Source organism: Bacillus sp. 7894-2, assembly GCF_002272225.1.
In the GTDB taxonomy this organism is placed as follows: domain Bacteria; phylum Bacillota; class Bacilli; order Bacillales; family Cytobacillaceae; genus Cytobacillus.
Genome location: NZ_NPDG01000004.1, coordinates 1 through 57,671, shown reverse-complemented (window position 1 = coordinate 57,671; position 57,671 = coordinate 1). Strand labels below are relative to the sequence as shown.

Here is a 57,671-nt window from a genome sequence, read left to right as displayed (position 1 = left end):
CTTGCATCAGGATATTTATCTTTGTTGTTTAAAATAATTTTGCTTACTTCCTCGTTTTTATCAAGGATTAAGCCGATGCGATAGCCTGGTTTGATTTCCACCATTTCAGGATCTTCACCGGCCATGCGGACAAACCCGCCGATGGGCAGAAGACGAATCGTATATACTGTTTCATCTTTTTTAAAGGAAAACACCTTTGGCCCAAATCCAATTGCAAATTCCCGGCAGAGTATTCCTGCTCTTTTTGCGAATATTAAATGTCCAAGTTCATGAAAAAATACCAGTGCCCCAAAAATAACAATAAAGGCTATTACTGTACTCAAGTTTTAACCACCTTTTTTTAGAGGTTGTTCAACTGCTGCTGGTAAGTGCATTACTTTATCAGCTTTTACACATTTTTCAGCACTTGAACACAAGCTTATAGAAGCGAGCTGACAAATCTCCTCGTTTCCAAATCTGTTTCCTGAATTTCAGTCAGACTTGGATTCTTGATGATGTCATGGCTGCCCAGTGCTCTTTCGATGAAATCTTCTATTTGCAGGAAGGTAATCTTTCCATCCAGGAATGCAGCAACAGCAGCTTCATTCGCAGCATTCAATACGGCTGGCATTGATCCTCCCGCTTTTCCGGCTTCATAGGCAAATTTCAGGCAGCGAAAACGATTAAAGTCCATTTCTGCAAAATGGAGCTTGCCAATTTCAGCAAGATTCAGCCGTTTTGCTGTTTGCAGCGGGAGCCTGTCAGGATATGTTAAAGCATATTGTATTGGTACTCTCATATCCGGTGTGCCAAGCTGTGCGATTACACTGCTGTCATGATATTCCACCATGGAATGGATAATGCTTTCTTTATGAAGAAGGACATCTATTTTACTGTAGTCCATGGAGAAAAGCCAATGTGCTTCAATAACTTCGAGTCCCTTATTCATCATAGTGGCAGAATCGATGGTGATTTTTGCTCCCATTGACCAATTCGGATGATTAAGCGCCTCTTTGACAGTCACATTTTCCAGTTCCTTGCGGGAGCGGTCCCTGAAACTGCCTCCAGAAGCTGTTAATATGAGCCTTTCAATATTTTTTTCTTTTTCCCCCTGCAGAGATTGAAAAATAGCGGAGTGTTCACTGTCTACAGGAAGCAGGGGTACCCCATTACGCTTTGCTGCTTCCATGACCAGATGGCCGGCAGTTACAAGGGTTTCCTTATTCGCGATGGCGATTGTCTTCTTTTCCTCAATCGCCTGCAGGGTAGGATTAAGGCCTACACTGCCTAATACTGCATTAACCAGTATGTCTGATTTTTTGTAAACGGCAACTTCTATCAAACCTTCATGTCCATATGTAAATGTTATGCCGGGAAACTCTGTTTTAAGAATATCTGCGGAACTTTTTTCTGATAGGGAGACAAGTTCCGGCTGAAAGTCAGATATTATCTTCCTGGCAAGATCTATATTCCTCCCGGCAGACATGGCTGCCAGCTTAAAATCCTCGGGGTGCTCTTTAATAATATCGAGGGTCTGTATTCCAATAGACCCTGTTGCCCCCATCAAACTGATATGTTTCATAGTCTCCTCCTTATAAGAAAAGCGGAAGCGCCTTGCTCACCCCCGACAAGCATAAGATGAGCCACACCCACTTAAAGGCGTTCTTTGCATTTATGCAGGCACGGCTTATGACCTCGGAGTGGCTGGCGCCGGAGCTGAACAATTATCTAGTATCCGAATGTATTATTTTATTTTGCCAATAGGATTACAGCAGGTGAAAAAAATGGAGCAATGGCAGGACGAATAATAAACTGTCAAAACGGTCCAGAATTCCGCCATGGCCAGGCAAAATATTTCCTGAGTCTTTTACATTATAATGACGCTTTAATGCTGATTCCACTAAATCCCCTATTTGACCAAACACTGACAGGATTGCTGTAATTACTAATAACCCAAGCAGAGATTCATCAATATCTGTAAAGATAATAAATAACACCGCAACTGCCAGAGCACAGACTACACCGCCAAGCGAACCTTCAATAGTCTTATTTGGACTGATTTCAGGCCAAAGCTTCTTCTTCCCCATAGCTTTCCCTATAAAATAGGCACCTGAATCTGTGGCCCAAATAAGGAAAAGTGCAAAAAAGAGGTAGGTCAGGCCTTGATCGGCGAAGCGGGTCTCCATAAAATAGTAAAACCCTATGCCCACATATAAAGTTGACATAATCGAAAAAGCTACATCATCAAAAGTAAATTTGTTTTTTGTCGCGACTGTATACGTTAAGAAAAGAAGCACTCCAAAAAGAGCTACCTCAATTTTTGTATAATTCATATCATCCAGGATTGACTGAAATTCTTTAGGCAAAAGGAAAATCCACAATAATAATAAAGAAATAATGCCTGGAATCGAGAATAAACTTAAATTTCTCATTTTCAATAATTCAAATAGGGCAATGGATGCCAGCAAATATGCCAGGATGATGATTGGCATGCCTCCAAGGATAATGATCGGCAGGAGGATTGCTCCAAATATAATAGCTGTGATAATACGCTGTTTCATTCAATTTTCAACACCTTTATTGTACTCCTCCAAAACGCCTTTGGCGGCTTTGGAATACTTCGATCGCTTCAAGCATTTGCTCTTCATTAAAATCCGGCCATAAGACATCCGTAAACCAGAATTCTGTGTATGCAAGCTGCCAGAGCATAAAATTGCTTAATCTGATTTCACCGCTTGTACGTATCAGCAGATCAGGATCCTTTAGTCCGCCTGTCATAAGGTAGGATGAGAATTTTTCTTCATTCAATTCATTTTCATTCATTATACCACTTTTGCAATCATTTAAGACATGCCTGACGGCTTCGAGTATTTCTGCTCTGCTCCCATAATTTAATGCAAAGTTCAGCACCAATCCGGTGTTGTTTTTTGTCTCTTCCATCGCTTTGGAAACTGCATTTCGCGTATGAGCAGGCAGGTGGTCAAAATAACCAATCATTCTTACCTGCACATTCTCTTCTATCAGTTCAGGAAGGAAAGTTCCCAGAAATTCCTCTGGCAGCTTCATAAGAAAGTCCACTTCCATTTTAGGACGTTTCCAATTCTCAGTTGAGAATGCATATAAGGTTAGAGTCTTCACTCCAATATCGCTTGCAAATCTGGTGATTTTTCTGACGACCTTCATTCCCTCATGATGGCCGGCAATTCTCGGGAGCGCTCGTTTTTTGGCCCACCTGCCATTCCCATCCATAATGATGGCAACATGCTCAGGTATTTGTAATTCTTTTATTTTTTCAACTCTCTCTCGGAGATTGGAAGAACTGTTTTGGGACTTCCATAACTTCATTTTATCAAACATAAGTCTGCTCCTTTAAAATAGGTTAATCCTCCGATAAAAGACAAAGTGTGAAACTTCAATAAGCAGGGGCTTTTTCCCGCTAATTGATAGTTGAAATTCAGTCATAGTATCTTTTAGAGATTATTCTAATGGTAAAATAGTGATATTGCCTCTTTCCGCATGATAATATCATACCAAAAATAATTAAATATATCTCTATAAAAGAGTATGTTACCAGAAAGTTAATTCAGGATAGGAATCTGCCTTCTTCGTATATTACAGCAGAGCCGGCACCTTAGCGCCTGATCAGATTATGTATGCTCCTAAAGAGTAAAAGAACCCCCTATTGATAGAGGGTTCTAACTATAGAATAAATTAGACTGCAAGGATTTCTTTTTCTTTTTCTTTTGTTAATTCGTCAATCTTGCTGATATTGTCATCAGTAAGTTTTTGAATATCATCAGAAAAACCGCGGAGATCATCTTCAGTGATCTCTCCATTTTTCTCAAGCTTTTTCAGGTCATCATTGGCATCGCGGCGAACATTGCGGATGGCAACTTTTGCTTCTTCTGATTCTTTTTTAACAACCTTAACAAGCTCTTTACGGCGTTCTTCTGTTAGCTGAGGAATAGCCAGTCTGATTACACTGCCGTCATTTGAGGGATTTAAGCCGATATCAGATTTAAGGATGGCTTTTTCAATTTCTCCCAGAATGGTTTTGTCATAAGGAGTTATGACTAAAAGGCGCGCTTCAGGAGCGGACACCCCGGCAAGCTGGTTAACAGGAGTCGGCGCACCGTAGTAATCAACATTGATGCGATCAAGCAAAGAAGCGTTGGCTTTACCTGCACGGATGCTCGCAAGCTCCCTTGTATAAGCTGAAATTGCTTTAGTCATTCTTTCTTTTGCATCTGAAATAACTTGTTTTGGCATTATTTTTTCCCCCTAACGATTGTTCCGATTGTTTCACCCATTACGGCGCGGTTAATATTGCCTTTTTCCATGATTGAAAATACAATTAACGGAATGTTGTTATCCATGCATAAAGATGATGCTGTAGAATCCATTACTGCCAATCCTTCTTTCAATACATCAAGATAGGAAAGTTCATCGTATTTCTTTGCGTTTTTATCAACACGGGGATCAGCTGAATAGACGCCATCCACATTGTTTTTCGCCATAAGAATTACTTCTGCTTCAATTTCTGCAGCTCGCAATGCTGCTGTAGTATCAGTAGAGAAGTAAGGATTTCCGGTTCCCGCAGCAAAGATTACAACCCGCTTTTTCTCGAGATGGCGGATGGCTCTTCTGCGGATGTACGGTTCAGCAACCTGTCTCATCTCGATTGAAGTTTGAACTCTCGTCTCCACTCCAAGATTCTCGAGGCTATCCTGTAATGCCAATGAGTTCATAATAGTTGCAAGCATACCCATATAGTCTGCATTTGCTCTGTCCATACCCATTTCTTCTCCGATCTTTCCTCGCCAAATGTTTCCGCCGCCAACTACAACAGCAACTTCGACACCCAGCTCAGCCAGATCCTTAACCTGTGCAGCAATTGATTTAATCACTGAAGGATTAATTCCGAAACCTTGCTCTCCTGCTAAAGCTTCTCCACTTAATTTCAAGACCACGCGTTTGAATTTTGGGCTGCTCATAAGAACCTCCATATGTAGTATAAAAAGCTCAAGCGCTTATAGGCGCTATTGCTGCATTTATAATCTATCTCATTCTTGAAAAACAGGGAACACAAAGTGTTCCCTGAATCATAACTGATTTAATACTATTAAATATTACTTCTTAACTTGGTTCATTACTTCTTCAGCGAAGTTGTCTTCACGCTTTTCGATGCCTTCTCCAACTTCATAGCGAACGAACTCACGGATTTTTCCGCCTTTAGATTCAACGAATTTGCCAACTTTTTGATCAGGGTTTTTAACAAAAGCCTGGTCGTTTACGCAAACATCTTCAAAATACTTGCCAAGACGTCCTTCAACCATCTTTGCAACGATGTTTTCCGGCTTACCCTCGTTAAGAGCCTGCTGAGTCAATACTTGACGCTCGCGCTCTACTTCGTCCTGTGACACTTCATCACGGGATACATATTTAGGATTCAGGGCTGCAATATGCATTGCAACATCTTTCGCTGCTTCTTCGTCAGTTGTTCCTTCAAGAACTGTTAAGACACCAATGCGTCCGCCCATGTGAAGGTACGCACCAAATGCATCGTTGTCAGTTTTTGTTTTGATTTCGAAGCGGCGAAGAGAAAGCTTCTCACCAATTTTAGCAATTGCACTATTGATGTGAGATTCTAAAGTAGCACCGTTAGCCAATGTCTGGCCAGTTGCTTCTTCTACAGAAGCCGGCTTTGCAGAAAGTAAATGCTCAGCGATTTCCTTAACAAGTGTTTGGAATCCTTCGTTTTTAGCAACGAAATCAGTTTCAGAGTTTACTTCAAGGATAACTGCTTCGTTTCCGTCAACCTTAACAGTAGTAAGACCTTCTGCAGCAATACGGTCACCTTTTTTAGCAGCTTTAGCAATTCCTTTTTCACGAAGGAAGTCGATTGCTTTTTCCATATCACCTTCAGTTTCCTGAAGAGCTTTTTTGCAGTCCATCATGCCTGCGCCTGTTTTTTCACGAAGTTCTTTAACCATTTGAGCAGTAATTGCCATTATGAGATCCTCCTTAATGAGTTATGTAATATTATCTTTACCATTTATTACTGTATAGAAAACTAAACATTGCCTTTTCTTTAAAAAAAGGTGATAAAGGGTGCTCCCTCTTATCACCTTCTTTAAATCAAGAAAAAAGCAACTTAGAGCTGTACAGCCCCAGCGCCACAGAGCGCATCCGCTTTTCTATTAAGCAGTTGTAACTTCTTCACCTTGTTTAGCTTCAAGGATAGCATCTGCCATTTTGCCTGTTAATAATTTAACAGCACGGATAGCGTCATCGTTTGCAGGGATTACAACATCAATTTCGTCCGGATCACAGTTAGTATCAACGATACCAACGATAGGGATGTTTAATTTGTGTGCTTCTGCAACAGCGATGCGTTCTTTGCGAGGATCAATGATGAATAGAGCATCTGGAAGGCCCTTCATGTCTTTGATTCCGCCTAAGAACTTTTCTAAGCGCTCTTGCTCTTTCTTCAATTGAACAACTTCTTTTTTAGGAAGAACTTCGAAAGTTCCATCTTCAGACATTCTTTCGATATCCTTTAAACGCGAAATACGCTTTTGGATTGTTTCAAAGTTTGTTAAAGTTCCGCCCAACCAGCGCTGGTTCACATAGTACATACCAGAACGGATAGCTTCTTCTTTAACGGAATCTTGAGCTTGTTTCTTAGTTCCTACGAAAAGGATTGTACCGCCGTTTCCAGCAAGCTCCTTAACGAAGTTGTAAGCTTCTTCTACCTTCTTAACAGTCTTTTGAAGGTCGATGATGTAGATGCCGTTACGCTCAGTGAAGATGTATCTCTTCATCTTAGGGTTCCAGCGGCGTGTTTGGTGTCCGAAATGCACACCAGCTTCAAGCAATTGCTTCATTGAAATTACTGACATTTGTGTTTCCTCCTAATGGTTTTTATTTCCTCCGCCCATATCATCTTCAGCCGGCAACTGCATGTGAACAGCACCATCCGGCTAAATCCATAAGCGTGTGTATTAACACCATTTGTTAATATAGCATAAGTGTTTTCCACAATCAAGCTATTCTTGCTGATTTTGACGAAATTTAAGCATTAACTCGACTTCTGTCTTCCCTTTGCCTAATTTTTTGGCAATATCCCCCACACTCAATCCCTGCTTTTTCAGGATATATACTTGATCATTTATTGATGAAGGATTTTCTTCCTTAATTGAGTGACTGCTATCCGACCGTGTGACAGATTCAGTCTCCTTTAAGGATGATAATCTTTCTTTTTCACTCAATTTATCCTCAGCTGCCCTCAAATTTTGTTTGTAGGCTGTAGATGCCTGGTAAATGGACGCTCTGGCTAATGGCATTGATTTATCATCTGCTTTAGCTATAACTTGATCATTTTTTTTGTCCAAATTTACTGGGATGATTTTCTCTTTTATAGAAGTATCGTTTTTTACATTAATCTTCGAAAGTTTGCTAATAAAATCATCGTTTTCTTCTTTCATTTGAACAAGGTACGCTGATATAACCTCTTCCATTTCAATAAGCACTTTTTCCTGTTTCTTCTCTGTATCCATTAGTTTATTCTGACGCAAGTAAAGCAGAATAATGGCTAATAAGGCTACAATATTTAATAGCAGGCTTATAGCTAATAGAAAAGCTGTCATGATATCCCTCTATCCGCTGTAGTCAATAACCTTCCCTTTGTATGGATGGTTCTGTCTGTCATTGCTGTCTTTTTTTGATCTTCTTTCCGATCTTGTTCCCCAGCCTCTGTGCTATCTGAAGTTCTATTGATTTCAAACTTAACCCAGATCACATTCTTGATAACGGCTCACTTCTTATTTCTCCTTTTAGAAAATGAAACTTTAAAGATTTGACAGTTTCCCGAATCACTTTTGAATACTTTCCAAAGTGAATTGCAGTGTTGGGATAGATCTGCCCGTAAATAAGGATTGAAGCATTCATTTTTTCTTCTTTTTCTTTTTCCAATTCAGCCAGATCTTCATTTATTTTGCTCAATTTATTCTGCAAATGAGCTTTTGTAGCCCGTTGCTTGAGAATAATTATTCTTTGTTCATCTGTCAGCTTTCCTGTCAGCTTTGCCATTTCTGTCAGTCTGCCTTCGATACTATCAAGCTTTTTGATTGATTCGTAAAGTTTGGCTGTTTCATTTAATAGTTCTTTTTGGGTGTTATCCACATTGGAGTCCATTCCAGCAAAAAGTTCTGTCTTAGTAAATAAGTGATTGCCCAGTTCTTTGATTTCAATGTCGGACCCGGACTGAAGCTTTCCTCCAATAGCTAATGCGCCGCTGCATCTGATGGCTCCGCCAGCTTGAACATGGCTGTGCAGGATTGACTTTTGGATAATTACGTCCTGTTCTGCCTTCACATTTGCCTGATTCAGGTATGCTGCCTGAACAGAACCTCCCGAAACAACTGAACCTTTATGACTGCCTGAAATTCCGCCAGTAACAAGCACGTTATTATCCGCCCGCAGGAAAGAGCCTTCAACTATACCGGCAACTATGATGTCACCTCCGGCTTTAATCTCATAACCGGCAGGAACGTTTCCGCGAATCACAACATTCCCGACAAAATTAATATTGCCCGTCTTCAAGTCAAGGTCTCCTTCAACCTCATACACTGGATTAACAGAAATGCTGTTCTGAGTGAAACTAACCTGTCCATCTAATAGCGAATAATATTTGCCGCCATTTACAAAAACATTTTCCCCTGCCTTGACTCTTAAAGTCTTCCCATCCTTTGCCGGTATCAGCTTGCCAAAAATATTCTTTCCGGAAGCACCGGGGGTAGCAGGAATAACAGAGGCCAGGAGCTGACCCTGTGTAACAGATGGGATATGGAGAACATCTCTAAAATTAAATCTCTTTCTGCCCGTTTTCCGGTCAAAAGAGACTTCATTTAATAGATATGCATCACTGCCATTTTCTGCAGGAGTTCCTTTTGCTATTTGTATGGGATATTCCACTGAGAACGGATTTCTGCAGATTCTCTGGATTACTTCTTCGCTCACACCAAAAATGACCTTTTCGTCAGCAAGCTGTTTATGGATCATTTCAGATTGGACAGTTCCATCCAGTTCATCAATATTTACCGGCTGTATCCATGCAGATAAACCGTGAGTATCAACTAAAAGTTGAAATTGGTTTTCCATGCTGTTTCCTTCCTTTGCAGAAAGAAATGGCATAAGACTATATGGCTTTTTCCAGCAGCTGTCTCAGCTTAAAAATTGACTTGGAATGGATTTGGGATATGCGGGATGTTGATAGGCCCATTACTTCGCCAATTTCTGTAAGAGTTAATTCCTCTTTGTAAAATAAACTAAGCACAAGCTGCTCTTTTTCATTTAACTGTAAGATTTTTTCAGCCATTTCTTCCAAGATTTCATTTTTTAATACCTTTTCTTCTGGAATGATTGCTTTTTCATCCTTAATTGAATAACTGGCATCTTTTTCTTCTGAATCAGGCTGCTCATCAATTGAGAGGATGTTTGCATAAAAATGTTCGTTCATAACAGAATATACTTCTTCTTCCTGCATATCTGTTTCTTCAGCAATTTCATAAACTGTTGCATTGCGCATCAGCCGCTGCTCCAGCTTCTCAGTGGCAGCTTCAATTTTTTTCGCCTTATCCCTTGTACTTCGGGGAAGCCAATCTTCTTTTCTTAATCCATCCAGAATGGCACCGCGAATTCGAAACGAAGCATATGTATCAAATTTCAAATCTCTTGCAGGCTCAAACTTTTCCAGCGCATCGTACAAACCCATTAGCCCAAGGCTTCGTATATCGTCCCTTGAAACATTCTTCGGCAGGGCAGCGGATATTCGCTGAACATGATAGCTTACAAGAGGCAAATATTTTTTCACAAGAAAATTCCCCGCTTGAGCATCACGAGAGTCGACCCATTTAGCCCAGTATGTGCTTTCTTCGGTTATCATGTCTGCCATGGCCATCCTCCTCAAACGTTTCCATTTCTATTAATTAGTGTCAGTATATCAAAACTTTTCTATAAAAATAGTACCTTTCACTATAAACTGCTCAGTTCTTTTCCAAAATAAGGGGGTCTTTCGAAGAAATAATTGTTGAGAGCATTAATTAAGCCGGAGAGAAATCAGCTTGTATGGCTGGCAGAGATCATCCGGCAGCATCTAGGACTTTTAAGACGATTTATATAAGGCTGTATCTGCCCACCCTGGAACGAAAGTTTAAATAACAACTTGGCCTTTATTAACAGTCCTCACCATCAGGTCGCCTGATTGAGGATTGAATTCAATTGTTCTGCCGCTATGCCCACCAACATCTTCACCTAAAATAGCAATCTTTAAGGAATTTAGTTCCTTTTTAACTGCTTCTACATTCCTTGGGCCAATCCTCATTAAATCACTTCCGGAGGAGTATTGGAACATTTGGGCTCCGCCGGCAATTTTAGCTTTTAATCGTGAAGCTTTTGCACCTTTTTTCTCCAGCAGGCTGACTAAATCCCGAATTGCAGTATCAGCATATTTAGCTGAATTTAAGCTTCTGTTTTTTGCAAGAGATGAATCAGGCAGCATAATATGTGCAAGCCCCGCAATTTCTAAACTAAGATCATAGAGAACCACACCGACACAGGAACCAAGGCCTGATGTCCTGATTAATCCGGGAGTTTTAACAATATTCATATCTGCTATGCCCACTTTTACAATTTCTAGAATACTATTCATAATCCGGAACTCCCAATGCCTTAAAGATTATTTGAAATGATTCAGGATCAGGCAGCAGAAAGAAATGGCCATTAACAGCATCCTTATTTTGAAGCTTATCATTTAAAGCTGTATCAATTACGATGGCGTAATCGCTCACCTGCGAAATTTCCAGTAGACCCGTTCCGATAATTGCCCCCACCATATCAATGCTTAGCATCGGCACTGAAGGGAAAAGTGACAGCTTAGTAAAATCCGATAGCGAAGATAAATATGATCCTGATAGAATGTTGCCAAGCTCCTGAAGTGCCGATAGAGCAAGTTCATCATATGGCTGCTCATCTGCACAAAAAGAAATGTTTCCAGGCAGTTCGCGAATAAAGTTTTCAGCCTGTGTAAGAGGAAGGACAAAAAACATGCTGCCAGGGGCGTCTCCTTCTATCCTTAGAAACACCCCTGCCACAACATTTTCCGGACCTCCTGCCATATCGATCATTTCATCAAAAGAAACAATTTTCACATCCGGGACAGACATATCAATTTTTTTATTAAGCAGCGTTGATAATGCAGTAGCCGCATGACCCGCACCAATATTCCCAATTTCTTTAAGTATGTCTAATTGCATGCTGCTGATATTTTTTTCTGGAAAATTCATCCTGCTAATCCTTTTCCATCCTGGGCTGTTAATTCTTCAGGATTCAGGACTTTTTTCAAATCTATTAGGATAAATAACCGTTTTTCGATTTTTGTAACACCCTTGATAAAATCTGCCTCTTCTGAACCGATTACGTCCGGAGGGGGTTCAATGGATTCAGGTGCCACATCAATCACATCATTTGCAGAATCTACAATCAATCCGACTTCCATATCGTTCAATACTGCGATGATGACTCGTGAATGCTCATTATATTCAGCCTCTTCAAGATTAAATCTGCTTCTGAGACTAATGATAGGTGTCACAACACCCCTTAAATTAATTACTCCTTTAACAAAACCGACTGTTCGAGGAACCCGGGTAATATGCTCAACTTTTTCAATGGAACGCACCTGATTAACCGGAATTGCATATTCCTTATCTTTCAGCTGAAATACAATCAATTTTAAGTCCGCGGCCGTCTCACTCATCATGTTCACTCCTCGCCAAAATGTATTATTTAATCAATGCATTGCAGTCCACTATCAGGGCAACCTGTCCATCTCCTAATATAGTTGCTCCGGAAATGGCAAACACGCTTGTTAAGTAGTTTCCAAGTGATTTTAAAACGACTTCCTGCTGCCCGATAAAGGAATCCACCACAAGCCCGGCCATCTTTTCCCCTTTTCTGACGATGACAACGGAAATGAATTCATCTTCATGATTGTCAGATGGCACCTCAAAGATTTCCTTTAATGAAAGGAGCGGAACAACCTTGCCTCTGAAATCAATCACCTTCTGATTATGTGCACTTAAGACGTCTTCTTTTCGGATTATTGCTGTTTCAATAATGGAAGATAGTGGGATGGCGTATTTTTCCTTCTCGATCTCAACGAGCATGACAGAAATAATGGATAAAGTTAATGGCAGCTGAATGGAGAATATGGACCCCTGTCCAACTTTTGAATCAATCGAAACGGATCCTCCCAATGACTCAATTGTATTTTTGACAACGTCCAGACCTACACCCCGTCCGGAAACATCCGAGATTTTATCCGCAGTTGAGAATCCTGAGGCAAAGATAAGTTCATATGCCTGTTTGTCAGTTAGTGCTGAAGCCGTTTGCTCTGTAATGATGCCATTTTTTAATGCTTTCTTTATAACCTTATCCTTGTTTATGCCTGCACCATCATCCTCTATTTCAATGAATACATGATTGCCGCTGTGATAAGCTTTTAGAATGACATTTCCTTCTTCACTTTTCCCATTTGCTTTACGGACTTCCGGTGTTTCAACACCGTGGTCCAATGCATTTCGGATTAAGTGAACAAGCGGATCGCCAATTTCATCGATAACCGTTCGGTCCAGCTCGGTATCTGCACCGACAATTTCGAGATTGATCTTTTTGTTTAAATCTCTTGCTAATTGTCTGACCATTCTCGGGAAACGATTGAATACGGTTTCTATTGGGACCATGCGCATATTCAGAATAATATTCTGCAGGTCTCCGGAAATCCTTGACATATGCTCAACAGTTTCATGAAGTTCCTGATTGTTTAATTCCTTGGATATTTGTTCAAGTCTGCCTCTGTCAATCACCAATTCTTCAAACAGGTTCATTAGGATATCCAGTCTCTCGATATTCACCCTAATGGTTTTGTTGCTGACGTGTTTTGCTGCAGGCGCCTTCTTTTCATCTTTTGGCATATCTGAAGCACGATCTGTCTTCTCCTCCATTTCAGGCTGCAGAGTACCTTCTTCCTTCACAGCTTCCCGGGAGATGTAATCTCCCATAGAAACCTCAAGCACATCTATCCTGTCGACTTCTGAGACCTTCAAAAGTTTCTGACGGATAACTTCGGGTGTTGCTTGGGTCACAATTGTTACAGAGAATTCCTGATCAAATTGCTCTTCTTCAAGCTGCTCAACAGAAGGAGTGGCTTTGATCACTTCCCCGCTCTTCTCGAGGACCTCAAACACCATAAAGACTCTGGCTGCTTTCAGCAGACAATCAGCCCGCAAGGCTACTGATATTTCATAGGTCTCAAAGCCCTGCTCCTTCGATTGCTGAATCACAGTCCACTCGAAATCATCATATGTACTTTTGGCCAGACCCTGCGGTTCAGCAATAGCTGATGCCGTTTCGGCTCTTGCTTTTGATAATGCCGGGCTTTCCCCTTTTTCTATGAGCATCAGCTTTTCAACAGCTATGGAAACATCCCTTTTGCCGTCCCCGCCTTCTGCAATTGATTGGACCATTGCTTCAAGATCATCAACAGCCAGAAAAACGACATCGAGAATTTCAGCATTTACCTTAATCTTCTGATTTCTGATTGCATCAAGTACATTTTCCATCTGATGAGTCAGACTGGCGAGATCTTCATAACCCATAGTGGCCGACATGCCTTTTAGCGTATGAGCTGACCTGAAAATCTCATTAACTATTTTTATATCATCAGGATTTTTCTCTAATTCAAGAAGCTGTTCATTGCACGACTGCAAATGCTCCTTGCTTTCTTCGATAAACACCTCTAAATATTGGTTCATCTCCATGTGCCTGCCCCCTCGGCTTTAAACAAATTTCAATATGGATTCTGCTATACGTTCAATATGCTGCACATCATCTGCCAGGCCGGACTCAATCACTGCTCTTGGCATTCCAAATACAATGGATGATTCTTTTGATTCAGCGATGGCTTTTACTTCACCGCTTTTCTTCAATGCCATCAAGCCATTTTTGCCATCTGATCCCATTCCAGTCATTATGACAGCAATCTTCCTGATCCCGTTAACTCCACCCAAAGATTCGAACATCACATCAACTGAAGGTCTGTGTCCGTTCCTTGGAGGTGATTTATCCAAATGTATAACAAGATCCCTGCCTGACCTTGAAGCTGTCAAATGGAAGCCACCGGGAGCAATATAGGCGGTCCCGTTTTTAAGAATATCTCCTTCTTCGGCTTCCTTAACCGATAACGCCGATAATCCGTTTAGTCTGCTTGCCAGTGACTTCGTAAATCCCGCAGGCATATGCTGGACAATCAGAATCGGTGCGTTAAGATCTCCCGGAAGATCATTCAGCACTTTTTGAAGCGCTCGTGGTCCGCCAGTGGAAGTTCCTATACAGATAAGCTGTTTGACATTAAGACTTGTTTCAACAGCAGAACGAACAAGATGAATAGATTGACGTGGTTCTATTTTACTATAACTTTGCTTATATCCGGCAGATTTTTTTCCAATAACTGAAAAATTAACCAGCCCTTTTATATTCGCTTTGCTTGCCTGTACTACTTTATCTGTTAATTCAGTTTTTATTTTATGCATGTCCAGTGAGATTGGCCCCGATGGCTTCGCTATAAAATCTACTGCCCCATATTCCATGGCAGTAAAGGTATTTTCAGCACCTTCCTTCGTTGTGCTTGAAAGCATGACTACAGGTACCGGCATAGTTTTCATAATTATTTTGAGAGCTTCCAGGCCATTTAGAACCGGCATTTCAACGTCCATTGTTACTGCATCGGGAGTTAGTTCTTTAATCTTCCTTAAGGCCTCTTCTCCGTTTCTTGCTGTCCCAACAACTTGGATTCTCTCATCTGCAGAGAGGAGATCCGCAATCAGTTTCCTCATAAAGGCTGAATCATCCACGACAAGCACTTTTATAGTCTTCATGCTGATTCACCCCCTATTAAAAAGAAATTTTTTAAGCTTTGAAATAAATTGGGAAACATGATACTCACCAGCAAGCCCTCCAGGCCTGCCGCCAACTTTCTCAGTCATACTCCGAATTGCTTTTGAAGCAGCTGAATTTTCATGATAAATAATAAAAGGAATCTGTCGTTTAACAGCCTGCTGTATACTGCGATCATCCGGAATAATTCCCAGAAGGCCAGTATTCCTCCCTAAAAACCTTGAAGCAACAGCAGAAATCCTTTTATATGTTTCCTGCCCTTCCCGTTCTCCTTCAGACCGGTTAATGACCAATTGAAATGGAATCTTATCATCCAAAAGATGTATATGCTTCATTACTGAGTATGCATCTGTGATAGACGTTGGTTCAGGTGTAGTAATGACCGCTATTTCCTGAACAGAGAGTATGAACCTCGCCGATTCTTCTGTAATGCCTGCACCCATATCAAAGATGATATAATCATAGTTTTGAATAAGTTGGGCAAGTTCTCCGGTAAATCTGGAAATTTGCTCATCATCGAGTTTCACAATTTGCGAAAGGCCCGTCCCGCCGCCAATATAATTCAGTCCATATGGCCCCTCTGAAATAATATTATTTAAAGGTATATCCTTTTCAAAAAAATCAGCAATTGAATATTCAGCTGATCTTCCCATGAGAATCTCAACATTCCCCATGCCGATATCCAAATCGAATAACAATACTCTGTGGCCTGTTTTGGATAGGGAAATAGAGAAATTCAATGAAAAATTTGTTTTCCCTACTCCCCCTTTTCCGCTTACCACTGCTATTGTTTTAAATTGATGACTTCGGCTGTCTTCTTCTTTCAGCCTTGCTCTTAGCCTTTCTGCCTGATCGTTCATTTCTTTTTCCCCATTAGTTGTTTTACAATAGCTTCCGGCTCTGCCATTAAGATATCATCTGGAACATCCTGGCCATTTGTAATATAAGCTGCGCCTTTTTTGTATTTATGAATGATGTTGTACATGGCACCGTAAGTTGACGTTTCATCTGCCTTTGTGAAGATAAGTTTATCAATGTCTATAATTGAAAACTGGTTATATATATCTTCCATATCCTTTTGTTTCGCGGTAAGCGACAGCACTAAAAAGGTTTCCATATCCTTCTCAAAGTCAATCACATTCTTCAAATCTTCCACATACTGTATGTTCCTGAAATTCCGTCCTGCTGTATCTATTAGAACAAGGTCGTAATCTTTCAGTTTATCTGCTGCCTGTCTGAAGTCATCTATTGTATAGCAAACTTCTAAAGGCATATCCAGGATGCCGGCATATGTTTTTAATTGATCGATCGCAGCGATCCTGTAGGTGTCGGCTGTGATAAATGCAGCCTTTTTTTTATGTTTAATTACACACTCTGCAGCCATCTTCGCCAAGGTAGTTGTTTTCCCAACGCCAGTTGGACCTGCTACATTGATATATTTTTTTGTGAATGAAATCCCTCTGAATGGAATATTCTCAATTTGCTTTATCAGTTCTTCATGCAGCCAGGCTTCTACTTCAGTAACTTTAGCTTTGGCACCGCCCAGGTACCATTTTTCCAGCAATACTTGAAGTACCTGATCCTGAATGGAATTGTCAATTTCCTGTTCATTAAGTAATTGCATGACCTTTCTTATTTCTTCAGGGTAAACCGGACTTATCTGCTGTCCACCGGCCAAAGAGGACATCATTTGTTTTAAGCTGCTTATCTCTCTAATCAGCTCATTTGAAGTTCTCGATCCGGTAAATTGAGACTCTTCAGTGTTTTCCTTGAAATGATTTGAAGCAGCAGGGATTATTGAAGGCTTAACAGCGGGTTTTTGCTCTATTTCCTGATTTGGATCTGCTGCTGCCATCACTTCTATACTTCTCTTCTTAAAAAAGCCTAAAACCCCGCCTGTATATACTACTCGTGAATTTAAAATTACAGCATCCTTACCCAGTTCCGCGCGTATTTGTTTCATCGCATCAGGCATGGACGCTGCCATGAACTTTTTTACCTTCAATCAATATTCACCACCCCGACACTTTGAACTTCCGCATTTGCTTCCAGCTCGTTATAGGAAAGGATAGGTATTTGCGGGAAATACCTTTCTGTTAATTGCCTGACATACATTCTGACTGCTGGAGAACAAAGGACAATTGGCGTCTGCTCCATCAATGAAAGCTGTTCAACCTGGGAAGCTATCGATTCAAGTATGTTCTGCGATACAGTAGGATCCATGGATAAATAATTGCCATGTTCTGTCTGCTGAACACCTTCTGCAACCATTTTCTCGACTCTCCCTGATAGGGTAACGACTTTTATAGAGTCACCCTGCTGTGAAAACTGGTTCGTAATTTGTCTGGCTAAAGCCTGACGGGCATATTCCGTAAGCAAATCTGTATCGCTAGTAGATTTGGCAAAATCGGCAAGCGTTTCAAAAATAACCGGCAAATTCCGGATCGAAACGTTTTCCCTCAATAACTTTGCAAGGACCTTTTGAACTTCACCGACAGATAATGGATTTGGTGTAACTTCTTCGACAAGGATCGGATAACTTTCCTTAACATGATCAATCAGCTGTTTTGTTTCCTGGCGGCCTAATAACTCATGGGCATTGCTTTTTATAACCTCTGTTATATGAGTAGATACAACAGAGGGCGGGTCAACGACTGTATAGCCGAAAATTTCTGCCTGCTCTTTCATTTCTTCTGTTATCCATTTTGCCGGCAGGCCGAAGGAAGGCTCAATCGTATCAATTCCTTCGATGCTATCATCATCAATACCGGGACTCATTGCCAAATAATGATCAAGCAGAAGCTCTCCGCGGGCCATTTCATTTCCTTTAATCTTCAATCTGTATTCATTCGGCTGCAGCTGAATATTATCACGTATTCTAACTACCGGAATGACCAGGCCCAATTCAATCGCCAGCTGTCTTCTGATCATGACAATCCTGTCGAGAAGGTCCCCGCCCTGATTCGTATCGGCAAGAGGTATTAACCCATAGCCAAACTCGAATTCTATCGGATCTACATTTAACAGGTTAACCACGCTTTCAGGGCTTTTCATTTCATCGGTTTCGATTTCTTCTTCCATCTCCTGCAATTGTTCCTTATCCGGCTGTGGAGTCTTGGCAATCGTATATCCGCCAAAAATCATCAAGCCGCCAATCGGCAGTGTTAAAACGAGCCCTATTGGTGTCATTAACCCCAGCAGAATGATAGTTCCGCCAGTAACATATAACATTTTCGGATAAGCAAATAGCTGGGAAGTAATATCTTTTCCAATATTCCCATCTGATGCTGCCCTGGTTACTACAATACCCGTTGCAGTGGAGATTAACAGTGCCGGAATCTGACTAACAATTCCATCCCCGACGGTCAGCATCGAATATTTCATGGCAGCCTCTCCAAACGGCAGCCCCAGCTGCATCATCCCGATGACAATACCAAATAATAGATTGATAAGAGTGATGATGATACCCGCTATGGCGTCACCTTTTACAAATTTACTCGCACCATCCATTGAACCGTAAAAATCAGATTCACGGCTGATTTTTTCACGTCTCTCGCGGGCTTCATGCTCAGAGATCATGCCTGCATTTAAGTCTGCATCGATACTCATCTGTTTACCCGGCATGGCGTCAAGAGTAAAACGCGCCGCAACTTCAGAAACCCTCTCAGATCCTTTGGTGATGACGATAAACTGAATAATAATGAGTATTAAGAAAACAACGAGTCCGACAATGACATTACCTCCGGTTACAAATGAACCAAATGTTTCTACGACCTTTCCTGCTTCCCCTTCAGATAAAATGGATCTGGTTGTAGAAACATTCAATCCCAGCCTGAATAATGTCATTAACAAGATTAAGGAAGGGAAAATAGAAAACTCGAGCGCTTCCTTCATATTCATGGCCGTCAGCAAAACCATAAGTGCAAGCGCAATATTAATGATTATCAGTACACTTAAAAGCCAAGGCGGAAAAGGAATAATAAGCATGGCTACTATTAGAATTACACTCATCAATACTGATAAGTCTCTTACTTGCATTGAAACTCTCTCCTTACAAGAAAAGCGGAAGGCGCCTTGGCAGCCATTCAACAGCTTCCTAAGACCAGCTATTTCATGTTTCTCTGGTTAAATTTTGTTTTTGGTTCTGTACACATAAGCTAAAATCTCTGCAACAGCTTTGAAAAATTCTTCCGGGATAGCCTGGCCAATTTCTGCCTGACTATATAGAGCCCTGGCAAGCGGCCTGTTTTCAACAGCGATCACATCATGCTCCTTTGCGATTAATTTAATCTTTTGGGCAACAAAGTCCACACCTTTCGCCACTACAATAGGAGCATCACTTTTTGTTTCATCGTAGCTCAGAGCTATGGCAAAATGTGTCGGGTTGGTGATGACCACATCCGCTTTAGGGACTTCCTGCATCATCCTTCTCATTGCCATTTCCCTCTGTCTTTGCTTAATCTTGGATTTAATTAACGGATCCCCTTCAATGTTTTTGTGTTCATCCTTAATATCCTGTTTTGACATGCGAATGTTCTTTTCAAAATCGTATTTTTGATACAGATAGTCCAGGACGGATAAAAACAGCAGAGCCGCTGAAGCAATTAAACCCATTTGAACGGTCAGGCTGGCAATTGTGGTCATCGCCGTTCCTACTGATTTCTGAGAAAGAATTAATATTTCATCTATCCTTAACCATAAAACGGTAAACGCAGCGACACCGACAAAAGCAATCTTAAGCATTGACTTTAGCAGCTCCACGATCGCCCTCATTGAAAAAATGCGCTTAAAGCCTTTTATCGGATCCAGTTTCTCCAATTTAGGCTGTATGGCTTCTGTTGAAAAAAGAGTACCTACCTGCATGAAGTTTGCAGCTACACCCGCAAGCATAGCAATCAGCATGATAGGACCTAAAAAAAGCACCAGTTCCTTTAGTACATCAAGAAAAATCACCTGAACATTCGCCTCTGTCAGCGGCATCTTCATATAATCATTAAATGAATGCGTAAATATATAAAGGATGATATTCTTCAAATACGATCCGGCAAACAGCAAAAACAGAAACACAGCTAAAAGGACGATGGCTGTATTAACATCCTGGCTTTTGGCTACTTGTCCTTTTTTTCTGGAATCCTGCCTTTTTTTCGGAGTGGCTTTTTCTGTTTTTTCTCCGGAAAACAGCTGAAGATCTAAAGAAAGCAGTAACCTCATTCTATGAACCTCCCATAAGCTCCATAAGCCCTCTCATTGTCTGCAGCATCGTTTCAATTGCAAGGGAAAAAGCATATATTAATACACTCATAACAACGATCAGAACAATAAAACTGACGCCTATTTTCAAAGGAAGTCCAACGACGAAAACATTTAGCTGCGGAACTGTCCTGGCGACAATCCCTAACGCAACATCTACAAGAAACAGACTGCCGACAACAGGGATGGACATCTGAAAGGCAATAACGAACATCGTATTCATGGCCTTAATGACATATTCAGCCATATTTTCATCCCCGAAAGAAATCCATGCCTGATCCAGCGGGATAAAATTATAGCTGTAAAACACTCCATCAAGCATGAGATGGTGGCCATTAACGGTTAATAAAAAAAAGAGAGCGATCGTATACAAATACTGTCCCATTAAAGGGCTCTGCGCCCCTGTCTGCGGATCAATCACATTCGCAATGGCAAAACCCATCTGAAAATCAATAAATCCTCCGGCAATTTGAATGGCTGAAAGGATTAAATAGGCAATAAATCCAACCATCAGCCCAACCAATGCTTCTTTTATGATTAAAAGAAAAAATGTGCCGTCAATTTCAAGTGCAGGGACATCCATGCCCAGGAACATAATCCAGGCCAAAAAGAAGCCAAGGCCAATTTTATGTGATGCCGGGATGGATCTGTAAGAAAAAAGGGGCATCATTAAAAAGAAAGATGTCACCCTTACAAAAATAAGTAAAAAAGCCGGAAAAGAAGGCAGAAAATCTAACATGTCATCAGCCTACAAACCTGGTCAAATTAGAGAAAATCTCATTTGCATACGAGAGCATGTGGCTAAGCATCCAAGGACCAAAGAATACAACACCGACAAGGACCGCTACAATTTTAGGAATAAAAGCCAGCGTCTGTTCCTGAATTTGAGTTGTAGCCTGAAAAATGCTGACAACTAAGCCGACTACTAGTGCCAGAATTAGCAAGGGACCGCAAATCATCAATACAGTGATGATCCCTCTTTCTGCAATGGATATAACTGTTTCTGGAGTCATTCTGAATGTTCACCTGCTTAAAAGCTTTGTAAAAGGGATTTAACTACTAAGTACCATCCGTCCACCAGTACAAATAATAATATTTTGAACGGAAGCGAAATCATAACCGGAGGAAGCATCATCATCCCCATGGACATCAACACACTGGCAACAACCATGTCGATAACCAGAAAAGGAATAAAAATCATAAAGCCAATTTGAAAAGCTGTTTTAATTTCACTTATGGCAAATGCCGGAACAAGACTCGTAAGCGGAATATCTTCAATGGAAGCCGGCGCTTCAGCACCGGAATATTCAAGAAATAGAGCCAAATCCTTCTGCCTTGTGTGGGCACTCATAAATTCTTTGAAGGGTATAGATGCTTTTTCATACGCTTGTTCCAGATTTATTTCTTCATTGAATAAAGGTGTTAAAGCCTGGTCGTTCACTTCCTGCATGGTTGGAGCCATAATAAAGAATGTCAGGAATAAGGATAGGCCGATTAAAACCTGGTTCGGCGGCATTTGCTGAGTAGCAAGCGCCGTTCTGACAAAGGAAAGAACGATGACAATCCTTGTAAAGCATGTCATTAATATTAGAATACTCGGTGCGAGAGAAAGTACCGTCAGCAATAAAAAAAGCTTCACAGATGTAGATACATTTTCAGGAGAGCTGCTATTAAAAAACTCCATGAATTCATTCATCTTTCTTCTGGCCCTTTCTTTCTAACTCATCAAACAGTTTTTTTCTGCCCTTTTTCATTTCATCAAGCTGAATCCCGAGCAGTGCCCTGAAGTTTTGGCTGCCTTGTTTGTCTTCCTCTGTTTGCTGTGTTCTTTTCATCACCTTTGTCACAATGTCGCTTGGACGGATAAGCTGTTCCAGTTTGTCATTATGTTCTTCGATGATCTGGCTGTACTCTTCTGAGTTGTCTATTTCTTTTAACAGCTGAATGTTTTCTCCTACCCCTACTACCAAAATGCGTTTCCCAACTTTGATCAGCTGAATTGACCTGTTTGCACCTAAAGCTGTCCCTCCAAGGTTTTCAACCAATTGCGACCTGTTATACACCTTACTTTTTTTATTGATGAACTTTAGGAGAGCATACAGTAATCCAATCGTGAAGCCTGTTGCTAAAATCATTTTTATAAAATCCCAAAAAGTAAGGCCAATTTTGCCGCTTTCATCTTGTTGGATCTGTCCTTCTGCTGTCTTTGGATCCTTTGATTCTTTTAATTCCTGTTTTCCGCATTTCTCAGGATTTTTCATACATTCTTTAACACTATTATTCAATTGCTCTGCCTGGGCCTGCGGCTGCGCGCCCAGCAGAACAATTGAAAACAACAGCAGCAAAGAAATCACTTTCTTTACATTACACACTATTTTGCACCCTCTAAAAAGAATAATGACTAGCCCAAAGTTTTGCCGATTGCTTCCAGTACTCTATCAGCCTGGAACGGTTTTACAATAAAATCCTTTGCTCCAGCCTGAATGGCATCAATAACCATTGCCTGCTGGCCCATTGCAGAACACATAATGACTTTTGCAGCTGGATTTAATTTTTTAATTTCTTTCAGAGCTGTAATTCCATCCATTTCCGGCATGGTTATATCCATTGTGACAAGGTCAGGCTGTGTTTCCTTATATTTTTCCACAGCCTGTGCACCGTCAGCAGCTTCGCCTACTACGTCATACCCATTCTTGGATAAAATATCTTTTATCATCATTCGCATAAAAGCTGCATCGTCAACTATTAAAATTTTATGTGCCATTCCAATAACCCCCACTTTTTATCTTAATTTTTTTATTCGGTCACTCTGGCTGATAATATCTGTAACTCTCACACCAAAGTTTTCATCAATGACAACCACTTCCCCCTGTGCAATTAACCGGTTATTCACCAGAATATCAACAGGTTCACCTGCCAGTTTATCCAGTTCTATAATTGAACCGGAAGACAATTCAAGAATCTCCTTTACGGAACGTTTGGTCCTTCCCAGCTCGACCGTTACCTGAAGCGGTATATCCAAAAGCATATCCAAATTCTTTGTTTCAGTCTCCTGCATATGGTATGGTTCAAAACTCGAAAAGGCTGCTGGCTGTACATTCGGCTGCACTCCATTTGCATAAGAGCCTCCGAAATGCTGGGGTCCGGAATGCTGAGCCTGGTTTTGTGCAGGCGGATAGCTTGCCTGACTCATTACCGGCTGCGAATATGTCGGCTGCTCTCCGGAATAACCCGTTTGAGTGTAAGTCTGATCTAATCCGTCTGTGTGTACTTCAGGCTTATGATCAAACGAATGCTGGCTTTCCTGATAATCGTGCTGTGTTTGAGCCGCTGGCTTCTCTTCAGAAACAGCGCTATTTTCTGGGAGATCCTGACCCGGATTTAATAATTCATTTACAAGGCTTTTGCCAAATTCCAAAGGAAGCAGCTGCATTATATTCGAGTCAATCAGACTGCCAATTTTCAATCGGAACGAAATCCTAACAAGCATATCATCATCCGGGACTCGGTCGGCACCTTCTCCCTGAGGCAAATCAAGAATGTCGATTGCCGGCGGAGAAATATCTACCTTTTTTCCAAAGATGGTTGACATCGAAGTGGCTGCAGAACCCATCATCTGGTTCATTGCCTCCTGAACGGCGCTTAACTGAATTTCTCCCATTAGGTCAGCCGGGCTGGTTCCGTCGCCCCCAAGCATTAAGTCAGCAATGATGGCTGCATCTGATTGCTGTATTACCAGCAGGTTGCTTCCAAAGAAGCCTTCTGTATAATTCACCTGAATTGCTACATAAGGATGCGGGAATTCATCAGCTAATTTTTTGCGCAAAACAACTGAAACAGCAGGTGTTGTAATATCAACTTTTTGATTTAACAAAGTAGACAATGCTGTTGCAGAGCTTCCAAATGAGATATTGCCGATTTCACCCAGAGCATCCTGCTCCATATGGGACAAATAATCCTCGGTTCGAAAAAATGCCTCATTATAATTTTCTGTCTCGTCGCTGTCGTCAGCAGCTCCCCTTAATAGAGCATCAATTTCATCTTGCGAAAGCATATCATCACTCATCATCCTCATCTCCCCCTTTCACAGTGTCTAAAATTTGCACGGCCATTTTTTTATTTATTTTTCCGGGCTGTCCGATGAATTTTGGGATATTGCCGACTTTTATTGAAAGCGCCTGGGCAATCCCCTGGTTTAACTCAATGACATCTCCAATATCGAGTGTTAAGAAATCCTGAATGGCTATGTCAGAACTGCCGAGTTCACATATGACCGGAACTTCCGCTTTCTGAATGTTTCGTTCAAGCCGGGCAATGACCTCCGGCTCCCTTTCCTTTTTGTCAGTCTGCATCCAATAATGGACAGACAGCTTAGGAATAATGGGCTCAAGAACAACGTGAGGTATACATATATTAATCATTCCGCTCGTTTCCCCAATGATCGTATTTAGTGAGATTACGACAACTGTTTCATTTGGAGAGACCATTTGCAGAAATTGAGGATTTACCTCAAAATCAGATAATATCGGATCAATGTCAGCGATTGTACTCCAGGCTTCCCTTAAGTTTTCAAATGCCCTTTCAAATGTAGCTGACATGATTTTTGTTTCAATTTCTGTTAAATTATCAATTTTATTGATACTTGTGCCTCTGCCGCCCATCAGCCTGTCCATCATGGCATAGGCGACGTTTGGGTTCACTTCCATGAGAATTCTTCCATCCAGAGGGGGCACTTCAATTACATTCAATATGGTCATCTTCGGTATAGACCGGATAAATTCTTCATATGGTATCTGGTCCGCAGAAGCAACCGAAATCTGCACATAGGTCCTCAGCTGGGCAGAAAAAAAGGTGGTTAAAAGCCGGGCAAAATTTTCATGAATTCTTGTTAAGCTTCGTATTTGATCTTTAGAAAACCTTAATGCTCTCTTAAAATCATAAACTTTTACTTTTTTCTCAGTTTGTTCCTTTTTCAGCTCATCTGCATCCATTTCTCCGGTAGAGAGAGCCGAAAGCAGGGCATCAATCTCGCTCTGCGATAAGACCTCACCTGACATGAATCCTCACCTCCATTTATTGCAGTTAATTATTTGGTTTTCACTGGAGGAGAGATTCAGTTATGTACACCTGAACGATCTTTCCTTCTTGCATTAAACCGTTTATCTTGGTTTTCAAATCTTCCTGCAGCTTGATTTGGCCATCTTTCCCCTGTATATCCTCTGCTTTCATTTCGGACAATTCCTGAATGATGAGGTTTTTAACCTGAAAATCTCTTTTTTGCAATTCCTCTTTTGTTTTTTTGTTTTCAGTCTGGATTTTAAAAGAAATCCTGATATAATCATCACTCGCTAAATTGGCTGTAACTTGCGGAATATCCACAGAGGCCTCCAGCACTTCATCAATGGTCGGCTCTTTTGTTTCATTATCACCCGAAAACTTCATTACAAGCACCAGGGCAATAGCTCCTATAAGCGTGATTGCTACAAGCATCATTAACATTATCATTAACAGCTTATTGTTCTTCATTTTCATTTCCCTCCGCCAGCTGCTGCCCCAGTAGATTAACAGATTGATAGAATCCTAAAATCGATTGCATAACTCGGTCTTCAGATTCCTTTACAACATACTTCTTCCCATTCGTGAGCGTAATTGTCGTATCTGGAAAAGACTCTACTGTTTCTATGTACAAAGCATTCAATACAAAAGTTTTGCCGTTCAGGCGAGATACTTTAATCAATGTTTATTTCAGGGCTAAAGATCCTGTACCTTCAGCCCTGACCCTCCTTTAGATTATCGTTTTAAATTAACAAGCTCCTGCAGGATTTCATCTGATGTAGTAATGATACGGGTGTTTGCCTGGAAACCACGTTGGGCTGTGATCATTTCAGTGAATTCTTCTGACAGGTCTACGTTTGACATTTCCAGGGTGCCTGAAACAAGCACTCCAGCACCGTCTTCGCCAGGGGTTAATGGGACAGGATCACCTGAGTTTACTGTGTCCTTATAGAGATTGTCTCCAATTTTTTCAAGTCCGCCATTATTATTAAAGCGTGCGATTCCAATTGGTCCGGCAGTCTTCAGTGTATCGTCCCAGTCTATTAAGAAGTTTATAGTTCCATCATTCGATATACTTAAGCTCTTAATAACGGTGGCGTTCCCTCCATTTAATTGGATAGCTGAACCATCAGCTCCTTTTACTTTATCTCCTGATGCTGTAACTAGGTTGGCATCATCATCCAGATACAAATTTCCAGCGCGGGTATAGTAGGTGTTATTCCCTCGCTGAACCATTAAATAGCCATCACCTTGAATTCCTATATCCAATACTCGTCCAGTAGTCTGTAAACTACCCTGTGTATCAATTGTATCTATTGAAGATAATTGGGAACCAAGGCCAACCTGCTTAGGGTTAATACCGCCTGAGTTATCACCACTGCCTGTTGCACCTGAAATTGTCTGACTCACCATATCTTTAAAATTAACCCGACCCTTTTTATATCCAAAAGTATTAACATTCGCAATATTATTCCCAATTACATCCAGCTTTGTCTGAAAGTTTTTCATTCCGCTTATTCCTGAATACATTGAACGTAACATTAGTTGTTGCTCCTCTCTTTATGCTGCTTCTGTCAGTCCGCAGCTTAGGCTTCCTTATACGGTCCAGCCTAGTTATTATCCAGAATTATGGTTCCATTGATATTTGTGAATATTTGGGTTTGAGCTTCTTTACGATCCATCGCCGTAATCACTGTATTATTCTTTGCACTAACTATAAGTGCTGCTTCTTCGAGCAATACCAGGGATTCTTTAACACCCATTTGCTTGGCTTCCTGTACTTTCTCTTCTATTTTCCCCCATCGCTCTGCACTAATATCTATACCTCTCTGTTGAAGTCTCTGTTTTGCATGCTTACTCACTATTAATTGGGACTCGGTCCGCAAGGCTGTCTGGAGGTGGGCAGAGAATGTATTTTTTGATTGCTTTGAAGTTTGAACGGCATTCCCCTTTGGTGTAATTACCGGCTGGGTGTGGATCGGACGAAAAATTAGTTTATCCACCCACTCACTTCCTTTTATTCATTTAGTTGAGATATATTTGCTGGCTCTAGCTCTGTCCCATCATCCAAAATAAATATTGCAGAATTATTCTTATACTGGATAGAGACTACTCTTCCAGTTCCTTCTTCTATACTTGGATCCTGGTTTGGTTCACTTGATTCGGTCAATTTATGCCATGTTACATTTTTCCCCAGAAAGTTATTGTATGTCATCAGCTGGTTCTGCTCCTGAAAAGCCAATAACTTCTCCATCGTCTTATTCATATTGGTCATCTGCTCCAGAGACGAGAAGGTTGCCATTTGCGCAATGAAATCCTTGTCCTGCATTGGATTCATGGGATCCTGGTTTTGCAGCTGTGTCATTAGAATCTTCAGGAAATCATCTTTGCCTAATATATCTGAGCCGGTTTTTCGGGTTTGGCTTTGATAGTTTGACAGCATTAGGGAAGAATCTATTGTGTTTGCCAATTCCTATCACTCCTATGCTTCTGTATTAAGAAGTGCTTCTTCAAAAGAGCTGTTAAATTCTCTTTCAGGCTGCGGATTTTGATCATCCTTGTTCTGCTGCCTCTGATCCTGCTGCTGGGGATCTTTGTTAAAAGATCGATCCTGCTGCGTCGTTTGCTGAGAGATTTCTATTCTCTCAATCTGGATATTTTGTGAACTGAAGGCCTGCTTCAATCCGTTAATATGTGAATCCAGAATTTCTTTAGCTGCTCCAGAGGAAGTAAGTATCCTCGCAATCATCGCCGAGTCCTTTTGAATAAGCTCTATCCTCAGAGCTCCAAGATGGTCAGGGTTCAGCTTGATAAAAAGCTTTTGTGTCCCTCCCATTTTGAGAAAACTGCTCCTTGATAATATGTTTTCAAATTGCTGCATAAGCTGGTCTGTATTTACTGTCTTTCCCTGAGGACTCAGGAGAGCCATCTGTTCAGGTTTTGAAAAGGATTGAACCTGAATAAATCCCTGTAAACCAGTTTCTGCTCTGTGTACGATTTTAGCAGCAGTCTGACCCGCAGGTTCATTAGCTGCATTATTTTGTTGTTTTATAGAGTTTAATTCGCTTACGAGCGGGGTAAAAATCTTCTGTGAAATACCCTCTCTATTGTTTATCAGACTCTCAATTTTCACTTGAACATCTTTCAGGAAATCTTTCAGGTTTAGTTTACTAGTGTGAAAGTCCTGTTTCGCAGAAAGCAATTCATACAATTTCAGAACTTTTAATGCCCCGCTAAGATCTCTGCCCTGCAAGTTGATGCTTATCTTTTGATTTGATATTGCAGAAATTAGTAAACTGATTTTATTTTCTGCATCTATAACTTCTTCAGGATATACATCCTTAGGCTTTACTTCCGGCAGAACTTGTTCAATAAGACCTTCAAGCATCTGCACCAATTCTTCCTGTGAAAGATCCAGCTGCTCTGAAATGATATCAATAATGTCAGTTTCATTTTGAAAGCAAATCTTATCTAGCAGCTCGCTTCCGTTTTCTAAATCGGTAATCTCACTTACATTAAGAAATTCAATTATTTCCTTTAACTGTTCGATCTTATTCTCATCTGCAGCAGAAGGTAAGGTTTCCTCTAGCGGTTTGGCAATTCCGGTTAACGCGGAGAAAAGACTTCCAAAACCATTGCTGCCTGTATCTTGCAGAGATAATTTATCTTCGGATGTATATTGTGACTGAATGAATCCTAATCCTCCGATTTGCACCTATTTCACCTCCCTTCAAAACTTCTCTTAATTATCAGATCCGCTTTCTGCTTTTGCAGCAGTCAGGAGCGCCGTATAACGTGCAGCATCTTTCGGATTCATCTTTTCCATGAGACCAGCAAGCGTATCAGAATTAACATTGGCTAGGATTTTTACCGCTTCTTCATCCTTCATCTCAGTTAAAATGGGTGCTGCTTTTTTAGCAGAAATGTTTTCATAAGTCTTTACGATATCTTTAAAGGCCCGCTTGTTCTCTTCCTTTATAGCCGTAAGCTCGCTGATTTCTTCCTCCAGCCTTTCCTTTTCAAGCCCTGCTCTTTCTATTTCCAGCTCTTTGCTGTCGAGCTCGCTTTCCAGCTGAGATATTCTCGCTTCCCGATCTTTAACTTCTGCCTGCATTCCGATGATCTGCTCTTCCATAACTTCCTGTGAACGGGAGTTCTTATCATCAAAAACTGAAGCTAAAAATGGCACTTCCTGGCTATATTTTTTGGCTGTTTCAAAAATATTGTTTCCTGATAGCGTGAAAACCAGCAGGGCTACAGTTATTCCGAACAGGATCGGAATTAAGAAAGCAAATATAAACCATTGAAACCGGCTAGTTTTGCGTGTATCTTGTTCTTCTGGTATTTTTTCCATTTAACCACCTAATTTCCCCGATTCATATACAGCTGAAGTGAGATATCATCCATTTGCCTTCCTTCTGCTTGCTTCATGCTTTCCAAAAAGCCTGCTAAATCTTTTTCCTGCATTTTTTCAAATTTCTTTACTTCAATATTTTTTTCCATGAGTTTTTCCTGCTGGAAATTCATTTGGCTTCTTGCATTTGCCACCATCTTTTGATAATGGTCAATTGTTTTCTCAAGACTGCTCACAAAATGCTGGTGATGCCTTATTTCTTGAACCGGAAGTCCTTCAGCCAATCTTGATAGCTGATATTCTTCCAGATCTTCTTTCTTTTTCAGCAGATCGTATAGTTTCTTTGCAGTTTCTTCAAATCGTTTTACAGCCTGATTATATACATCAAATGCCTGATCTTTTTCTCTTTCTTTAATCGTCAGGATTTTATTGAATTTAAATTGGTATTGCATTTTTTATTCCCCTTTTCCAGCTAATCCCTTTAATTGGCCAATGCTTTCCAAGATAGAAATTTTTTCGTTCGTTTCTTGTTTCAAAAAAGAGATGATCGAAGGATATAATCGTATGGCTTCATCTATTTCCACCGATGACCCTCGTTTATAGGCTCCAATATTAATTAAATCCTCTGCATTGATATATGTGCTCAGCATTTCTCTTACCTTTTCAGCTGATTTAACATGAGATGCATCTGCTATATGGTTCATTACACGGCTTACACTTTTCAGGACATTAATAGCTGGATACTGCCCCTTGTTCGCTAATGACCGGTCAAGAACAAAGTGTCCATCCAATATTCCCCTGACTGTATCCGCGATTGGCTCATTCATATCATCCCCGTCCACCAGTACGGTATAAAATGCCGTTATAGAGCCGTATTCGTTTGTACCGGTTCTTTCAAGAAGCTTAGGCAATACAGCAAAAACAGATGGCGTATACCCCTTAGTTGTTGGCGGTTCTCCGACTGCAAGGCCGACTTCCCGCTGAGCCATTGCCACCCTGGTTACTGAATCCATCATTAACATGACATTTAAGCCTTTGTCCCTGAAATATTCAGCAATTGCTGTGGCTGTGTATGCCCCTTTAATTCTCATGAGTGCCGGCTGGTCAGACGTAGCGACAACCACTATGGATCTTCTCAAACCTTCCGGCCCCAGGTCCCTCTCAATAAACTCCCTAACCTCTCTGCCCCTCTCGCCAATAAGGGCAATCACATTTAGATCTGCATTAGTATTGCGGGCTATCATTCCAAGAAGAGTGCTCTTCCCAACTCCGCTACCTGCAAATATCCCGACCCGCTGTCCGTTTCCTACAGTCAGCAGACTGTCGATCATTCTTACACCTACTTCAATAGGTTCAGAAATCGGCGGTCTTTTCAGAGGATTAGGAGGAGTTTGTTCCGTTAGGACTGGCGTCAGCCCTTTTGGCAGCAAGGACCCATCGAGAGGCTGTCCCAGTGAATCTATTGCTTGTCCAATTAGAGCCGGTCCTATCTTCACCTCAAGAGGTCTCGAGGTTGTCTCGACAAGAGAGCCTGGTGAAATATCCTGTACATCTGTATAAGGCATAAGTATCACATTCTCATTCTTAAATCCGACTACTTCCGCCTGGATCTTTCTTGTGCGTCCTTTGCCGATATGAATAATGCATACATCCCCAATAGAACTTTCCGGGCCTTGGGACTCAATCATCAGACCCACTACTCTTTTTACTCTGCCAAAACGCTTAAAGCTATCAATTTTTTCTATCTCGCTGATCAGCTGTTCAAGTTTCAATTTGGTTCACTCTCCAGCATCTCAAAGAGTTTTCTTTTTATTTCTTCAAGCTGGCTGTCAACACTGGCTTCAATTCGTCCGTTGGCTGATTCAATTATGCAGCTTGTATTACTTAGTTCCTCATCCGGATAAATATATAAATCTGTCTCTTTAGGAAATACCCGGATTAGTTCTTCCTTATGAGACAAAAGCAAATCATAGTGCATTGGGTGTACATGAAGCTGAATCTCAGTATATTCTCTTGCTTCTTTTAAAGCCCTTTTTACTATAGAAAGGAATTGGTCACTATTCTGTTCAAGAACTTCGCTGAGTATTTTCCCTGCAACCTTTAATCCGAGGTTCAGTATGGTCCGTTCAGATGATTCGATGTGCTGCTGATAATCATGTTTGGCTGTGTTTACAACTTCTCTTGCCATATGAATCAGTTCACTGTATTCCCTGAGACCGCTTTGTCTGCCTTCATCAGCTCCAGCAGCAAATCCTTGTATTCTGGCTTCTTCAAATATTTTTTGTTTTTCCTGTTCAAGCGCCATGCGCTGTTCGTCCATTTGCCGGGCCATATTGTCAGAATCTATTCTTGCAGCGTTTACAATCCGCTCAGCTTCCTCACGGGCGCTGTTCATCATGGCCTGAATCTCTTCATGGGGTCTCGCAGCACTCTGCTCCACTGCCTCTTCAATATGGTTTGAATTGCTTTGCATCAGTCTGATCGAAATGACTTTCTTTTCTTCTTTCGGCACTGCGCTAGAGTATGATTTTATTAGCCTAGACAATAATATCATCTCCTCCGCCGCGAGCGACGATGATCTCCCCTGATTCTTCCAATCTGCGGATAATGCCAACTATTCTTGATTGGGCTTCTTCAACATCTCTCAATCTCACAGGACTCATATATTCCATTTCATCTTTAAAGGTTTCAACCATTCTTGAAGACATATTTTTAAAGACGATTTCTTTGACTTCATCACTCGACACTTTCAATGAAAGCATGAGGTCCTCACTTTCACAATCACGGATAACGCGCTGTATAGCGCGGCTGTCCAGGGTAACGATATCTTCAAACACAAACATCCTCTTCTTAATTTCCTCAGCAAGCTCTGGATCCTGAATCTCCAGTGCATCCAGAATAGTCCTTTCTGTTGCACGGTCAACTCCATTTAGAACATCGACCACCGATTCAATGCCGCCGGTCTGAGTATAATCCTGAGTTACAGTAGAAGACAGCTTTCTTTCAAGAATCTGTTCAACTTCATTAATAATTTCAGGAGATGTACTATCCATAACAGCGATCCTTCTTGCAATATCCGCCTGCATTTCCTGCGGCAGCTCTGACAGAATTTGCCCGGCCTGCGCTGGATCAAGATATGACAATATCAAGGAGATGGTCTGCGGATGTTCATTTTGAATAAAATTAAGAATTTGTGCCGGATCAGCCTTTCTCGCAAAATCGAAAGGCCTTACCTGAAGAGAAGAAGTCAGCCTGTTAATAATGACTGAAGCCTGCTCAGTACCGAGTGCTTTCTCGAGAACTGTTTTTGCGTAACCGATTCCTCCCTGCGTAATATAATCCTGCGCCAGGGCAATTTGATGGAATTCTTCAAGAATTTCTTCTTTTGCAAACGAATCAACTTTTCGGACCCCTGAGATTTCCAAGGTCAATTTTTCAATTTCTTCCTCGCTTAAGTGTTTATAAACAGAGGATGCCACATCAGGACCAAGTGAAATAAGAAGAATAGCCGCTTTTTGCTTACCTGTGAGTTCTCTTTGTTCTTTTTTTGGCATTTTTCATCCTCCTTAATCTTCTGCGATCCATGTGCGAAGAAGCTTCGCAAAGTCTTCAGGCTTTTCCTTTGCCATTTTCTCCAGTTGTTTGCGCCTCATTGTACTCTCTGTTTCATGCTCGTCATTAACATCCGGAAGGTTGAATGTCTCTTGTGCTTCTAATTCCATCTCCTCTTCTTGTTTCTGCTTCTTTCTCGCTTTTGCAAAAAGGAAGATTAATAGAGCAATAATTAAAAGCAGTACTCCCCCGATTGCATAAATCCACCAGGGAATGCTGGTACTTGTCTCTTCAGGAAACACAACTTTTCCGTTGAAAGGCTGTACTGAGACGACAATTTTATCCTGAATAGCCTCATCTGTTAACTCTGCAGCTGCCGCATCCTTATTAATAGTCGTACGGACAACAGTTCCCAGTATTTGTGTAATATCATTTATTCTTTCCTGCGGAAGTGATGCGGGATCATCCGCTGTCGGTGGTTCCACCATTACCTGGATTCCTAAATCCCGGACTTTATAAGGGCTCTCAACAATCTCTTTGCGGATTTTATTAACTTCATTATTAATAGTCTCTTCTATTCGTTCATAATCCCCGTTGGAATTTCCGTTTTCCAGATAAGAACCTGAATCAGTGCCGGCAGGTTCATCATTTCCTCCCAGCGCAGGAGACCCTCCTGCCCCTTCTCCATTACCTGTAAAAGTCTCCGTAATCTTTTGAGCACTGATAGCGATACCTTCCATATTTTCTTCATCAACAGGTGTAACCAGGTTTTCTTCTCTGTTTTCCTGGGTAAAATCAATATCGGCGGTTACAGATACAACCACCTTATCCTGTCCCATTAAAGTGCCCAGCATATTCTGCACCTGACGCTGTACATCCCGCTCAATTTCTTTTTTGATTTCATGCTGTGCCGCAAAGGTGCTTTCAGGTGAAGAATTTTGTTTATTTTTTAGATCAAAGTACTCAAAAAACTGGTTGGTAATGACGATATTATCAGTGGGAAGGTTGGGTATGCTTTTCGCAGCCAAGTGGTAAAGCGCCTGAATTTGCGACTCTTCAAATTGGTGTCCTGGTTTTGTGTTAAGGACAATAGAAGCAGAGGCTTCCTCTGAAGAATCATTTACAAATATGCCTTTCGCCGGAAGGTTAATCATTACCTTGGCATCGTTGACTCCATCGATCCCTTTCATCAAATTCGCAAGCTCAGTCTGCATTGCTTCCAGCTTTAGCACATTGAACTCGTTTTCAGTCATGCCAATCCCTGCATTTTGGCTGAAAAATGAATAATCAATGCTTCCTGATTTCGGAATTCCTTCTGCTGCCAGTTCTACTTTCAGAGTATCTACTGATTCTTCAGGCACTTTAATAGTTGTTCCGCTATCTGCTATTTCAGATACAATCCCTCTTGTATCGAGACTTTCTTTTATCGTTCCCGTTTCAGAAGGTGTCAGGTTGCTGTATAGAGGAACGAGATTGGTTCTGGTACTAAGGATAGCTGCAGCTGCAATCAGCATTATGCATAATACAGCAGCACTAATCATAATTGTCTTTTGTTTTTTTGACCTGCTTCCCCAGTATTCTTTCAAGTTGCCAATATATCTCTGTAGCGTTTCTTTCATCACAATCCTCCGGTTATTCTGTCTTAGCTAATAACCGCCATGACTAGTTTTTAGCTTTAATCATTTTCTTTCATTAAAAAATTGAAAAAACCTCACTAATAAGCGGATTCTTTCAATTTCCTAAGTTTTCCAAAGGAACTGCTGTAATATTATACCTGCATCCTCATCGCTTCCTGATAAGCTTCAATTACTTTATTTCTAATTTCGAGAGCAGCCTGCATTGTAATGCTCGCTTTTTGTGATGTAATCATCACCTGGTGAAGATCTACATTTTCTCCCTTTGCAAGTTTTTCAGTCATAGCATCTGACTGTATCTGTGCATCATTTATTTTTTTTATTGATTGCTTTAAGACCGACGAAAAACTTTGCTGAGCATCGAATGTTGTATATGTATGAGTCTTTTGATTTTCAGCAGGCTTTAAAGCATTCACTGGCATAAACGTTACGTTATTCATTTAAGGTTCTCCTTATTTGCCGATTTCCAAAGCTTTCATCATCATGCCTTTAGAGGCATTAAAAACTGTTACGTTCGCTTCATATGATCTTGTGGCGCTAATAAGATCTGTCATTTCCCGTAAAGGGTCCACATTCGGCATTTCAACATATCCATCTTCATTCGCATCGACATGTGAAGGATCATAAACCATTTTAGTTGGGGTCTCCCGATCTTCTACAATTCTTGATACTTTTACCCCATTACCTGCCGAACTTCCTCCATTTCGGCTCATGGCCATATTTAAAAAGGATGAAAACTGCCCTTCTTTCGGTTCCAGTACTACTGATTTCCTTCTGTAGGGTCCATCACCATTTATACTCCTTGTAGAATCTGCATTGGCCATATTTGAAGAAATTACATCCATACGGAGCCTTTGGGCAGTTAGTGCCGATGCTGTGCTGTTCATACTATGAAACATTGACATTACTATTTGCCTCCCCGCAATACATTCTGCAGACTGGAAAACTTGCCGCTTACACGTTCAATAACTGCATTATAGTAAATCTGGTTTGTAGCCAGATCCGCCATTTCCTTATCTAAATCCACACTATTGCCATTATGATTGTAAGAAGTATCAGCTCTGGTCACTATCCCTTGACCTGAGGATGAGCTATTTTTAAAATCGTAATGTCTATAATCACTTTTGTTTGCATCCATTGATTCATTTAAAGCCTTCTTGAAAGCAGCTTTAAAGCTGGCATCCTTTGCTTTATAGTTTGGAGTATCAGCATTTGCAATATTTTGTGATATTACTTTTTGTTTAAGCGAAGAATAATTTAATGCTTGTTCTAATGTTGATATAGTGCCGGAAAACAGTTTCAATCATAACACCTCGTATAAAACAAATTTTTACATGGTAATTATTGTAGAAATTTGGTGATAATGGACAAAATATGTCATCATAAACATTATTGTAATGAATATGAAATAATATGTCTATGTACAACAAGTTAATTTTAATGATTCTTTTGACCTATTTTCGACAAATCTTTTAAATATGCTGAAAGTTATACATGTTATTTTGTAATAATTACCATAATCGTTTTATTCTTTATTCTTTAACAATTTTCTTAGCTTTTCCTTTTCTAGTTCTTATGGACCATAATATAAAATGTTATACTTGAAAATTATGTAAACTATGACTAATGTACTTATAAATTTTGTTTAAAATACATAAATTTACCAATTATACCCGTAAAAATTTTGTAACAAAAAAACCCGCCACTGAGGGACGGGTTTTCATTTTATATTAGTTTGATTTAAGCTTTTCCAATTCAACCAGGAACTTGTCATTTAGGACTTTGATATAAGTACCCTTCATCCCTAAAGAACGGGACTCAATAACTCCTGCACTTTCCAGTTTCCTAAGGGCATTTACGATTACAGAGCGGGTAATTCCTACACGATCAGCAATTTTTGACGCAACCAGAAGTCCTTCGTTGCCGTTAAGCTCTTCGAAAATATGCTCGATCGCTTCAAGCTCGCTGTAAGAAAGAGAACTGATGGCCATTTGCACAACAGCTTTGCTGCGCGCTTCCTCTTCAATTTCTTCCGCTTTTTCACGCAGAATTTCCATTCCAACTACAGTAGCACCATATTCAGCTAGAATTAAATCATCATCATGGAACTGTTCCTGCAATCTCGCAAGAATAAGTGTGCCGAGACGCTCACCGCCGCCAATAATTGGAACAATTGTAGTCAATCCGCTTGCAAAAAGGTCCTTGTTTTCAACTGGGAATGCAGTATATTCGCTTTCCATATCCAGGTTTGATGAAGTTTCCTGGATGTTAAATAAGTTTTTCGTATATTCCTCAGGGAACTGACGATCTTCAAGCATTTGCTTCATGCGCTCATTTTCGATTTGCTGGTTTACTGCAAATCCAAGCAGTTTGCCTCTGCGGCTTACTACGAAGATATTTGCTTCAATTACATCACTAAGTGTTTCTGACATTTCTTTGAAGTTAACCGGCTTTCCGGCTGCTCTTTGAAGCATTGCATTAATCTTTCTTGTTTTTGTTAATAAATCCATTGTATTTCCTCCTATTTGCTACAACCCATAAACATATATTTTGTTAAAATTAAATATCTTATTGCTTCTGTTTGAATCAAACTAAACTTTGACTTTTTGAGGATTCACTTTCCGTTACCCTTTGACCTTAATCTTTAAACTATAAGGTCACAGAATAAACTGGCTTAAATCCTTATTGCGGGAAATAGCTCCGAGCTTTTCCTCAACATACTGAGGGGTGATCGTGATTTTTTCCATCGTAATGTCCGGTGCTTCAAACGATAAATCTTCGAGCAGTTTTTCCATGATTGTATGAAGACGCCTTGCACCGATATTATCTGTATTTTGATTAACTTCGAAAGCAAATTGAGCAATCCTACGAATAGCATCGTCAGAAAATTCAATTTGTATACCTTCAGTTACCAATAATGCTTCATATTGTTTTATTAAAGCATTATCGGGCTCCACAAGTATTTTGTAGAAATCTTCAACGGTTAGCTTTGTAAGCTCCACACGGATCGGAAAACGCCCCTGTAATTCAGGTATAAGGTCAGAGGGCTTTGCCATATGGAAAGCACCTGCAGCAATAAATAATACATGGTCCGTTTTAACAGAACCGTATTTGGTTACTACTGTTGAACCTTCCACCACCGGCAAGATATCTCTTTGAACCCCTTCTCTTGATACATCTGCTGAAGAACCGCCGTTATTTTTGCTGGCAATTTTATCGATCTCATCAATGAAAATTATTCCTGACTGTTCAGCACGGAATACAGCCTCCTGACTGACTTCATCCATATCAATCAGCTTTTGGGCTTCTTCATTTGTCAGGACCTTTCTGGCTTCCTTTACAGTCAGTTTTCTCTTTTTCCTTTTCTTTGGCATAAGGCTGCTGAGGGCATCCTGCATATTCATGCCCATTTGCTCCATCCCAGAGCCCTGCAGCATGTCAAACATGGAAGGCTGCTGCTCTTCCACCTCAACGGTAATCACTTCATTTTCCAATTCGCCTAGTGCAAGCTTTTCTTTTACAATCTTGCGCTTTTCCTGGAGGTTTAAATCTTCTGTCTGATACGTATCCTGCTGCTGATCATTACCTCCGCCAAATAGCATTTCAAGTGGGTTTTTATAATTAGCGGCCTTTTTGGCACCAGGTACAAGCAGTTCAAGTATGCGGCGGTTGGCACTTTCTTCTGCTCTTTCCTTTACACTGACCATCTTCTCTTCTTTTATCAGACGGACGGATGTTTCCACAAGATCTCTGACCATGGATTCAACATCCCTGCCCACATATCCTACTTCAGTGAATTTGGTTGCCTCCACTTTTACAAATGGTGCGCCTACCAATTTAGCCATTCTGCGCGCAATTTCAGTTTTTCCAACACCAGTTGGGCCGATCATCAATATATTTTTAGGATTTACTTCTTCACGCAATTTTTCTTCGAGTAAGCTGCGGCGATAACGATTTCGAAGAGCTATAGCAACTGCTTTTTTTGCATCCTTTTGACCGATGATATATTGATCCAAGCGCTCAACAATTTGGCGCGGAGTTAAGCTTGTTCCTTTACCCATTCAACAGCACTCCTTTATTAGAGTTCTTCCACAATGATATTGTGGTTTGTATATACACATATTTCGGCAGCCATTTCAAGTGAAGCCTTGGCAATTTCTTTTGCTGACAAGTGTTCGCCTGCGAACCTTTTTAAAGAACGTCCGGCTGCAAGCGCATAATTGCCTCCTGATCCAATAGCCAGAATTCCATCATCCGGCTCGATAACTTCACCTGTACCGGAGATAAGAAGCAGGCTATCCTTATTCATAACGATAAGCATTGCTTCAAGCTTTCGCAAAACCTTGTCGCTTCTCCATTCTTTTGCAAGCTCTACAGCTGCTCTCTCAAGGTTGCCATTATACTCTTCTAACTTTCCTTCAAACATTTCGAATAACGTAAATGCATCGGCTACTGAGCCTGCAAATCCAGCAAGCACCTTCCCGTTAAAAAGCTTTCTGACTTTTCTTGCAGTGTGTTTCATTACAACTGCATTTCCAAAGGTAACCTGGCCGTCGCCAGACATTGCACATTCTCCATTATGATGCACAGCAAATATTGTTGTTGCATGAAATTCGGACATGAAAGACTCCTCCTTTGGAGCATATTGCCTTTGATTTTTTTCTGCAGACTATTCGATAATGGCTGTTTTTCCGCTATGCCCGCGGATGATGGGCCATATACGTTTTTTTCAAGTATTCATTCGTAACATGTGTATATACCTGGGTCGAAGAAAGAAATGCGTGTCCAAGCAATTCCTGGACCGTTCTCATGTCAGCCCCATTAGCCATTAAATGCGTCGCAAATGTGTGGCGAAGCATATGGGGATGAATTTTGCCTGTTAAGGATGATTTCTCTATGATCCGGTCAAGAATTGTCCTGATTCCCCTTGCTGTGAGAGGACCGCCCCGGGCGTTCAAAAACAAATTTTCCTGCACGTTCCCATTTGCAAGCAATTCTTTACGTCCATGATTTATGTATGTGTCAATTGCATCCTGGGCGAAGCTGCCGAAAGGAACATATCGTTCTTTGCTGCCCTTTCCCCGTACAAGAACCGTCGATAAATGCATATCCAGGTCTTTTAAGCGGATTTGACTGCACTCACTTACACGGATGCCGGTTGCATATAATAATTCAAGAAGGGCTTTATTTCTTTGCCCAAGAGAAGTGCTGGAATCACAAGCATCAAAAAGCTGTTTCATTTCCTCTTCATAGAAAAATTCCGGCAGCTTTTTCTGTGCTTTCGGAATGGAAACAAGTGCGAAAGGATTCTCAGCGACTATCTCTTCTCTTAGCAAAAATTTTAAAAAGCTCCTTAGGCTTGATATCTTTCTGGCAACAGACTTTCTTGACATCTTTCTTTCAAAAAGATTAGTAAGATATATCCTGACATCCTGATACTCGACTTTTGTTAAATCTGAAATCGCTTGTTCAGACATGAACATAAAGAACTCACTTATATCATGCTGGTAATGTTCAATAGTATATTGTGAATAATTTTTCTCGATTTGTAAATATTCAATAAACAACTTTAAAGAAACGTTCACATTTTCAGACATTAATTGTTCACCTCGCATGGGCTACTAAATAGTATCACAACTCAGCAGCCCACGCAACATAATTTACAAATTTTTCATAAAGTTCTGAATTGTTCCCAACGCTCTTTCTGCATGTTTTTCATTTCTTTCTTTTTTTCCTCTGATTTTTTCAGGAAGTTCCGGGAATAAACCAAAATTAGCATTCATAGGCTGGAAACTCTTCGGGTTTGCTGTAGTAATATATCGAGCCATACTTCCAATCGCCGTTTCATGAGGAAATTCAATTGGATCTTCTCCTGCAACAAGCCTTGCAGCATTAATGCCTGCCACAAGTCCACTGGCTGCAGATTCCACATACCCTTCAACTCCGGTCATTTGTCCTGCAAAGAATAAATCATCCCTATTCTTGAACTGATATGTTGCACGAAGGACTTTTGGAGAATTGATGAATGTATTCCGGTGCATAACACCATATCTTACTATCTCAGCATTTTCAAGTCCAGGAATCAATCGGATTACTTCTTTTTGAGGACCCCATTTCAGATGTGTCTGAAAACCTACTATATTATAAAGAGTTCCTGCTGCATCATCCTGGCGAAGCTGGACAACTGCATATGGCCTTTTTCCTGTTTTAGGATCTTCTAAACCAACAGGCTTCATCGGGCCGAAAAGCATGGTTTTCTTCCCCCTGTTTGCCATCACTTCTATTGGCATACAGCCCTCGAAAAAGATTTCCTTTTCAAATTCCTTTAATGGAACTGTTTCCGCTGTGGTAAGAGCCTCATAAAAGCGGTCAAATTCTTCTTCTGTCATTGGACAATTCAGATATGCCGCTTCTCCCTTATCATAACGTGATTTTAAATAAACTTTATTCATATCGATTGAATCTTTTTCGAGAATTGGAGCAGCCGCATCATAAAAATATAAATAATCTTCCCCGGACAGCTCTTTTAATTTTGCGGATAAAGCTTCACTTGTGAGCGGTCCAGTAGCAATAACTGTTGGTCCTTCCGGAATATCTGTCACTTCTTCGTTTATTAAGGTTACGTTCGGATGGTTTTTGACTTGTTCGGTTACACGGGCAGCAAAATCATGGCGGTCAACTGCCAATGCGCCTCCGGCAGGAACTGCACTGCTGTCAGCTGAATGGATAATGACAGAATTCAGCTTTCTCATTTCTTCTTTTAATACCCCGACTGCATTTGTTAAAGTATTTGCACGCAGGGAGTTGCTGCAGACAAGTTCTGCAAATTTATCTGTGTGATGAGCAGGAGTCTGCCTTACCGGCCTCATTTCATATAAATTTACCTTTATCCCCCTGCTGGCAAGCTGCCAAGCAGCCTCGCTGCCTGCCAACCCTGCGCCAATTACATTCACTGCTGTATCTTTCATAAATTGAACCTCCATATATACTTATGATGACAATATCATGAATAATTTATATTTATTAAAAACAGTCTCTCTTACTTTACCCTGTTCTTATTCATTTTGCCATTTTACAATACGATTTAAAAATAAAAAAGTTTCATGTGCTGCTTCCTTTGACAATAGCCAGACTGGAAGTAATCTGGATGCTCATCCCTCAATAGAAAAGAGTGAGCATTTAAGCTCACCCTTAACTTTGCTTTTCTTCCTTATAGTCGCATTCAACACACTGAACCTGAACACCTTTTTTGAGTTTTTTCTCAACCAGCAGGTTATCACATTTTGGACAGCTTCTCGGCAGGGGCTTATCCCAAGAAATAAAGTCACATTCAGGGAACCTGTCACAGCCATAGAAAATCCGGCGTTTTTTGCTTTTTCTTTCGATGATATTTCCTTCTTCGCACTTTGGACATTTCACTCCGATATCCTTGACAATCGGTTTAGTATTGCGGCAGTCAGGGAAATTGCTGCAGGCCATGAACTTTCCATAGCGTCCCATCTTGAACACCATAGGATTACCGCATTGTTCGCAATCCTCACCGGCAGGTTCATCCTTAATTTCTACTTCCTGCATTTCCTTTTCCGCTATTTTAAGATTTTTTTCAAAATCTATATAGAAATCATCTATGATCTGTACCCAGTTGACTTTGCCTTCTTCCACATAGTCCAGGTCTTTTTCCATTTTCGCGGTAAACTCGATATCAAGGATTTCAGGGAAGAATTCCAGGATTAATTCCAGGACGATCTCACCCAGTTCAGTCGGTATAAAACGTTTATTATCCAGAGCAACATAGCCCCGTTTTTGGATTGTATCAAGTGTCGGAGCGAAAGTGGATGGCCGCCCGATGCCCTGCTCTTCTAGTGTTTTTACCAGCCTTGCTTCAGTATACCTTGGAGGGGGCTGTGTGAAGTGCTGTTTAGGTTCGATGTCTTTTTTAAGGACTTCATCCCCTTCCTTCAGATCAGGAAGCATATTATCTTTTTCCTCCGACTGATCATCAGAGCCTTCAACATATACTTTCATGAATCCTGGGAATTTCACTTTTGAGCCTGTTGCCCGGAAAATCACTTCACCATTTTTCAAATCAACACTCATGGTGTCCATAACCGCTGGTGCCATTTGGCTTGCAACAAAGCGTTCCCAGATAAGCCTGTATAATCGAAGCTGATCACGCGACAAGTATTCTTTTAAACTTGCAGGGGACCTTAATGTGCTTGTCGGGCGGATGGCCTCATGGGCATCCTGTGCATTGCTGTTTTTCTTTTCTTTTTTCTTTTCTCTCTGCAGGAACTCTTTCCCGTAAGAGCTTTGAATATAGTCCGCAGCTTCATTTTGCGCAATTTCAGAAATGCGTGTTGAGTCTGTTCTCATATAAGTGATTAAACCGACAGTTCCTTCCTTGCCGAGTTCAATTCCTTCATAAAGCTGCTGTGCAAGCATCATCGTTTTCTTGGCACGGAAATTTAATTTTCTTGCAGCTTCCTGCTGAAGTGATGACGTAGTAAAAGGGGCTGCCGGATTCCGCCTTCTTTCCTTCTTGGTAACCGATTCCACCTTGAATTTATTGCCCTTCATTTTACTTAAAATATTTTGAACATCGCTTTCCGACTTTAATTCCATTTTTTCATTCTTAAATCCGTAAAATGATGCATCAAAGGCTGTTTTTCCTTTAAGGAACTCTCCATCTATTGACCAGTACTCTTCTGGTATAAAGTCCTTAATTTCCTTTTCACGGTCGATGATCAGTCGGACTGCAACAGACTGTACTCTCCCCGCACTTAATCCTTTTTTCACTTTCTTCCATAGTAAGGGGCTGATATTATAGCCGACCAGTCTGTCCAGCATCCTTCTTGCCTGCTGCGCATCAACAAGATCCATGTTGATTGGCCTTGGATGTTTGAAGGATTCTTTAATGGCATCTTTCGTGATTTCATTAAAAACAACACGGCAATCCGACTTAATATCCATATCCAGGCTATGTGCCAAATGCCAGGCAATAGCTTCCCCTTCTCTGTCGGGGTCAGCCGCGAGATAAATTTTCTTTGCTTTTTTGGCGGCTGTCTTAAGCTCCTTTAAAACAGGGCCCTTTCCGCGAATTGTTATGTATTTGGGTTCAAAGTTATTTTCCACATCAATGCCCATTTGGCTTTTGGGAAGATCCCTGACATGTCCCATGGAAGCTTTTACTTTATATTTTTTTCCTAAATAACGCTCAATCGTTTTTGCCTTTGCAGGTGACTCAACGATAACAAGAAACTCTGACATCAATAGTCCTCCTTGAGAGGGAATTTTAAAACATCCAGGCAAAATCTTTTTGAAACACGGTATTTTTCACCTGCTAAAATTGCCTGTCTTCTTTATCTATATCAATAGAACAGCCTCATTATTGCATGTGTATTGAAATATTCATTATTATTCTACATTCTATTCAAGTTTGTCAAACTTAATCGGATTATTTCCGCAACCGTTTCCAAGAAAAGATCCTAAATTAACTAACTAAGCATTCTCTTACTTTCGTTCTTACCTGTTGCAAAATGTATAACAGTTTTAATAGAATTTCAACCTTTTTGTAAAAAATCCTTTAAATAAACAAATTTATTATGACTAATGAAAGATTAGGAGCCTTTAATCTATATCAAGGCTCCTTTTTCATTTGACCTGATCAGTAAGGGAATTCCTCTAAGATTTCTTCAGCTGATTTAACCAGTTTGGCGCCTTGCTGAATTAACTCATTGGTTCCGCATGAGAATGGACTGAAAATATTCCCTGGTACTGCAAACACTTCCCGGCCTTCCTGCACAGCATAATTAGCTGTAATAAGGGAGCCGCTTTTGCTTTTCGCCTGAATAATCAGTGTCCCTCTGCTAATGCCGCTTATGATTCGGTTTCTCATTGGAAACTGCCATCTTGAAGGCCTTGTGTCTGGCGGATATTCAGATATAACCAGATGGTTTTTCATCATTTCATAAGCAAGCTTCTGGTTTGCCTGTGGATAAATATGAAACAGGCCCCCGGCTATGACACCGATTGTTTTTCCTTTATTTTTTAATGTTTCCTTATGCGCAATGGCATCGATGCCGGCCGCCAGCCCGCTTACAATAATAACCCCCTGTTCAATAAGCTTGGGGAAAATGGACTGAATGGCTTTTTCGCCATACTCTGTTGCCTGTCTGGAACCAACAACGGCCAGGTGGACTCCGCTATTCAAAAGACTGGTATCACCTCGGGCATATAAAACCCAAGGCGGCTGGTATGTTTCTTTTAGCAGTACCGGATATTCCTCGTCAAAAATTGTAATGGCTTTAATGCCATTTGGTGAGTATTGGCGTATTTGTTCCTGGATTCGATCAGAATGCAGATCCTGGAGTGCATTGGAAAGTGTTTCCTGAGTAGTGATTACCTGGGGCATAATTCGGCGGTGTGCATCATTATACAGAAATTTCAATTCGGGATCTGTTTTAAGGATGTAATAAATCATCTTCCAGCTCATTCCTCTGCAGTGGTGGAGATGGGTGAGCCTCATATTAAATTCATTCATGGGAGCCTCCGGAAATGTTATTAAAAAAGACGGGGGAAGTAGGGGATAATTTGACAATGCAGAAATAGTCCCTCAAAAGAGGGACTACTCTTAAGTTATTAGAAATAATTAGTGTGTTTTACACTGATCATAAAGGCCTTTTTCTTTCAGGACCTTAATCAGGGTTTCACCCATTACGGATGGGGTATCAGCTACCTGAATTCCGCATTCATTCATTACACGGATTTTTTCATCAGCTGTTCCTTTGCCTCCTGAAATAATTGCGCCGGCATGGCCCATACGCTTTCCTGGAGGTGCAGTGCGCCCACCGATGAAGCCTACAACAGGCTTAGTCATGTTCTCTTTAACCCATTCTGCAGCTTCTTCTTCAGCAGTTCCGCCGATTTCACCAATCATAATGACAGCATAGGTTTCAGGATCTTCATTGAATGCTTTTAAAACATCAATGAAGTTTGTTCCGTTAACCGGGTCTCCGCCGATTCCAACAGCAGTAGATTGGCCGATACCTTCCTGTGTCAGCTGATGTACAGCTTCATAAGTCAATGTTCCGGAACGGGAAACAACTCCAACATGGCCTTTAGTGTGGATATAACCAGGCATAATGCCGATCTTACACTCTTCAGGAGTGATAACACCCGGACAGTTAGGACCTACTAGGCGTGTCTTCTTGCCTTCCATATAACGCTTAACTTTAACCATATCCAATACAGGAATATGCTCAGTGATACAAATAGCAAGATCCAATTCTGCATCTACAGCCTCAAGAATAGCATCTGCAGCAAATGGAGCCGGAACATAGATTACGGAGGCATTTGCACCTGTAGCCTTAACTGCTTCCTCCACTGTATTGAAGACAGGAACACCCTCTACTTCCGTACCGCCTTTACCCGGAGTTACACCGCCGACAATTTGCGTTCCGTATTCAAGCATTTGCTTTGTATGGAAGAGGGCTGTTGAGCCGGTAATCCCTTGAACTATAACTTTAGTATCTTTATTAATAAATACGCTCACATTAATTCTCCTTCCCGGTCTAAAGAGTGCCGTCATATGCTCAAAGGCTTTAATCAAAAACTGAAGATCGGTTTCCGCTATATTCCTTTGATGCTGAACGACCGCTCATTTTTAATTCTTAGCCTACTAAAGAAACGATTTTTTGTGCGCCGTCAGCCATGGATTCAGCTGCGATAATATCGATATCGGATTCAGCAAGAATTTTCTTGCCCATTTCAACATTCGTGCCTTCCAGACGTACAACTAGTGGCACATTCAAGCCTACTTGCTTCGCTGCTTCCACTACACCAGTGGCGATGATGTCGCACTTCATGATTCCGCCGAAGATATTTACAAAAATACCTTTAACGTTTTTATCAGAAAGGATGATTTTGAAAGCTTCTGTTACTTTCTCAGCTGTTGCACCGCCCCCAACATCAAGGAAATTGGCCGGGTCTCCGCCATAATGCTTAACGATATCCATAGTAGCCATCGCTAAACCTGCACCGTTAACCATACAGCCGATGTTTCCATCAAGGGAAATATAGCTTAGGTCATATTTAGATGCTTCAATTTCCTTTGCATCCTCTTCTTCAAGGTCACGAAGATCCATGATGTCTTTTTGACGGTAAAGGGCATTCCCATCAAAGTTCAGCTTAGCATCCAAAGCCATAACCTTGCCGTCGCCAGTTACAACTAATGGATTGATTTCAGCAATAGAGCAATCCTTTTCAATATAAGCTCTGTATAAGCCCATCATGAATTTAACAGCTTGTCCGACAAGCTTTGATGGTATATTGATATTAAAAGCGATTCTGCGGGCCTGGAATGCTGTTAAACCAAGAACAGGATCGATTTCTTCCTTGAAGATTTTTTCTGGCGTTTGTTCAGCCACTTCTTCGATTTCTGTACCGCCCTCTTCTGAAGCCATTAATACTACGCGTGATGTAGCTCGGTCCAGTACAAGGCCCACATAATATTCCTTCTTAATGTCACAGCCCTCTTCAATAAGCAAACGCTTTACTTCCTTGCCTTCCGGGCCTGTTTGATGTGTAACAAGTGTTTTCCCTAAGATTTCACCTGCATATGTACGAACTTCGTCAAGATTTTTGGCAACTTTTACACCGCCAGCTTTACCGCGTCCTCCGGCATGGATTTGCGCTTTAACCACACACACCTCAGTGCCAAGTTCTTTCGCAGCTTCAACAGCTTCTTCAACTGTAAATGCAACTTTTCCGTTCGGAACGGCTACCCCGTATTGTCTGAGGACTTCTTTACCTTGGTACTCATGTATATTCATTTCCCATCCTCCTATCTAACTCTTCAAAAAAATAGACTGCGCTTTCATTTTATTAAATGACACAACCCTTGTCCACCATTTACTCTAAAATATTATATTTCTTTAAAAATTATAAATATTGGTCAGTGCACAAACCCTGTTACCATAGTGGGTTTGACACTGATATCATCGAAAAATATTTTTTTAAAATAAAGAAAAAGCTGTCCTTCGACAGCTTTCGATTCTAGTTGATTTAAGTATTATCCCGTTTTTTTCTACTCGGAAAGATCACTTTAATAGAAACATATTGGTTTACCAGAATAGATTATTTACTATTTTCCCTCTTTCCAGCCTCCTGATCAGCTCTGTAGATGAAAGCAAATACCTCAGCAACAGCCTGATAAAGTTCTTCAGGAATCCCTTCATTGATATTAAGCTTGCCGAGAAGCTCAACAAGGGCAGGATCCTCCTGTACCGGAATGCCATGTTCCTTAGCTTTTTCAAGAATATTTTCCGCTGTCAGACCCTTCCCCTTCGCAGATATCCGGGGTGCCCCATGACTCTCAGAATCATATGTTAATGCTACCGCTTCTTTTCTTTGTTCAACACGCTTTTTTTTCATATTCTAATATCTACTCCGCTGAATTGATTTGCCTGTACAAGTGATGTCATTGTTTCACCTGCTATAAGTGAATCACCTGCATGCTCCGGCTTCTGGAAGGAAACCGAGGACAGCTTATAATTTAATTTTAATAAATTTGCTTTTAATTCAGCTTCAAATGGAGCTGTTAAATCCTTTATTTCGCTGTGCCCATTAATAACTGAAATGTTGATGATTCTGTTTTGGACCTGAAGGTCGATAATCATTTCATTCAGGTGCTCCAAATCTAAATAAAAGATAACACGGCAATGGTTTGGATCAATATTTCCGCCTTCTGTTCTCCTTCCGCTCCACTGCATTGTCATATCAGTGATCTTTCCCCATAAAGAAACTGGCAGCTGAAAGATAAAGTGCTGCAATGGCCCTGATTCCTGCGAGAGAGCCTGAAAGCCGGTTATTTTATGCAGCAGCCGTTCGGCTGCATCTTTAGCTGCATTTGCTGGTTCCTCGGTTAAGAAGCCCATCAGAAGCGGTTTGAGGGCATCAAGATTTTTGACGGCTCCGTCATCATGCTGTTTTAATAACTTTAGGACGTCATGTTCATGAGAAAACCCTAAGGCTGTGATTATTCTCTTTAATTCACTATGTATATTACGCTGATCATATGGGAAATAGGATTCGGGACGCAGGCTATTTTTCATGTCTTCCAGCATTGTGATTTCCTGAGGGCTGAGTGAAGCTGCAGTGATTAGTTTTTCACCGCCCAATAATTTCCCCGCCTGAACAGCAGCCATCCTGAACTTGTCTCCATCTGATAAATGTTCTATATCATCATTAATTGTAAGAGATAGAGCCGATTTAAAAATGGTGTTAAGTATATTTTTTTCTGCAGGAAAAGATATACTGCCATTTCGGAAATCATTGAGTAAGTTTTGGAGGGCCGGAGCTCCTCCGCTGCTTTTAGAACTTTGTGCGATAACTCCATTGAGTTTGGCCAAATTCAATATAAATCGCTGCCTGTTCCCTGATTCGCTTGTATTCAGAAGTTCAGTCAGTGTTTGAATAATCGGTTTATTTTGCGCGCAGTCCTTAATAAGCTGTTTTATGGCAGCACCCTCTGAAGCGTCACCCGGAAACATCCCCACTGATTTCAGGAGCTGGAAAGCTGAGAAGGACCCTGCCTGATCTTTTGCATTCAGCCACTCTGAAAACAGTCTTACTACTGCCTGCTGGCCAAGTTTTTCCTTTGAAGTCTTTGTCATATACCCCAACAGGGAGTATATTTGCTGACCTTTGGATGATAAATCTGCTCTCTTTAACTCTTCCTGCAATTCTCCCATAATCGAAGACATAGAGTCACCATTTAAAACTGAAGATAGCGCAGAATAAACATCTTTCGAAAAGGGAAGCTGCCTTAATATCATCTCTTTTACCGTCCTCAGGCCTTCCGCAGCAGATTTGCTTTCATAGATCCATTCCGATGCCATCCTTAAAGTTTCACCTGTAATCGGCAGCTGCTCCTTAAGAAAATATTGAATGAGCATTTTATTTTCCCGGGACAGCTTCATTCCCAGCTGACTTAATAGGCTTTCAGCAGGAGCTCCTTTACTTTGGCCGTTTACAGATTCCATAACTCTTAAGCGCAGCAGTCCTTCACCAGGTTCTACTCTGAACCAATATCTATTGTCCGCTGACAAAGGGGTTTCAAGCTGTGCAATCATTTTATGTGACCCGATCTGCACCTCTGCCGTCTGATTCGGAAATAGCTTCGCTACTTTTCCGCTGACAATTTGTCCTGGCCTGAGCGCAGACGTCTTTCCTGCATTGCTCTGGTCATGCCTTATGATTTTTTGAATTATTTCAGACGGCTTCATACCTTCACCTTCTATTCAATTTCAATAAGAATCTTTTATTGGCGCAAAGCTTTTCCGGTGATAAGGCGTAATTCCATGAAGCGTTATCGCTTCAAGATGCTCCTTAGTCCCATAGCCCATATTTTTCCCGAATCCATATTGTGGAAACTCTTTGCCTATTTCAGCCATCATTCTGTCTCTTGTAACCTTGGCTATGATCGAGGCTGCAGCAATCGTAACGCTTTTGCCATCTCCCTTAATGATTGCTTCCAGTGGATAAGGTGTTAAAAGTTTTACGGCATCTACAAGCAGGAAGTCCGGTTTCGGATTCAGGCCTTCAATCGCTGACAGCATTGCCTTTTTTGTCGCTTCAAAAATATTGATGCGGTCGATTTCCTCTGGCTCAATGATCCCAACGCTGACCGCCTCAGCCTCATCGTTAATGATTTCAAAATATTCTTCTCTTTTTCGTTCAGACACTTTTTTTGAATCATCTAATCCCGGCAGATAAAAGTTTTCAGGCAAAATAACTGCTGCAGCTACCACCGGCCCCGCAAGCGGCCCTCTGCCGACTTCATCTATTCCGGCAATTAATTGAAAACCCTGGCTTCTGTACTGGCGTTCATACCGGGTCATTTCTTTATGCTTCTCATATATCTTCTTTTGAAGCAGCTGGCGGGAATGCCATTTTGCTAAAAGCTCCTGCACACCTTTTCTGTCATCCTGTTTAATTGATTGAAGGAACGGATCATCCTCTAACTCAATTGCTTTCATCTTTTCTTCTATTTGGCGAATGGTTAACTTTGCCATGTTTTTCTCCTTCTCATTCTAATCTATGTATCGGCATTTCTGCCAAAAAATAAAGGCCTCCTGCGAACAGAAGGTCTTCATTAAGATTATTCAGCTTCATTCCGCACTGCCATCTCCTCCGGCAGCTCCAATGTAATTGGTCCCATTTTTTCAGAACGGAATTCCCTGATTACCAGCTCTGTTACTTTATCATAATCAATTTCGCCGCCGCCCATCAGACAGCCGCGCAGCCTGCCGATTTTATCAAAGACTTCAACGATATCTTCCGGGATTTCTTCGATCTGGTAGCGGTCATTCAGACGATCCGGATATCTGTCGCCGAGAAAACGGAGGGCATATATGGCAACATCCTGGAGATTTAAGATAGTATCCTTGATCGCCCCTGTCAGAGCAAGCTTAAGACCCACTTCCTGATCTTCGAATTTTGGCCATAAAATTCCCGGGGTATCGAGCAGCTCCAGCTCTTTCCCTACCTTTATCCACTGTTGCGCTTTCGTAACGCCGGGAGTATTTCCTGTCCTTGCAATATTCTTTTTGGCCAGGCGATTGATAAGTGTGGATTTTCCGGCGTTCGGAATACCAACAATCATTGCACGAATTGCCCTTGGCTTGACACCTTTCGCTCTCATTCGATCGAATTTCTCCTGAAGGATTTCCTGAGATGCGGAGACGATTTCTTTCATGCCTTGTCCTGCTTGTGAGTTTATCGCAAGCGCTCTTATGCCTTTATTTTCAAAATGTCTGATCCACTTTTTCGTCGCTTCTTTATCAGCCATGTCAGCTTTATTCAACAAAACAAGCCGGGGTTTGTGCTGAATGATTTCATCGATCATCGGATTTCGTGATGAATAAGGAATCCTTGCATCAACGAGCTCAAAGATGATATCGACCAGTTTTAATTTTTCTGTAACCTGCCTGCGGGCTTTCGCCATATGGCCGGGAAACCACTGTATCGTCACAGCTGGCCACCTCCATCCAATATGTATTTACAATAGGAAGAATTAATCAACGATCCGAATGTCCTCTATAGGCCAATATATGACTCCGGCATCGCCAAGGACTTCTTCCATAGCAACAGGGCCAATGTGACGGCTGTCCTTGCTGAAGCGGCGGTTGTCACCCATTACAAACAAGTGGCCTTCTGGCACTGTTTCCTGTCCTATCTTTTCTTTTAAAGTAAACGGCTCCGTCAGCGGTCCGTCAATTACCTGCTTCTTATATTCATCCAGGTATGGCTCCTCATAAGCTTTTCCGTTAACATAAAGAGTATCATCTTTATATTCAATCTTGTCTCCCGGGAGGCCAATTACTCGTTTGATGTAATCTTTGTTTTCAGGTGCATGGAACACAATTATATCAAAGCGCTCAGGTTCACCAATTTTATAGCTGAATTTATTCACAATCATCCGGTCCTGGTCATGCAATGTTGGCATCATGGACAAGCCATCAACCACAATTGGAGCAAATAAGAAATATCTGATGACCGCCGCTAACAGAACTGCGATTACAAGAGCTTTTGTCCATTCCCACAATTCATTTTTCTTTTTTGCCATAGCCTTCCCCACCATTCTTCCGTCAAAAATTATGCTTATATCCCTGCATGTACCGCAGTAAGTGATTTCTATTGTTTATTGTACAAAAATTCTTCTTAATAAACACGATGGGAATCTTATTTTTATATTATTTAACATTTATGTAATATTATTTGTACTTTACTATTTCATGATAGAAAAAGGAGCTTGATTAACAAGCTCCTTCTTTTCTTTCATTGTCCAGCTGCAGCGCCTAGCCCCTCGAGATCATAAGCCAAATCACTCCAGAGGCTAACGCCTCCTGCGTGATTCATCTTATGCTTGTCGGGGCTGGTCAAGGCGCTTTCGCTTTTCGTTTTATTATCGAATTTCTTTGATACGAGCTTTTTTACCGCGAAGGTTACGCAGGTAGTAAAGTTTCGCACGGCGGACTTTACCGCGGCGGATAACTTCAAGCTTCGCAATCTTAGGTGTGTGCACAGGGAATGTACGCTCAACGCCTACACCGTAAGAAATCTTACGAACTGTGAAAGTTTCGCTGATTCCACCACCACGACGCTTAATCACAACACCTTCGTATACCTGAACACGTTCACGAGTTCCCTCAACAATACTTACGTGTACACGTACAGTATCACCAGGACGGAAAGACGGAAGGTCAGTACGAAGCTGTTCTTTTGTGATTTCTTCAATTAACTTTTGCATCGTTTTCAACTCCTCTCAACAGACGCTCTTGCACAACCTATGTTTGCAGCGGAACATCTTTATCAGACGTAAACTGAACAAGTTCAGTCTTAGTCACAAAAAATATCATATCATATTTGGACGGCAACTTCAATGTTATTTATCTTCTTTTTTTATTTCATTTAGCCATTTTTGCTGTTCACTTGTTAATTCTGCATCTTCAAGAAGATCAGGTCTTCTTAAATACGTTCTTCTCAAGGATTCTTTGGCTCTCCATTCTTCGACAAGGCGGTGATTGCCTGACATGAGAACATCAGGCACTTTAATGCCTCTGAAGTCGGCAGGACGCGTATAATGAGGATGTTCAAGAAACCCTGTGCTAAAAGAATCTTTCATATGAGATTCCTGATTGCCTAATACACCAGGCAGCAATCGGACGACACTGTCGATTACAACCATCGCTCCAAGCTCTCCGCCAGTCAGCACAAAATCACCAATTGAAATTTCATCTGTCACAACATGTTCACGTATTCTTTCATCATACCCCTCGTAATGGCCGCATACAAAAATCAGGTGATCTGCTTCAGCCAGTTCTTCGGCTTTTTTTTGCGTATAGCGTTCCCCTTGGGGACACAGCAGGATAACCCTCGGAGACGCACCGCTTTTACTGCGAAGATCCTCAACAGCATCAAATATCGGCTGCGGTTTTAAAACCATCCCCGCTCCTCCGCCATATGGGTAATCATCAACGGTTTTGTGCTTATTGTCGGCATACTCCCTAAAGTTGACCACATTGTACGTTACCGCTTCATTTTCTGCGGCTTTTTTTAATATGGAATGCCCAAAGACCCCTTCAAACATTTCAGGAAACAGCGTGAGCACATCAATATTCATCATGAAAGCAATCCTTCAATCGCATTAATTTTCACAAGTTTATCTTCCACATTAACTTCCTTAACAACATCTTCAATATATGGGATTAGAATTTCCTTACCGCCTTTTGCTTTTATTACCCATACATCATTCGCTCCGGGAGAAAGAATTTCTTTAATTTTGCCTACTTCTTCTCCATCAAGCGTTTCAACCGTACAGCCTATGATTTCATGGTAGTAAAATTCATCCTCTTCAAGATCGCTAAGCTGATCTTCTGAAATTTTCAGAATGCCGCCCTTCATTTTTTCAATCTGATTGATGTTCTCGTATCCTTCAAAGGTAAGCAGATTAAACGATTTATGAGTGCGGTGTGATTTCACTGTCAGCTCAACGGGATCACCTTTTGTGTCAGGCATGAACAAATAAAGTTTATTTCCCGGCTTATACCTCTCTTCAGCAAAGTCTGTTTTTGAAATGACTCTCGCTTCCCCTTTAATGCCATGGGTGTTCACAATTTTTCCAACGTTAAACCATTTCTGCATGCACTATCACCTCTAGCGTATTTCATCAACAATTCCATCTCTTATGATGATTGTTTTCCCTTTTTCTATCTCTTCCCAGGGGGTACCCTTTTGAACCTCGATAATCGCCTGGACTTCTTTTTCTTTTAATTCACTTCCTAATGGTAGCATATGTAATTGTTCTATTTGAAAATCCAGCAGCTGGACTTTTTCATGCCTCATTTGAATTTCCTTTTCAAAGTGCTGTTTCAGACTGGCAGGATGCAGCTTTTTGGTTTTTTCCTGCTTTTTCAGTTCAAACCTCAGCTGATCACATTCTTTCTGAAGCTGCTTTTTTTTGGCCGCATAGCCTTCCAGCAGTTCGTGCTTGCTGTTCTCTGTCAGCACCTGCTTAACTGTAACCGTTTGGATAATGTTCATGTACAGCGCCTCCCAAATCATAATCCGAATGAAAAAACGGCGTAACTGACACTGCTGTCACATTCTTAGTTGGCGATGTTATTTTTTTAGATTGTAAAAAAAGGAGGGGAAACCCCTCCTTTTTTGGCTGCATCCTGCTCATGACAGGATAATTATTCGATGATCTCTAAAAAGATCTTCTTTTGTTCTGATGAACCTGCTGCATAAACAACGGTCCGTATTGCTTTCGCAACGCGCCCTTGCTTCCCAATTACTTTCCCCATGTCATTCTTGTTGACAGAAAGCTGGTAGGTTACGCGCTGATCCTCTTCTTGGACATTCACTTGAACATCTTCCGGAAAATCAACAAGGGGCTTAACAATCGTTTCGATAAGCTCTTTCATCTTATAATGAATTACTTACCGTTTTTAGCGTTATGGAATTTCTCCATAATGCCTTGCTTAGAGAAAAGGTTACGTACTGTATCAGATGGCTTAGCACCTGTCTGAAGCCATTTAAGAGCCAACTCTTCATTGATCTCAACGATCGCTGGTTGAGCAACCGGATTGTAAGTTCCTACTGTTTCAATGAAACGTCCGTCACGAGGAGAACGAGAATCAGCTACAACGATACGATAGAAAGGGTTTTTATGAGCACCCATACGCTTTAAACGAATTTTTACTGCCATTTTAAATAAGCACCTCCGAATAGTTTCACACAAGATAGTATAATATCAGATAGTTAATTAGTTTGTAAAGGTTTTTTTCTTTACATGTTATGAAAAGCTTAAATGACTAGAAAAGCGGAAGCGCCTTGCCCACCCCCGACAAGCACAAGACGAGCCTTCCGTAAAGGCGTTCTTTGCCTTTTTGGAAGGATTGGCTTGTGACCTCGAGGGGGTAGGCGCTGGAGCTGGACATTACTAAAAAGGGTTAAAAGGAAGCTTGAATCCACCTTTTTTCTTGCCTTTTTGCTGCATGCCTGCCATTTGCTTCATCATCTTTTTCATGTCTTCAAATTGCTTCAGCAGACGGTTAACTTCAGGGACGGTTCTTCCGCTTCCCTTGGCAATCCGTTTGCGGCGGCTTGAATTAATGATTTCCGGATGAGTTTTCTCTTCCTTAGTCATCGACTTAATAATGGCTTCAACGTGAGTGATTTGCTTCTCATCGATTTGCATATTATTCAAGCCTTTGATTTTGTTGGCGCCAGGCATCATTTTCAGAAGCTCATCAAGAGGTCCCATTTGGCGGACCTGACCAAGCTGATCCAAAAAGTCATCAAATGTGAAAGAAGCAGTGCGCATCTTCTGCTCAAGCTCTTTTGCCTTTTCTTCATCCACATTGGCCTGTGCTTTTTCAATTAGGGATAAGACATCCCCCATACCTAAAATACGGGATGCCATCCTTTCTGGATGGAACGCTTCAAGGGCATCCAGCTTTTCGCCCAGACCGACGAATTTAATCGGCGTGTTTGTTACGGATCTAATAGATAGAGCCGCTCCGCCTCGGGTATCGCCATCCAGCTTTGTCAGGACTACTCCTGTAAGACCCAGCAGATCATTGAAGCTTTGTGCTACATTAACCGCATCTTGACCAGTCATGGCATCTACAACAAGGAAAATTTCATCTGGATTGGAAAGCTCTTTGATTTGCTTCAGCTCATCCATTAAAGCTTCATCCACATGCAGTCTTCCTGCTGTATCGATTAGAACATAATCATTATGATCCTCTTTTGCCTTTGCGATCGCCTGTTTTGCAATTTCAACAGGACTGACTTGATCGCCAAGGGAGAAGACAGGCATATTCAGCTGTTTGCCAAGCGTTTCGAGCTGTTTAATCGCCGCAGGTCGGTAAATGTCTGCAGCAACCAGCATCGGATTGCGGTTATACTTTTTGCGGAGCAGGTTCGCAAGCTTTCCGGTTGTAGTCGTTTTACCGGCCCCCTGAAGACCGACCATCATAATGACTGTCGGCGGGCGATTGGAAACAGCAATTTTGCTCTGCTCTCCGCCCATCAGTTCCGTTAATTCTTCTTTAACAACCTTTATTACCTGCTGTCCCGGCGTCAGGCTCTTTAATACTTCCTGCCCGACAGCGCGTTCGCTGACTTTTTTGACGAACTCCTTGACAACTTTGAAGTTAACATCCGCTTCCAAAAGGGCGAGACGGACTTCACGCATCATTTCTTTTACATCCGCTTCATTAATTTTGCCTTTTCCGCGGATCTTCTGAATTGTATTTTGCAGTCGGTCGGCCAATCCTTCAAATGCCATAATGCCGCCTCCTAATCTAATTTCTCAAGCTCTGCCACTGCTTCTTCCAATGCCTCGCGGGAAGGGGAGCCTTCCCCCAGCATCTTTTTTATTTCTGCAATCAGCTTGCTGCGCTCTTGAAATTTATGAAATAATAGTAGCTTTTCTTCATACTCTTCAAGCATTGCTTCTGTTCTCTTAATGTTGTCATAAACCGCTTGCCGGCTAACATCATATTCCTCGGCAATCTCTCCAAGCGAAAAATCATCCAGGTAGTAAAGGGACATATAGCTTCTCTGCTTAGGAGTTAACAACGATTGATAGAAATCATAAAGGTAGTTCATCCTCGTTGTCTTTTCGAGCATCCCTATTCCCCCTTGTTAAGTGAAAAGCCTTTACAAAGTAAAGTTTACATAGAATTTCATATCATGTCAAGAAAATATCTTTACAGTGTTAATTATTCATTTTGTTTTTATTTTATAATTTAGCCCGTTGATTT

General features: G+C 41.1%; 64 protein-coding genes (1 of these 64 running past the window's edge). All 64 read right to left on the bottom strand.

What is annotated here, in order from left to right:
• Positions 1-323, bottom strand: the start of a protein-coding gene (gene rseP, locus CHI10_RS00740; RefSeq protein ID WP_095242384.1) for an RIP metalloprotease RseP. The gene continues 940 nt to the left of window position 1, outside the view; 323 of the gene's 1,263 nt are visible here — the first part of the coding sequence; its start codon is at positions 321-323; its stop codon lies beyond the left edge, outside the window.
• Positions 324-418: 95 nt separating this feature from the next.
• A complete protein-coding gene (gene dxr, locus CHI10_RS00735) occupies positions 419-1,561 on the bottom strand; it encodes a 1-deoxy-D-xylulose-5-phosphate reductoisomerase (protein ID WP_095242383.1) in 1,143 nt (380 codons plus the stop codon).
• Positions 1,562-1,745: 184 nt separating this feature from the next.
• The gene (locus CHI10_RS00730) at positions 1,746-2,540 is read right to left on the bottom strand and encodes a phosphatidate cytidylyltransferase (protein WP_095242382.1); all 795 of its coding nucleotides are present in this window, start codon (positions 2,538-2,540) and stop codon (positions 1,746-1,748) included.
• A gap of 16 nt (positions 2,541-2,556) precedes the next feature.
• The gene (locus CHI10_RS00725; RefSeq protein ID WP_095242381.1) at positions 2,557-3,336 is read right to left on the bottom strand and encodes an undecaprenyl pyrophosphate synthase; all 780 of its coding nucleotides are present in this window, start codon (positions 3,334-3,336) and stop codon (positions 2,557-2,559) included.
• Positions 3,337-3,690: 354 nt separating this feature from the next.
• A complete protein-coding gene (gene frr / locus CHI10_RS00720) occupies positions 3,691-4,248 on the bottom strand; it encodes a ribosome recycling factor (protein ID WP_095242380.1) in 558 nt (185 codons plus the stop codon).
• Entirely contained in the window at positions 4,248-4,973 is a 726-nt protein-coding gene (pyrH, locus tag CHI10_RS00715) for a UMP kinase (protein ID WP_095242379.1), read from the bottom strand. Before pyrH ends, frr begins: the two co-directional genes overlap by 1 nt.
• Positions 4,974-5,108: 135 nt before the next feature.
• Positions 5,109-5,990: a translation elongation factor Ts gene (gene tsf, locus CHI10_RS00710; RefSeq protein WP_095242378.1), complete on the bottom strand. Its 882-nt coding sequence runs from the start codon at positions 5,988-5,990 to the stop codon at positions 5,109-5,111.
• A 189-nt stretch (positions 5,991-6,179) separates the two neighbouring features.
• Positions 6,180-6,881 carry a 30S ribosomal protein S2 gene (gene rpsB / locus CHI10_RS00705; protein WP_095242377.1) on the bottom strand — a complete coding sequence of 234 codons (702 nt, stop codon included), beginning with the start codon at positions 6,879-6,881 and terminating at the stop codon, positions 6,180-6,182.
• Between the two features lie 147 nt (positions 6,882-7,028).
• Positions 7,029-7,628 carry a hypothetical protein gene (locus CHI10_RS00700; protein ID WP_095242376.1) on the bottom strand — a complete coding sequence of 200 codons (600 nt, stop codon included), beginning with the start codon at positions 7,626-7,628 and terminating at the stop codon, positions 7,029-7,031.
• A 148-nt stretch (positions 7,629-7,776) separates the two neighbouring features.
• The gene (locus CHI10_RS00695; RefSeq protein ID WP_179288914.1) at positions 7,777-9,141 is read right to left on the bottom strand and encodes a flagellar assembly protein A; all 1,365 of its coding nucleotides are present in this window, start codon (positions 9,139-9,141) and stop codon (positions 7,777-7,779) included.
• A 37-nt stretch (positions 9,142-9,178) separates the two neighbouring features.
• Entirely contained in the window at positions 9,179-9,934 is a 756-nt protein-coding gene (locus CHI10_RS00690; protein ID WP_076255819.1) for a FliA/WhiG family RNA polymerase sigma factor, read from the bottom strand.
• 258 nt (positions 9,935-10,192) lie between these two features.
• Positions 10,193-10,690 carry a chemotaxis protein CheD gene (locus CHI10_RS00685; protein WP_095242374.1) on the bottom strand — a complete coding sequence of 166 codons (498 nt, stop codon included), beginning with the start codon at positions 10,688-10,690 and terminating at the stop codon, positions 10,193-10,195.
• Positions 10,683-11,324, bottom strand: a complete 642-nt coding sequence (locus CHI10_RS00680) for a chemotaxis protein CheC (protein ID WP_095242373.1) — start codon at positions 11,322-11,324, stop codon at positions 10,683-10,685. Before CHI10_RS00680 ends, CHI10_RS00685 begins: the two co-directional genes overlap by 8 nt.
• On the bottom strand, positions 11,321-11,794 hold the full coding sequence (locus CHI10_RS00675; RefSeq protein ID WP_095242372.1) for a chemotaxis protein CheW: 474 nt from the start codon (positions 11,792-11,794) through the stop codon (positions 11,321-11,323). Before CHI10_RS00675 ends, CHI10_RS00680 begins: the two co-directional genes overlap by 4 nt.
• Before the next feature lie 25 nt (positions 11,795-11,819).
• On the bottom strand, positions 11,820-13,856 hold the full coding sequence (locus tag CHI10_RS00670; protein ID WP_095242371.1) for a chemotaxis protein CheA: 2,037 nt from the start codon (positions 13,854-13,856) through the stop codon (positions 11,820-11,822).
• A gap of 18 nt (positions 13,857-13,874) precedes the next feature.
• On the bottom strand, positions 13,875-14,972 hold the full coding sequence (locus tag CHI10_RS00665; protein WP_095242370.1) for a protein-glutamate methylesterase/protein-glutamine glutaminase: 1,098 nt from the start codon (positions 14,970-14,972) through the stop codon (positions 13,875-13,877).
• Positions 14,973-14,978: 6 nt separating this feature from the next.
• The gene (locus CHI10_RS00660) at positions 14,979-15,851 is read right to left on the bottom strand and encodes a MinD/ParA family protein (RefSeq protein WP_095242369.1); all 873 of its coding nucleotides are present in this window, start codon (positions 15,849-15,851) and stop codon (positions 14,979-14,981) included.
• Positions 15,848-16,996 carry a flagellar biosynthesis GTPase FlhF gene (gene flhF, locus CHI10_RS00655; RefSeq protein WP_095242368.1) on the bottom strand — a complete coding sequence of 383 codons (1,149 nt, stop codon included), beginning with the start codon at positions 16,994-16,996 and terminating at the stop codon, positions 15,848-15,850. Before flhF ends, CHI10_RS00660 begins: the two co-directional genes overlap by 4 nt.
• A complete protein-coding gene (gene flhA, locus CHI10_RS00650) occupies positions 16,993-19,029 on the bottom strand; it encodes a flagellar biosynthesis protein FlhA (RefSeq protein WP_095242367.1) in 2,037 nt (678 codons plus the stop codon). Before flhA ends, flhF begins: the two co-directional genes overlap by 4 nt.
• 87 nt (positions 19,030-19,116) lie before the next feature.
• A complete protein-coding gene (flhB, locus tag CHI10_RS00645; protein ID WP_095242366.1) occupies positions 19,117-20,202 on the bottom strand; it encodes a flagellar biosynthesis protein FlhB in 1,086 nt (361 codons plus the stop codon).
• Position 20,203: 1 nt separating this feature from the next.
• The gene (fliR, locus tag CHI10_RS00640; RefSeq protein ID WP_076255802.1) at positions 20,204-20,980 is read right to left on the bottom strand and encodes a flagellar biosynthetic protein FliR; all 777 of its coding nucleotides are present in this window, start codon (positions 20,978-20,980) and stop codon (positions 20,204-20,206) included.
• 4 nt (positions 20,981-20,984) lie between these two features.
• Entirely contained in the window at positions 20,985-21,254 is a 270-nt protein-coding gene (gene fliQ / locus CHI10_RS00635) for a flagellar biosynthesis protein FliQ (protein ID WP_009330744.1), read from the bottom strand.
• A 17-nt stretch (positions 21,255-21,271) separates the two neighbouring features.
• Entirely contained in the window at positions 21,272-21,937 is a 666-nt protein-coding gene (gene fliP / locus CHI10_RS00630) for a flagellar type III secretion system pore protein FliP (protein WP_095242365.1), read from the bottom strand.
• Positions 21,930-22,613 carry a flagellar biosynthetic protein FliO gene (locus tag CHI10_RS00625; protein ID WP_286136616.1) on the bottom strand — a complete coding sequence of 228 codons (684 nt, stop codon included), beginning with the start codon at positions 22,611-22,613 and terminating at the stop codon, positions 21,930-21,932. Before CHI10_RS00625 ends, fliP begins: the two co-directional genes overlap by 8 nt.
• A gap of 29 nt (positions 22,614-22,642) precedes the next feature.
• Positions 22,643-23,005: a response regulator gene (locus CHI10_RS00620; RefSeq protein ID WP_048009014.1), complete on the bottom strand. Its 363-nt coding sequence runs from the start codon at positions 23,003-23,005 to the stop codon at positions 22,643-22,645.
• Between the two features lie 18 nt (positions 23,006-23,023).
• Positions 23,024-24,310 (bottom strand): flagellar motor switch phosphatase FliY, encoded by a 1,287-nt coding sequence (gene fliY / locus CHI10_RS00615; RefSeq protein WP_095242363.1) that lies wholly within the window; start codon positions 24,308-24,310, stop codon positions 23,024-23,026.
• The gene (gene fliM / locus CHI10_RS00610) at positions 24,300-25,298 is read right to left on the bottom strand and encodes a flagellar motor switch protein FliM (protein WP_095242362.1); all 999 of its coding nucleotides are present in this window, start codon (positions 25,296-25,298) and stop codon (positions 24,300-24,302) included. Before fliM ends, fliY begins: the two co-directional genes overlap by 11 nt.
• 40 nt (positions 25,299-25,338) lie before the next feature.
• Positions 25,339-25,767: a flagellar basal body-associated protein FliL gene (fliL, locus tag CHI10_RS00605; protein ID WP_095242361.1), complete on the bottom strand. Its 429-nt coding sequence runs from the start codon at positions 25,765-25,767 to the stop codon at positions 25,339-25,341.
• A complete protein-coding gene (locus CHI10_RS00600) occupies positions 25,754-25,978 on the bottom strand; it encodes a flagellar FlbD family protein (protein WP_095242360.1) in 225 nt (74 codons plus the stop codon). Before CHI10_RS00600 ends, fliL begins: the two co-directional genes overlap by 14 nt.
• Before the next feature lie 53 nt (positions 25,979-26,031).
• On the bottom strand, positions 26,032-26,838 hold the full coding sequence (flgG, locus tag CHI10_RS00595; protein ID WP_095242359.1) for a flagellar basal body rod protein FlgG: 807 nt from the start codon (positions 26,836-26,838) through the stop codon (positions 26,032-26,034).
• A gap of 68 nt (positions 26,839-26,906) precedes the next feature.
• Positions 26,907-27,299, bottom strand: coding sequence for a TIGR02530 family flagellar biosynthesis protein (locus tag CHI10_RS00590; protein WP_095242358.1), 393 nt, complete (start codon positions 27,297-27,299; stop codon positions 26,907-26,909).
• A 14-nt stretch (positions 27,300-27,313) separates the two neighbouring features.
• Positions 27,314-27,739, bottom strand: a complete 426-nt coding sequence (gene flgD, locus CHI10_RS00585; protein ID WP_483294942.1) for a flagellar hook assembly protein FlgD — start codon at positions 27,737-27,739, stop codon at positions 27,314-27,316.
• Positions 27,740-27,778: 39 nt separating this feature from the next.
• A complete protein-coding gene (locus CHI10_RS00580; RefSeq protein WP_095242356.1) occupies positions 27,779-29,011 on the bottom strand; it encodes a flagellar hook-length control protein FliK in 1,233 nt (410 codons plus the stop codon).
• A gap of 27 nt (positions 29,012-29,038) precedes the next feature.
• Positions 29,039-29,650: a MotE family protein gene (locus CHI10_RS00575; RefSeq protein WP_095242355.1), complete on the bottom strand. Its 612-nt coding sequence runs from the start codon at positions 29,648-29,650 to the stop codon at positions 29,039-29,041.
• 8 nt (positions 29,651-29,658) lie between these two features.
• Complete coding sequence (gene fliJ, locus CHI10_RS00570; RefSeq protein WP_095242354.1) at positions 29,659-30,102, bottom strand: flagellar export protein FliJ; 444 nt, start codon at positions 30,100-30,102, stop codon at positions 29,659-29,661.
• A 3-nt stretch (positions 30,103-30,105) separates the two neighbouring features.
• Positions 30,106-31,422 (bottom strand): flagellar protein export ATPase FliI, encoded by a 1,317-nt coding sequence (fliI, locus tag CHI10_RS00565; protein ID WP_095242353.1) that lies wholly within the window; start codon positions 31,420-31,422, stop codon positions 30,106-30,108.
• Positions 31,419-32,204 carry a flagellar assembly protein FliH gene (gene fliH / locus CHI10_RS00560; protein WP_095242352.1) on the bottom strand — a complete coding sequence of 262 codons (786 nt, stop codon included), beginning with the start codon at positions 32,202-32,204 and terminating at the stop codon, positions 31,419-31,421. Before fliH ends, fliI begins: the two co-directional genes overlap by 4 nt.
• Positions 32,188-33,204 (bottom strand): flagellar motor switch protein FliG, encoded by a 1,017-nt coding sequence (gene fliG / locus CHI10_RS00555; protein WP_095242351.1) that lies wholly within the window; start codon positions 33,202-33,204, stop codon positions 32,188-32,190. The genes fliH and fliG overlap by 17 nt, the downstream gene beginning before the upstream one ends.
• Positions 33,205-33,216: 12 nt before the next feature.
• Positions 33,217-34,821 carry a flagellar basal-body MS-ring/collar protein FliF gene (fliF, locus tag CHI10_RS00550; protein ID WP_095242350.1) on the bottom strand — a complete coding sequence of 535 codons (1,605 nt, stop codon included), beginning with the start codon at positions 34,819-34,821 and terminating at the stop codon, positions 33,217-33,219.
• 149 nt (positions 34,822-34,970) lie between these two features.
• Positions 34,971-35,276: a flagellar hook-basal body complex protein FliE gene (fliE, locus tag CHI10_RS00545; RefSeq protein ID WP_095242349.1), complete on the bottom strand. Its 306-nt coding sequence runs from the start codon at positions 35,274-35,276 to the stop codon at positions 34,971-34,973.
• A 12-nt stretch (positions 35,277-35,288) separates the two neighbouring features.
• Entirely contained in the window at positions 35,289-35,741 is a 453-nt protein-coding gene (gene flgC / locus CHI10_RS00540; RefSeq protein ID WP_095242348.1) for a flagellar basal body rod protein FlgC, read from the bottom strand.
• 2 nt (positions 35,742-35,743) lie between these two features.
• Positions 35,744-36,139, bottom strand: a complete 396-nt coding sequence (gene flgB / locus CHI10_RS00535) for a flagellar basal body rod protein FlgB (RefSeq protein ID WP_095242347.1) — start codon at positions 36,137-36,139, stop codon at positions 35,744-35,746.
• 427 nt (positions 36,140-36,566) lie between these two features.
• Positions 36,567-37,346 (bottom strand): GTP-sensing pleiotropic transcriptional regulator CodY, encoded by a 780-nt coding sequence (codY, locus tag CHI10_RS00530; protein ID WP_035328947.1) that lies wholly within the window; start codon positions 37,344-37,346, stop codon positions 36,567-36,569.
• 147 nt (positions 37,347-37,493) lie between these two features.
• Positions 37,494-38,897 (bottom strand): ATP-dependent protease ATPase subunit HslU, encoded by a 1,404-nt coding sequence (hslU, locus tag CHI10_RS00525; protein WP_095242346.1) that lies wholly within the window; start codon positions 38,895-38,897, stop codon positions 37,494-37,496.
• Positions 38,898-38,914: 17 nt separating this feature from the next.
• A complete protein-coding gene (hslV, locus tag CHI10_RS00520) occupies positions 38,915-39,457 on the bottom strand; it encodes an ATP-dependent protease subunit HslV (RefSeq protein WP_095242345.1) in 543 nt (180 codons plus the stop codon).
• 73 nt (positions 39,458-39,530) lie between these two features.
• A complete protein-coding gene (gene xerC, locus CHI10_RS00515; protein ID WP_095242344.1) occupies positions 39,531-40,433 on the bottom strand; it encodes a tyrosine recombinase XerC in 903 nt (300 codons plus the stop codon).
• A gap of 63 nt (positions 40,434-40,496) precedes the next feature.
• A complete protein-coding gene (gene trmFO / locus CHI10_RS00510; RefSeq protein WP_095242343.1) occupies positions 40,497-41,804 on the bottom strand; it encodes an FADH(2)-oxidizing methylenetetrahydrofolate--tRNA-(uracil(54)-C(5))-methyltransferase TrmFO in 1,308 nt (435 codons plus the stop codon).
• 223 nt (positions 41,805-42,027) lie between these two features.
• The gene (gene topA, locus CHI10_RS00505) at positions 42,028-44,103 is read right to left on the bottom strand and encodes a type I DNA topoisomerase (RefSeq protein WP_095242342.1); all 2,076 of its coding nucleotides are present in this window, start codon (positions 44,101-44,103) and stop codon (positions 42,028-42,030) included.
• A gap of 397 nt (positions 44,104-44,500) precedes the next feature.
• A complete protein-coding gene (dprA, locus tag CHI10_RS00500) occupies positions 44,501-45,376 on the bottom strand; it encodes a DNA-processing protein DprA (RefSeq protein ID WP_095242341.1) in 876 nt (291 codons plus the stop codon).
• A gap of 108 nt (positions 45,377-45,484) precedes the next feature.
• Positions 45,485-46,387, bottom strand: coding sequence for a succinate--CoA ligase subunit alpha (gene sucD / locus CHI10_RS00495; RefSeq protein ID WP_035328940.1), 903 nt, complete (start codon positions 46,385-46,387; stop codon positions 45,485-45,487).
• A 118-nt stretch (positions 46,388-46,505) separates the two neighbouring features.
• Complete coding sequence (sucC, locus tag CHI10_RS00490) at positions 46,506-47,666, bottom strand: ADP-forming succinate--CoA ligase subunit beta (protein ID WP_095242340.1); 1,161 nt, start codon at positions 47,664-47,666, stop codon at positions 46,506-46,508.
• 304 nt (positions 47,667-47,970) lie between these two features.
• Complete coding sequence (locus CHI10_RS00485; protein WP_095242339.1) at positions 47,971-48,267, bottom strand: EscU/YscU/HrcU family type III secretion system export apparatus switch protein; 297 nt, start codon at positions 48,265-48,267, stop codon at positions 47,971-47,973.
• Positions 48,264-50,120, bottom strand: a complete 1,857-nt coding sequence (locus tag CHI10_RS00480) for a hypothetical protein (protein ID WP_095242338.1) — start codon at positions 50,118-50,120, stop codon at positions 48,264-48,266. Before CHI10_RS00480 ends, CHI10_RS00485 begins: the two co-directional genes overlap by 4 nt.
• Before the next feature lie 21 nt (positions 50,121-50,141).
• Entirely contained in the window at positions 50,142-50,909 is a 768-nt protein-coding gene (locus CHI10_RS00475) for a ribonuclease HII (RefSeq protein WP_095242337.1), read from the bottom strand.
• Between the two features lie 86 nt (positions 50,910-50,995).
• The gene (ylqF, locus tag CHI10_RS00470; RefSeq protein ID WP_095242336.1) at positions 50,996-51,868 is read right to left on the bottom strand and encodes a ribosome biogenesis GTPase YlqF; all 873 of its coding nucleotides are present in this window, start codon (positions 51,866-51,868) and stop codon (positions 50,996-50,998) included.
• A 42-nt stretch (positions 51,869-51,910) separates the two neighbouring features.
• Entirely contained in the window at positions 51,911-52,462 is a 552-nt protein-coding gene (gene lepB, locus CHI10_RS00465) for a signal peptidase I (protein WP_035328928.1), read from the bottom strand.
• A gap of 339 nt (positions 52,463-52,801) precedes the next feature.
• Entirely contained in the window at positions 52,802-53,146 is a 345-nt protein-coding gene (gene rplS, locus CHI10_RS00460) for a 50S ribosomal protein L19 (protein ID WP_009330779.1), read from the bottom strand.
• Positions 53,147-53,281: 135 nt separating this feature from the next.
• A complete protein-coding gene (gene trmD / locus CHI10_RS00455; protein WP_076256222.1) occupies positions 53,282-54,019 on the bottom strand; it encodes a tRNA (guanosine(37)-N1)-methyltransferase TrmD in 738 nt (245 codons plus the stop codon).
• The gene (rimM, locus tag CHI10_RS00450; RefSeq protein ID WP_095242335.1) at positions 54,019-54,540 is read right to left on the bottom strand and encodes a ribosome maturation factor RimM; all 522 of its coding nucleotides are present in this window, start codon (positions 54,538-54,540) and stop codon (positions 54,019-54,021) included. The genes trmD and rimM overlap by 1 nt, the downstream gene beginning before the upstream one ends.
• A 12-nt stretch (positions 54,541-54,552) precedes the next feature.
• Positions 54,553-54,939 carry a YlqD family protein gene (locus CHI10_RS00445; RefSeq protein ID WP_095242334.1) on the bottom strand — a complete coding sequence of 129 codons (387 nt, stop codon included), beginning with the start codon at positions 54,937-54,939 and terminating at the stop codon, positions 54,553-54,555.
• 152 nt (positions 54,940-55,091) lie between these two features.
• Entirely contained in the window at positions 55,092-55,322 is a 231-nt protein-coding gene (locus CHI10_RS00440; RefSeq protein WP_009330783.1) for a KH domain-containing protein, read from the bottom strand.
• A gap of 11 nt (positions 55,323-55,333) precedes the next feature.
• On the bottom strand, positions 55,334-55,606 hold the full coding sequence (gene rpsP / locus CHI10_RS00435) for a 30S ribosomal protein S16 (RefSeq protein WP_009330784.1): 273 nt from the start codon (positions 55,604-55,606) through the stop codon (positions 55,334-55,336).
• A 234-nt stretch (positions 55,607-55,840) separates the two neighbouring features.
• Positions 55,841-57,193 carry a signal recognition particle protein gene (gene ffh, locus CHI10_RS00430; protein WP_035328920.1) on the bottom strand — a complete coding sequence of 451 codons (1,353 nt, stop codon included), beginning with the start codon at positions 57,191-57,193 and terminating at the stop codon, positions 55,841-55,843.
• A gap of 11 nt (positions 57,194-57,204) precedes the next feature.
• Positions 57,205-57,537, bottom strand: a complete 333-nt coding sequence (locus CHI10_RS00425) for a putative DNA-binding protein (RefSeq protein ID WP_095242333.1) — start codon at positions 57,535-57,537, stop codon at positions 57,205-57,207.
• Between the last annotated feature and the right edge of the window lie 134 nt (positions 57,538-57,671).

Bases quoted from the DNA above. Each gene is read 5' to 3' on its own strand.
- dxr (WP_095242383.1), bottom strand. From the start codon at position 1,561: ATGAAACATATCAGTTTGATGGGGGCAACAGGGTCTATTGGAATACAG.
- CHI10_RS00730 (WP_095242382.1), bottom strand. From the start codon at position 2,540: ATGAAACAGCGTATTATCACAGCTATTATATTTGGAGCAATCCTCCTG.
- CHI10_RS00725 (WP_095242381.1), bottom strand. From the start codon at position 3,336: ATGTTTGATAAAATGAAGTTATGGAAGTCCCAAAACAGTTCTTCCAAT.
- frr (WP_095242380.1), bottom strand. From the start codon at position 4,248: ATGCCAAAACAAGTTATTTCAGATGCAAAAGAAAGAATGACTAAAGCA.
- pyrH (WP_095242379.1), bottom strand. From the start codon at position 4,973: ATGAGCAGCCCAAAATTCAAACGCGTGGTCTTGAAATTAAGTGGAGAA.
- tsf (WP_095242378.1), bottom strand. From the start codon at position 5,990: ATGGCAATTACTGCTCAAATGGTTAAAGAACTTCGTGAAAAAACAGGC.
- rpsB (WP_095242377.1), bottom strand. From the start codon at position 6,881: ATGTCAGTAATTTCAATGAAGCAATTGCTTGAAGCTGGTGTGCATTTC.
- CHI10_RS00700 (WP_095242376.1), bottom strand. From the start codon at position 7,628: ATGACAGCTTTTCTATTAGCTATAAGCCTGCTATTAAATATTGTAGCC.
- CHI10_RS00695 (WP_179288914.1), bottom strand. From the start codon at position 9,141: ATGGAAAACCAATTTCAACTTTTAGTTGATACTCACGGTTTATCTGCA.
- CHI10_RS00690 (WP_076255819.1), bottom strand. From the start codon at position 9,934: ATGGCAGACATGATAACCGAAGAAAGCACATACTGGGCTAAATGGGTC.
- CHI10_RS00685 (WP_095242374.1), bottom strand. From the start codon at position 10,690: ATGAATAGTATTCTAGAAATTGTAAAAGTGGGCATAGCAGATATGAAT.
- CHI10_RS00680 (WP_095242373.1), bottom strand. From the start codon at position 11,324: ATGAATTTTCCAGAAAAAAATATCAGCAGCATGCAATTAGACATACTT.
- CHI10_RS00675 (WP_095242372.1), bottom strand. From the start codon at position 11,794: ATGAGTGAGACGGCCGCGGACTTAAAATTGATTGTATTTCAGCTGAAA.
- CHI10_RS00670 (WP_095242371.1), bottom strand. From the start codon at position 13,856: ATGGAGATGAACCAATATTTAGAGGTGTTTATCGAAGAAAGCAAGGAG.
- CHI10_RS00665 (WP_095242370.1), bottom strand. From the start codon at position 14,972: ATGAAGACTATAAAAGTGCTTGTCGTGGATGATTCAGCCTTTATGAGG.
- CHI10_RS00660 (WP_095242369.1), bottom strand. From the start codon at position 15,851: ATGAACGATCAGGCAGAAAGGCTAAGAGCAAGGCTGAAAGAAGAAGAC.
- flhA (WP_095242367.1), bottom strand. From the start codon at position 19,029: ATGCAAGTAAGAGACTTATCAGTATTGATGAGTGTAATTCTAATAGTA.
- flhB (WP_095242366.1), bottom strand. From the start codon at position 20,202: ATGAGGTTACTGCTTTCTTTAGATCTTCAGCTGTTTTCCGGAGAAAAA.
- fliR (WP_076255802.1), bottom strand. From the start codon at position 20,980: ATGTTAGATTTTCTGCCTTCTTTTCCGGCTTTTTTACTTATTTTTGTA.
- fliQ (WP_009330744.1), bottom strand. From the start codon at position 21,254: ATGACTCCAGAAACAGTTATATCCATTGCAGAAAGAGGGATCATCACT.
- fliP (WP_095242365.1), bottom strand. From the start codon at position 21,937: ATGAATGAATTCATGGAGTTTTTTAATAGCAGCTCTCCTGAAAATGTA.
- CHI10_RS00620 (WP_048009014.1), bottom strand. From the start codon at position 23,005: ATGGCACATAAAATTTTAATAGTTGACGATGCAGCTTTTATGCGAATG.
- fliY (WP_095242363.1), bottom strand. From the start codon at position 24,310: ATGATGAGTGATGATATGCTTTCGCAAGATGAAATTGATGCTCTATTA.
- fliM (WP_095242362.1), bottom strand. From the start codon at position 25,298: ATGTCAGGTGAGGTCTTATCGCAGAGCGAGATTGATGCCCTGCTTTCG.
- fliL (WP_095242361.1), bottom strand. From the start codon at position 25,767: ATGAAGAACAATAAGCTGTTAATGATAATGTTAATGATGCTTGTAGCA.
- flgG (WP_095242359.1), bottom strand. From the start codon at position 26,838: ATGTTACGTTCAATGTATTCAGGAATAAGCGGAATGAAAAACTTTCAG.
- flgD (WP_483294942.1), bottom strand. From the start codon at position 27,739: ATGCTGTCAAACTATCAAAGCCAAACCCGAAAAACCGGCTCAGATATA.
- CHI10_RS00575 (WP_095242355.1), bottom strand. From the start codon at position 29,650: ATGGAAAAAATACCAGAAGAACAAGATACACGCAAAACTAGCCGGTTT.
- fliJ (WP_095242354.1), bottom strand. From the start codon at position 30,102: ATGCAATACCAATTTAAATTCAATAAAATCCTGACGATTAAAGAAAGA.
- fliH (WP_095242352.1), bottom strand. From the start codon at position 32,204: ATGATATTATTGTCTAGGCTAATAAAATCATACTCTAGCGCAGTGCCG.
- fliG (WP_095242351.1), bottom strand. From the start codon at position 33,204: ATGCCAAAAAAAGAACAAAGAGAACTCACAGGTAAGCAAAAAGCGGCT.
- fliF (WP_095242350.1), bottom strand. From the start codon at position 34,821: ATGAAAGAAACGCTACAGAGATATATTGGCAACTTGAAAGAATACTGG.
- fliE (WP_095242349.1), bottom strand. From the start codon at position 35,276: ATGAATAACGTAACGTTTATGCCAGTGAATGCTTTAAAGCCTGCTGAA.
- flgC (WP_095242348.1), bottom strand. From the start codon at position 35,741: ATGTCAATGTTTCATAGTATGAACAGCACAGCATCGGCACTAACTGCC.
- codY (WP_035328947.1), bottom strand. From the start codon at position 37,346: ATGGATTTATTAACAAAAACAAGAAAGATTAATGCAATGCTTCAAAGA.
- hslU (WP_095242346.1), bottom strand. From the start codon at position 38,897: ATGGGTAAAGGAACAAGCTTAACTCCGCGCCAAATTGTTGAGCGCTTG.
- hslV (WP_095242345.1), bottom strand. From the start codon at position 39,457: ATGTCCGAATTTCATGCAACAACAATATTTGCTGTGCATCATAATGGA.
- xerC (WP_095242344.1), bottom strand. From the start codon at position 40,433: ATGTCTGAAAATGTGAACGTTTCTTTAAAGTTGTTTATTGAATATTTA.
- trmFO (WP_095242343.1), bottom strand. From the start codon at position 41,804: ATGAAAGATACAGCAGTGAATGTAATTGGCGCAGGGTTGGCAGGCAGC.
- topA (WP_095242342.1), bottom strand. From the start codon at position 44,103: ATGTCAGAGTTTCTTGTTATCGTTGAGTCACCTGCAAAGGCAAAAACG.
- dprA (WP_095242341.1), bottom strand. From the start codon at position 45,376: ATGAATGAATTTAATATGAGGCTCACCCATCTCCACCACTGCAGAGGA.
- sucC (WP_095242340.1), bottom strand. From the start codon at position 47,666: ATGAATATACATGAGTACCAAGGTAAAGAAGTCCTCAGACAATACGGG.
- CHI10_RS00485 (WP_095242339.1), bottom strand. From the start codon at position 48,267: ATGAAAAAAAAGCGTGTTGAACAAAGAAAAGAAGCGGTAGCATTAACA.
- CHI10_RS00480 (WP_095242338.1), bottom strand. From the start codon at position 50,120: ATGAAGCCGTCTGAAATAATTCAAAAAATCATAAGGCATGACCAGAGC.
- CHI10_RS00475 (WP_095242337.1), bottom strand. From the start codon at position 50,909: ATGGCAAAGTTAACCATTCGCCAAATAGAAGAAAAGATGAAAGCAATT.
- lepB (WP_035328928.1), bottom strand. From the start codon at position 52,462: ATGGCAAAAAAGAAAAATGAATTGTGGGAATGGACAAAAGCTCTTGTA.
- rplS (WP_009330779.1), bottom strand. From the start codon at position 53,146: ATGCAAAAGTTAATTGAAGAAATCACAAAAGAACAGCTTCGTACTGAC.
- trmD (WP_076256222.1), bottom strand. From the start codon at position 54,019: ATGAATATTGATGTGCTCACGCTGTTTCCTGAAATGTTTGAAGGGGTC.
- rimM (WP_095242335.1), bottom strand. From the start codon at position 54,540: ATGCAGAAATGGTTTAACGTTGGAAAAATTGTGAACACCCATGGCATT.
- CHI10_RS00445 (WP_095242334.1), bottom strand. From the start codon at position 54,939: ATGAACATTATCCAAACGGTTACAGTTAAGCAGGTGCTGACAGAGAAC.
- CHI10_RS00440 (WP_009330783.1), bottom strand. From the start codon at position 55,322: ATGAAAGAGCTTATCGAAACGATTGTTAAGCCCCTTGTTGATTTTCCG.
- rpsP (WP_009330784.1), bottom strand. From the start codon at position 55,606: ATGGCAGTAAAAATTCGTTTAAAGCGTATGGGTGCTCATAAAAACCCT.
- ffh (WP_035328920.1), bottom strand. From the start codon at position 57,193: ATGGCATTTGAAGGATTGGCCGACCGACTGCAAAATACAATTCAGAAG.
- CHI10_RS00425 (WP_095242333.1), bottom strand. From the start codon at position 57,537: ATGCTCGAAAAGACAACGAGGATGAACTACCTTTATGATTTCTATCAA.